36 protein-coding genes are annotated in these 52607 nt (G+C 37.5%); 7 read left to right on the forward strand and 29 right to left on the reverse strand.

What is annotated here, in order from left to right:
• The 3 genes from A5844_RS14265 to A5844_RS08040 all read right to left on the reverse strand — a co-directional run.
• Positions 1–2406 (reverse strand): QWxxN domain (locus tag A5844_RS14265; protein WP_179190573.1); only part of this gene is annotated, 2406 nt, incomplete at its 3' end.
• 613 nt (positions 2407–3019) lie between these two features.
• A complete protein-coding gene (locus tag A5844_RS08035) occupies positions 3020–3523 on the reverse strand; it encodes an HD domain-containing protein (RefSeq protein WP_086284689.1) in 504 nt (167 codons plus the stop codon).
• A 123-nt stretch (positions 3524–3646) separates the two neighbouring features.
• Complete coding sequence (locus A5844_RS08040; RefSeq protein WP_086284690.1) at positions 3647–4408, reverse strand: TrmH family RNA methyltransferase; 762 nt, start codon at positions 4406–4408, stop codon at positions 3647–3649.
• A 107-nt stretch (positions 4409–4515) separates the two neighbouring features.
• On the opposite strand from A5844_RS08040, the gene A5844_RS08045 reads away from it, so the two are divergent.
• Positions 4516–4791, forward strand: a complete 276-nt coding sequence (locus tag A5844_RS08045) for an acylphosphatase (RefSeq protein WP_086285241.1) — start codon at positions 4516–4518, stop codon at positions 4789–4791.
• A 197-nt stretch (positions 4792–4988) separates the two neighbouring features.
• Positions 4989–5945 carry a membrane protein insertase YidC gene (gene yidC / locus A5844_RS08050; protein WP_086284691.1) on the forward strand — a complete coding sequence of 319 codons (957 nt, stop codon included), beginning with the start codon at positions 4989–4991 and terminating at the stop codon, positions 5943–5945.
• 500 nt (positions 5946–6445) lie between these two features.
• Here the strand turns inward: yidC and glyS are convergent, their stop codons facing one another.
• The 11 genes from glyS to A5844_RS08105 all read right to left on the reverse strand — a co-directional run bounded on the left by glyS (position 6446) and on the right by A5844_RS08105 (position 17178).
• Entirely contained in the window at positions 6446–8521 is a 2076-nt protein-coding gene (gene glyS / locus A5844_RS08055; RefSeq protein WP_086284692.1) for a glycine--tRNA ligase subunit beta, read from the reverse strand.
• Position 8522: 1 nt separating this feature from the next.
• Positions 8523–9440, reverse strand: a complete 918-nt coding sequence (gene glyQ / locus A5844_RS08060; RefSeq protein ID WP_086284693.1) for a glycine--tRNA ligase subunit alpha — start codon at positions 9438–9440, stop codon at positions 8523–8525.
• Between the two features lie 363 nt (positions 9441–9803).
• Positions 9804–10616, reverse strand: coding sequence for a DNA repair protein RecO (recO, locus tag A5844_RS08065; protein ID WP_086284694.1), 813 nt, complete (start codon positions 10614–10616; stop codon positions 9804–9806).
• A gap of 137 nt (positions 10617–10753) precedes the next feature.
• The gene (gene era, locus A5844_RS08070; protein WP_086284695.1) at positions 10754–11653 is read right to left on the reverse strand and encodes a GTPase Era; all 900 of its coding nucleotides are present in this window, start codon (positions 11651–11653) and stop codon (positions 10754–10756) included.
• An 18-nt stretch (positions 11654–11671) separates the two neighbouring features.
• Entirely contained in the window at positions 11672–12076 is a 405-nt protein-coding gene (locus A5844_RS08075) for a diacylglycerol kinase family protein (RefSeq protein WP_179190574.1), read from the reverse strand.
• The gene (gene ybeY / locus A5844_RS08080; RefSeq protein WP_086285242.1) at positions 12060–12536 is read right to left on the reverse strand and encodes an rRNA maturation RNase YbeY; all 477 of its coding nucleotides are present in this window, start codon (positions 12534–12536) and stop codon (positions 12060–12062) included. Before ybeY ends, A5844_RS08075 begins: the two co-directional genes overlap by 17 nt.
• Positions 12537–12556: 20 nt before the next feature.
• Complete coding sequence (locus tag A5844_RS08085) at positions 12557–14746, reverse strand: HD family phosphohydrolase (RefSeq protein WP_086284697.1); 2190 nt, start codon at positions 14744–14746, stop codon at positions 12557–12559.
• 22 nt (positions 14747–14768) lie between these two features.
• A complete protein-coding gene (locus A5844_RS08090; RefSeq protein WP_086284698.1) occupies positions 14769–15740 on the reverse strand; it encodes a PhoH family protein in 972 nt (323 codons plus the stop codon).
• Positions 15741–15934: 194 nt separating this feature from the next.
• A complete protein-coding gene (locus A5844_RS08095) occupies positions 15935–16381 on the reverse strand; it encodes a GatB/YqeY domain-containing protein (protein WP_086284699.1) in 447 nt (148 codons plus the stop codon).
• A gap of 26 nt (positions 16382–16407) precedes the next feature.
• Positions 16408–16584, reverse strand: a complete 177-nt coding sequence (rpsU, locus tag A5844_RS08100; RefSeq protein WP_086284700.1) for a 30S ribosomal protein S21 — start codon at positions 16582–16584, stop codon at positions 16408–16410.
• Between the two features lie 165 nt (positions 16585–16749).
• A complete protein-coding gene (locus A5844_RS08105) occupies positions 16750–17178 on the reverse strand; it encodes a Fur family transcriptional regulator (RefSeq protein WP_086284701.1) in 429 nt (142 codons plus the stop codon).
• 91 nt (positions 17179–17269) lie between these two features.
• Here A5844_RS08105 and A5844_RS08110 point away from each other — a divergent pair, with 91 nt between their 5' ends.
• Positions 17270–18127: a pyruvate, water dikinase regulatory protein gene (locus A5844_RS08110; RefSeq protein ID WP_086284702.1), complete on the forward strand. Its 858-nt coding sequence runs from the start codon at positions 17270–17272 to the stop codon at positions 18125–18127.
• Between the two features lie 589 nt (positions 18128–18716).
• Here the strand turns inward: A5844_RS08110 and A5844_RS08120 are convergent.
• The 5 genes from A5844_RS08120 to A5844_RS08140 form a co-directional block, all read right to left on the reverse strand.
• Positions 18717–19004, reverse strand: coding sequence for an ArsR/SmtB family transcription factor (locus A5844_RS08120; protein ID WP_373419211.1), 288 nt, complete (start codon positions 19002–19004; stop codon positions 18717–18719).
• A gap of 74 nt (positions 19005–19078) precedes the next feature.
• Positions 19079–20803 carry a phospho-sugar mutase gene (locus tag A5844_RS08125; protein WP_086284704.1) on the reverse strand — a complete coding sequence of 575 codons (1725 nt, stop codon included), beginning with the start codon at positions 20801–20803 and terminating at the stop codon, positions 19079–19081.
• A gap of 394 nt (positions 20804–21197) precedes the next feature.
• A complete protein-coding gene (trxB, locus tag A5844_RS08130) occupies positions 21198–22127 on the reverse strand; it encodes a thioredoxin-disulfide reductase (RefSeq protein WP_086284705.1) in 930 nt (309 codons plus the stop codon).
• A gap of 145 nt (positions 22128–22272) precedes the next feature.
• A complete protein-coding gene (locus tag A5844_RS08135) occupies positions 22273–23706 on the reverse strand; it encodes a 6-phospho-beta-glucosidase (RefSeq protein WP_086284706.1) in 1434 nt (477 codons plus the stop codon).
• Positions 23706–25109: a 6-phospho-beta-glucosidase gene (locus A5844_RS08140; RefSeq protein WP_086284707.1), complete on the reverse strand. Its 1404-nt coding sequence runs from the start codon at positions 25107–25109 to the stop codon at positions 23706–23708. The genes A5844_RS08135 and A5844_RS08140 overlap by 1 nt, the downstream gene beginning before the upstream one ends.
• Before the next feature lie 323 nt (positions 25110–25432).
• Here A5844_RS08140 and A5844_RS08145 point away from each other — a divergent pair, with 323 nt between their 5' ends.
• On the forward strand, positions 25433–26341 hold the full coding sequence (locus A5844_RS08145; RefSeq protein ID WP_086284708.1) for a MurR/RpiR family transcriptional regulator: 909 nt from the start codon (positions 25433–25435) through the stop codon (positions 26339–26341).
• Between the two features lie 137 nt (positions 26342–26478).
• Here the strand turns inward: A5844_RS08145 and A5844_RS08150 are convergent, their stop codons facing one another.
• The 7 genes from A5844_RS08150 to A5844_RS08180 form a co-directional block, all read right to left on the reverse strand.
• Complete coding sequence (locus tag A5844_RS08150; RefSeq protein ID WP_086284709.1) at positions 26479–28365, reverse strand: beta-glucoside-specific PTS transporter subunit IIABC; 1887 nt, start codon at positions 28363–28365, stop codon at positions 26479–26481.
• A 93-nt stretch (positions 28366–28458) separates the two neighbouring features.
• Positions 28459–29316, reverse strand: a complete 858-nt coding sequence (licT, locus tag A5844_RS08155) for a BglG family transcription antiterminator LicT (protein WP_086284710.1) — start codon at positions 29314–29316, stop codon at positions 28459–28461.
• Positions 29317–29728: 412 nt separating this feature from the next.
• Positions 29729–36172, reverse strand: a complete 6444-nt coding sequence (locus tag A5844_RS08160; RefSeq protein WP_086284711.1) for a hypothetical protein — start codon at positions 36170–36172, stop codon at positions 29729–29731.
• 656 nt (positions 36173–36828) lie between these two features.
• Positions 36829–38103 (reverse strand): group II intron reverse transcriptase/maturase, encoded by a 1275-nt coding sequence (gene ltrA / locus A5844_RS08165; protein WP_086283872.1) that lies wholly within the window; start codon positions 38101–38103, stop codon positions 36829–36831.
• A gap of 603 nt (positions 38104–38706) precedes the next feature.
• Complete coding sequence (locus A5844_RS08170; protein WP_086284712.1) at positions 38707–40485, reverse strand: ABC transporter ATP-binding protein; 1779 nt, start codon at positions 40483–40485, stop codon at positions 38707–38709.
• Positions 40475–42235, reverse strand: coding sequence for an ABC transporter ATP-binding protein (locus tag A5844_RS08175; RefSeq protein ID WP_086284713.1), 1761 nt, complete (start codon positions 42233–42235; stop codon positions 40475–40477). Before A5844_RS08175 ends, A5844_RS08170 begins: the two co-directional genes overlap by 11 nt.
• 639 nt (positions 42236–42874) lie before the next feature.
• Complete coding sequence (locus A5844_RS08180; RefSeq protein ID WP_086284714.1) at positions 42875–43099, reverse strand: YneF family protein; 225 nt, start codon at positions 43097–43099, stop codon at positions 42875–42877.
• 245 nt (positions 43100–43344) lie between these two features.
• Between A5844_RS08180 and A5844_RS08185 the strand changes: the two genes are divergently transcribed.
• On the forward strand, positions 43345–44922 hold the full coding sequence (locus A5844_RS08185; RefSeq protein WP_086284715.1) for an Nramp family divalent metal transporter: 1578 nt from the start codon (positions 43345–43347) through the stop codon (positions 44920–44922).
• Positions 44923–45004: 82 nt separating this feature from the next.
• Here A5844_RS08185 and A5844_RS08190 read toward each other — a convergent pair whose 3' ends face one another.
• Positions 45005–45907 (reverse strand): deoxyribonuclease IV, encoded by a 903-nt coding sequence (locus A5844_RS08190; RefSeq protein WP_086284716.1) that lies wholly within the window; start codon positions 45905–45907, stop codon positions 45005–45007.
• 428 nt (positions 45908–46335) lie between these two features.
• On the opposite strand from A5844_RS08190, the gene A5844_RS08195 reads away from it, so the two are divergent.
• Positions 46336–48681 carry a transglycosylase domain-containing protein gene (locus A5844_RS08195; protein ID WP_086284717.1) on the forward strand — a complete coding sequence of 782 codons (2346 nt, stop codon included), beginning with the start codon at positions 46336–46338 and terminating at the stop codon, positions 48679–48681.
• Between the two features lie 129 nt (positions 48682–48810).
• Here A5844_RS08195 and ccpA read toward each other — a convergent pair whose 3' ends face one another.
• Positions 48811–49812, reverse strand: a complete 1002-nt coding sequence (gene ccpA, locus A5844_RS08200; RefSeq protein ID WP_086284718.1) for a catabolite control protein A — start codon at positions 49810–49812, stop codon at positions 48811–48813.
• Between the two features lie 211 nt (positions 49813–50023).
• On the opposite strand from ccpA, the gene A5844_RS08205 reads away from it, so the two are divergent.
• Entirely contained in the window at positions 50024–51127 is a 1104-nt protein-coding gene (locus A5844_RS08205) for an aminopeptidase P family protein (protein ID WP_086284719.1), read from the forward strand.
• A 123-nt stretch (positions 51128–51250) separates the two neighbouring features.
• On the opposite strand, the gene A5844_RS08210 is transcribed toward A5844_RS08205, so the two are convergent.
• On the reverse strand, positions 51251–52582 hold the full coding sequence (locus A5844_RS08210; RefSeq protein WP_086284720.1) for an ISL3 family transposase: 1332 nt from the start codon (positions 52580–52582) through the stop codon (positions 51251–51253).
• Positions 52583–52607: the final 25 nt, after the last annotated feature.

Genomic DNA, 52607 nt, shown 5'->3' on the forward strand with positions numbered 1-52607 from the left:
CTCCAATGCAGTCAGATTTCTATTTTGGAGTCCAGAAGCCTTCCAAATTATCTCGGCGATTTTTTTCTTTCTAGTTCGAGAGAGCTTCGCGTCTCTTTTTTCTGTCCAATGTCTTATTTTTACATACAAAGTTTGTCCTGACATCTCTTGACACAGTTGCTTTTTGTTACAAATAAAAGCTTTCAACTCTTTATTCACTTTTCCGAGTTGATCGCGATTTTCAAAAATCTCTAAATCATACCAGAAAAATGGCAAATTTGGTGGGATCGTTTCACGCAATAATTTAGCAACCGAATAGCCATGAATATAGGTTTGAATGACATTTTCTATTTTTACTTGTGTTTCTTTCGAAATAACTCCAGAATATTGCAACTGTGGTTCATCCATCGTTGATGGTAATGGTGTAGTCGATGTCATTGCACTCATCTGGGTGTTTGCGTCATCGGGTGTGAGTGTTTCAGTCCTCTCTTCGGTCGTCACTACAGTTGTTAATTCAGTCATCATGGGTTCTTCTAAAATGGTTTGTTGCGATTCTTTTGGGGTTGTTTGTTGTCGATCTTCAAACGTGTAATCTTGAAAGATATTATTAGTTCTCCATTGTAAGATGATCCTTGTTGCCTTAGTATATTTCACCTCTATATTCTGAAGTTCTAAAGCTTTTCGAATGATCATAGCAAGATTTTTTCTTCTGTCCCTTTTAGTTTCCAGACCATCTTTTTCTTCCCAATTCTTCACGGCATCAAGTAATTTTACTCCTGATAGTCCGTCACATGGAACTCCTTGCTTACATAAATAATCTTTGACTTTTTGATTGACCCCTTGTATTTTATGACGCAATTGAAACGTTTCAAGATCAAACCAAAAAGAAGGTAAAGGAACGGTCTTCGATTCACTAGAAGGCCGATGTTCCAGATACGCATTCATAATTCGCTTGATTTTGGCGACCGTTTCTGTCGGGATTTTTGTGTAAGATTCCACAATCATTTCTTCATAATCAATCGAAGGAATAGCTGCATAATCAATCGAAGGAACAACTGCCGCTTCAGCCCCTAAATATGGAAATACATCGAAATTAAACTGTTGGATATACCCATCCACCCTGCCATAAAAATCTGCCGCCAGATGCCAAAATGGAGACAAAAGACTTTCTTCTCCAAGGGACAATGTAGGTGTAGCTTTCCCTACCAATTGTGAAATCATTTCTGGGGATAGTTCCTGAAGATTATTTTTTTTCTTTTTCTTCTTTTTTTGCGAAGTCTGGATTGGGAGCGAATTTTCCGTTGGAGGAGTGGTCATTGAAATTGATCGGTTCTTTTCTAGTTGGCGGTGATTGGGCATTTGTTCTCCATAGTTTACCGAAAAGGAACTCAGTAACCAATCAGCAAAATACGACAGCAACGAACCGTTTGTTTCTTTTTGTTCTTGAATAGGAGCTACGTGTTCATGTTGGGAAAAGAACTGGTAAAACAGCTTATTCAAGTCATTCCAAAACGTTTCAGTCACTTGATTATGTACATGATTTGTGGGATCTATTGTGGTGTTATGTTGGTTTTCAAAAGAAACTTGAAAGGCTTTACTTAGTCTTTGAGCTGTCTCTTGCGCAGAAAAAGGGTGGAACTCATGTTCAGTAGTATTGGTCATGTGGCCAGAAGAAAAAGTAGGATTCTCACTTTCTTTTTTCATTCCTTGGTTGTTTTGTGTCTCAGCTTTACCGATTGCTTCTTGACAAACCGTGGTAAAGCTCGTTTGTTCTACACTTTCTCCTGTGAAGATCAATGTGTTTACCTGATCCGTCCTTCTCATGGTGGTACAATTCACCAGTTGATAGAGGTCATGAACTTTCTGGTGAACAGAAATACTTAATTCATGTGCGATTTTCGCTACGTCGATGGTTTCCTGTGTGGACGTTGTCTGATTACGGAAAGTTTGGTTGGCAAAAAATGGACTGGCACTGAGAAACTGAGAGGCGATTGATGTTGACTGATGAGGTATGGTATGGGACGTCTTCAAGAACTGGATTCGCTCACGGTTGATGGTAGAGGTGGAAACAAAGGAATGTATTCTTGTCTGATTCCCGTCTCTTCTCACATCAATTCGTGTGTTCACTTCAAATGCTGGGGCGTTTTTTCTGATGACCGTCTGTTGTTGGGGAGGATCAACTAATCGAGCGTTTTGGAAGATACTGGATAAATAAAGGAAACCATCTAATGTCAATAAACTATCGGGGGCTAGTGTTTGTCCCGTATTATTGGCAATATAATTTAACTTTGCTTGGTCATTTCCTGATTTATTCTTGCCATTTCGTTTATTATTTCCCTTTCCAATTGTTTCTCTAGAGATAGCTTGTGGTAGCCTTATCTTCTTCCTCATCTTTGGTTTCAGTGATGTCCTTACTTTTGGTGGCATCATTTTCACTCCTTTATAATTAGCTATTGGATATTTTGTTATATAAGTGTTCATTTTAATAACACCTAAGGGTCTATGGTTTTACGTCATCCATCAAGCTTCTACAAATGAATCAAGCAACTCTGCATCATTTTCTCAAAAATAACAGTCCTTTCATGGCAAAAGCAGCAACTCAGCAAACTTAGAAAAATAAAAAAGAGATAAAAAAACAATAAAAACCTCTTTAGTGCGTCAAACTGAGCTAAGCAACATCCCTACGACTACTTCCTTCTTTTCTGTAAAAACTTTGAAACTTTTCTTCAAAGAATCCATTTTCATATAAATTATAAAATAAAAAAAAGAAAGTATCAGTACAGGATTTGTGACTATACCAAATATAAAATTAAAAAAGTTATATAAAAAATGGATTCTCTCATACTATACTATAGATAAAGGCTTTTTGGCTTTGTTATTGAAAAATCAAAAAGATTATATCAGACATAATAGGATCTTTCTAAGATTTCTCTACATCCATACCATTTGACAAAGAGCAAAAAAATAAGCTGTCAGATCACGAAATGATCATCCATCATCTCGGATCTTTCAGCTTATTTGATATCAATCATTATGAAACTTAAATCGATTGTTCTTTACCAAAGTATCGTTGCCATTTTTGTCTCATGGAAGCAGTCATCGGTTGTGCTGCTTCTTTTACTGCACAATATTTATCAACGAATGTCACGATATATCCTTCTTTGTATTTAGGAGGGGCAATCGTCGCTCCCCACATGTGTTTCAAGATGATATCTCGTTCTAAGTCGGATAGCTCAGTGATTTTTTCTGCATTCTTGACGGCAATTCTTGGATGCACATAAGCATGTGTTCCTTCATCAAATTTCGTCGTGCGCCAATCATAATAGAATAAATCATGTAAAAGCCCTGCACGCGCAGTTGCTTTTGCATCTCCACCCCATTTTTTGGCTAGTTTGTAACTATGATAAGAAACACTGATAGAGTGTTCCAGTCTTGTCGAATGAACATGTTGGGTATAATCTGCTAATTTTTGAACGGCTTCAGTTGCTAATAGATCTTCTACATAAGACATGTATTCTTCATCTTCACGCCATTTTTCTGTCATAATTTATCGATCTGCCACCTTTTTGAATTTCATTTATCTTTGAAATTGAATCTAGTATATCATCACGCCTAAGAATATTCTAGTGAATTTGGTGTAAACGACAAAAGCTTAATAGATCCTTAATCATAAAGAAAGTTGATACAACAAGATACCTGTAGCCACTCCCACATTTAAAGATTCAGCATTTCCCTTCATCGGAATATAGATATTCTGATCAGCTAAAGCCAATAGTTCCGAAGAAACCCCCTGACCTTCATTGCCCATGATGATGGCATAGTTTTCAGTTGGTTTTATTTTTGTCAAAGCAACTGCTTGTTCATTCAACTCTGTTCCATAAACCATGAAGCCTTTTTTCTTCAAGTCAGGAATTATTTGGTTTAGATCAACAGTAATTACCGGTAAATGATAATTACTTCCTTGCATGCTTCGCAATACTTTCGTACTATAAATATCTGCCGTTCCTTTACCTAATAATACACCAGACAAGCCGAAAGCATCGGCTGTTCGGATCATCGTTCCTACATTTCCCGGATCTTGCACATGATCCAACATTAGCCATCCCCCAGAATCGATCGATAGTTTTTTTTCTTCTAAATGCATCACAGCGATGATTCCTTGTGGTGTCGGCAAATCCGATACCGCTCTCATCACTTCATCAGTAACCAAATAACTAGGAATGGTTTGTTCATCCAACCAAGAACCCCATTCGGCCAGACCTCTTTCCGAGATAAAGACTTCTTTTACTCTCGCCTGTGAAACAACTGCCTCTTCGATCAGATGAAATCCTTCAAGCAGATATTCCTGTGCCTCCTCTCTCGATTTTTTTTTATGTAATTTCTTTAATTCTTTAATTCTTGGATTTTTTGCTGACTGAATTTTTTTCACGTTTTCCACCTCGCTTTATTATAGCATGGAATCGATCCTTGAGCTTGTTAGATCCGGAAAAAATCGTTATCATTAATTTATCACATAAGGAAAGAACGGTGAAAAAAATGAAAAAAGTCAAAATGAATGTTCAAGGACGTGTACAAGGTGTTGGTTTTCGCTATATGACTAAGATGGTTGCAGATCAGCTGGGGATAGTAGGAACGGTAAAAAACGAAGAAGATGGTTCAGTAACTATTGAGGCAGCTGGTGATGAAGAGACAATTGATCGTTTTATCGAAGAAGTCAAACAATCGCCTAGTCCAAGTGGACGTGTCCAATACGTTGACCTCCAGGAAAACCCAATGATGACTGACCGTAAAAAATTTGATGTGGTTGGTTAGTCTATTAGAAAGAAAAACTAATTCTAAAAAAATAATGTGGTTTTTATTTTTTAAGAGACATTGCTTTTGAACAAATATCAAAAGTAAAAACAGTGTTCCACTAGGATAATTTGAATTTTCTATGAAGTGGATTGAATTTTTCTACTATTTTTAGTATAGTTAAGTTTGTGTAAAAATTATAAAAGAGGAAGTATTATATGAATAAATGGAAAAATTGGTTACTAGGTTCAGGTCTTGTAACAATCTTACTTTTCTTATCCGGGTGCGTACGGATGGATTCGGACGGAAATCCTGATAAATCAGGAATCGTCTATCGAGTACTAGTTGAACCAATGGGTCAAGCGATTACATATTTAGTACAGAATTTCAACTGGACCTATGGTTGGGCTGTTATTCTAATGACTGTAATCGTACGTATCATCATCTTGCCTTTAGGGATCAGTCAATCGAAAAAAACAATGATCCAATCAGAAAAAATGCAAGCTTTGAAACCACAAGTTGATGCAGCTCAAAAAAAATTAAAGGCTGCGACAACTCGAGAAGAACAAATGGCTGCACAAGCAGAAATGCAACAAGTATATCGTGAAAATGGATTGAGTATGACCGGCGGGATCGGTTGCCTTCCCCTATTGATCCAAATGCCTATTTTCTCAGCATTATATTTCACTGCTCGCTATACTGAAGGTATTCGTGAATCAACATTTTATGGAATTGATTTAGGCTCACCAAGTTTAGTATTGGTCGCAATCGCTGGTATCGCTTATCTTTTCCAAGGGTATATTTCAACGATCGGTATCCCTGAAGAACAGAAAAAAACGATGCGTACGATGTTGATCGTTTCACCTGCAATGATCGTTTTCATGTCGATCAGCGCACCAGCTGGCGTGACACTCTATTGGGTAGTCGGTGGTATCTTTAGTTGTCTACAAACATTCATCACGAATGTTTTGATGAAGCCTCGCTTAAAAGCCCAAGTAGCTGAAGAGCTAAAACAAAATCCACCAAAACAAGTGGTTACACCAATTAAAGATGTGACACCTACGAAAGCTGACAAAGCTTCCAATAGTACAAAGACACAAGCACAAATCAGTACTTCTAAGAAAAACTCAACTAAAAATGGTCGTAATGCAGGTAAACAGCAGAGACGTAAATAAATTTTGGTAAAATAATTAAAGACTGGTCAATCTAACGGGGGACTTATCGAAAGACAACAATGTCTTGTGATAAGTCTCTTGTCTTTTTTAATGACAGAAACTCATCGAGCTTAGTAGAAAAAAACTCAAAGAGTAACAGTAAGAGATAGTAAAAAAACATCAAATTTTTATTTTACAATTTTGAGTTATCCTCAAAGTGATGTTTATTAAGTTTAATCGAACTAAAACTATTTGAAGGCTGTGACATAAGTCCTTCCACCAACCAAATATCCGAGCTATCTTTATAATTTACTTCTGTAGTCCAGTAGGCACTCGTCACAAATTTATGATGAATCGTGTAATCCAACTAATATTATTTGGCTACTTTAGTCCGTTTTTCACTGATGTCACAGCCTCGACAAAGAAAAGAAGCGCAAAAATGCTTTCCACATTCTTGCGCTTCTTCGTCTTATTGATGAATCGTTTGTCATTGTATCTAAAAACTATTTTATTCTCTTAGTTTATTTGGTGATGATTTGATCCAAGCTAGCAACAGATAACGCCATTTCAGCAATTTGCTGCAATTGAGCCAAACGGTTGTTACGAACTTTTTCATCTTCTACCATAACCATTGTTTGATCAAAGTATTGATCGATCAGTGGACGTAGATGAGTCAATTGTTCATAGTTTTCTTGTAGTGTTTGGTTCATAAATTGTTGTTTCACTTCATTCACTGCTTCATATAATTCTTTTTCTGCTTCATTTTCAAATAGTTCAGGATCAATTGCTACTTGGTCTTCTTGTTGGGCTTTTTTAGCCAAATTCACCACACGAGTCAAGGCTTCCATTGAAGGTTTGAAGTTTTCATCTTTTAGATGTTCTTTGAATAATTGAGCAGCAGCGAAGACTTTCGTTAAATCTTTTTGTTTAGCTGCTAAAACCGCATCGATAATATCGTGACGGATTTGTTTTGAAGCTAAACGTTGTTTCAAACGACCTTTGATGAAATCAATGACTTCTTGTTGACCATCAGTTAAGGAAATGCCAAAACGTTGACGATCTTCTTTGATGACTTCATTGATTTCTTGTTGTAACGTTGCTAATGGGAAAGCCCATTGTTTTGCCTCAATGATTCGAACAATCCCATACGCTTGGCGACGCAAAGCATATGGATCATTGGAACCACTTGGGATCATTCCTACTGTGAAGAAGGAGAAGATACTATCCAATTTATCGGCAATAGCTAATACCGCACCAATACATGTTTCAGGTAATTCACCTTCACTTGAAATAGGGAGATAGTGCTCACGAATGGCTGTTGCTACATCGGGTTTTTCCCCTTTTAACAAAGCATATTTTTCACCCATGATCCCTTGAAGCTCAGGAAATTCACCTACCATATTTGTAACAAGATCAAATTTATAGATTTCTGCTGCCCGTTGAAGATCAACCAATTCTTCAGCTGATAAACCTACAGATTTTCCGATGACTTCTGCAATCACTTGTACACGTTGCATCTTTTCATACATGCTACCGATTTTCTCATGGAAAGTGACTGTTTTCAGTTTGTTCACATAATGGTCAATACTGAATTTTTTGTCTTCATTATAGAAAAACTCTGCATCTTCTAAGCGTGCTGTTAGCACTTTTTGATTCCCGCGAACTACATTATCCAGTTTTACACGATCACCATTACGTACTGCGATAAAATGAGGAAGTAATAGTCCTTCATCATTTCTTACTTCAAAGTATCGTTGATGTTCTTTCATTGAAGTAACTAATACTTCTTCTGGAACAGATAAATATTTTTCTTCAAAATCACCAGCAAAAACCGTTGGATATTCCACTAAATTATTTACTTCTTCTAGTAACTCTTCATCAAAATCGATTTGCCAATGATTTTTTTTCGCTAGCTCTTGTGCTTGAGCGATAATCATTTCTTCTCTTTTTTTAGGTGCAGCGATCACAAATTGGTCGGCTAGTTTTGCTTCATATTCACTCGTATTTACAAAAGTCACTTCTTCACCTAAGAAACGATGACCACGAGAAGTACGACCTGTTTGTACATCCAATAGCTCAAATGGAATGACTTCATCGCCATATAATGCAACGATCCAATGAATTGGGCGAATGTATTCAAAATCATAGGATGCCCAATGCATCGTTACAGGAAACGTCAAACTTTTGATAACTTCCGTTAAGCCAGCGAATACTTCAACAGCAGGTTTTCCATGAGTATATTTTGTCACGTAGACATATTCTACTCCTTTGATCTCTCTAAAAGTAATATCGTCAGTTGTCATCCCTTGGCCACGGACAAACCCTTGCGCTGCTTTGGACCAATTTCCTTCTGCATCTAAAGCAATCTTTTTGGCTGGACCTTTTACTTCTTCTTCACTATCTTCTTGGCGTTCTGGCACATTTGTTACTCTAATCGCTAAACGACGTGGTGTTGAAAATGTTTCGATCGAATCATAAGACAATTGATTTTCCTCTAAGAAAGCCATTGTTTTTTGTTCTAGTTGTTTCATACTTGGTGTTACGACATGTGCGGGCATTTCTTCTAACCCGATTTCTAATAGCAAATCTTTTGCCATATTATTCAGCCTCCTTAACAGTACTTGTATCCCCAGTTTGGTTATTCAACAAAGGGAAGCCTAATTTTTCACGTTCTGCTACAAAGATCTTAGCGACAGATTTTGCCATATTACGGATCCGTGAAAGATAACCTGCCCGCTCAGTAACAGATACTGCCCCACGAGCATCTAATAAATTGAAGGTATGGCTACATTTTAAAATGTAATCATACGCTGGATGCACAAGATTTTCATCAATACACCGTTTTGCCTCTTTTTCAAAGCGGTCAAAGTTAGTTAACAGTAATTCTTGATCACTTACTTCAAAAGAATATTTAGAATGTTCATACTCTGGTTGGGTAAAGATCTCACCGTACTTCACACCATCTGCCCATTCTAGATCATAGACGCTTTCTACTTCTTGGATATAAGAAGCTAGGCGTTCTAATCCATAAGTGATTTCTGATGTGACTGGCTTACATGGTAATCCACCGACTTGTTGGAAGTACGTAAACTGTGTGATTTCCATCCCATCTAACCAAACTTCCCAACCAACACCAGCACACCCCATAGAAGGATTTTCCCAGTTATCTTCCACAAAGCGAATATCATGCTCCAAAGGGTCGATCCCTAGCAAACGTAAACTTTCTAAATAAAGCTCTTGGATATTTTCTGGAGAAGGTTTCATAACGACTTGGAACTGATGATGTTGATATAATCGATTAGGATTTTCTCCATATCGTCCATCTGCTGGTCGTCGTGACGGTTCCACATAAGCCGCATTCCATGGTTCTGGACCGATCGCACGTAAAAATGTATACGGACTCATCGTCCCTGCTCCTTTTTCTGTATCGTAAGCTTGCATCAACATGCAACCATTAGATGACCAAAATTTTTGTAATGTCAAAATCATTTCTTGTACAGTTTGTTTTTTACTCATATCCTCTACCTCTTTCATCTTAGCGACTATCGAAACATATAAAACAAAAAGTCCCTATGTTTGCATCTACAAACATAGGGACGAAAATGATCGCGGTTCCACCCTACTTCCGAATCAATCGGCAGCTTCTTTTAAGTGTACTCCCAAGTGCCTCTTCAAAAACCGTTTGCATCCGGCTTCCACTCTCCCGAACTCGCTAGTGCCACTTGATTTTTTACTGATCTTGTTCAACGTACTTATTTAATTACGATTTTTACTCATTAAAACTCCTGATAGCAAAAAAACTATCATTGCTCTAGGATTTATAATAGACGGAAAAGTATCCTTTTGTCAAATATTTTTAGATTTTTTATCAAATCTTTTTTAGTTCTCTGTACTCTCTTCATTCGAACTTTTTTCTGGTATTTCCGTTTTCTTTAATACATGCTCCCAACTTTTCATTTGATCAATAAATTTTTTGCTCTTCAAATGAATGCCGACATACTCTTCATAAAGCTGATCTATCAATTGACGTATCGCTTGCTTGGTTTCTTCTTTTACATTGATCCCACTAATACGATCATAGGAGATTGCTGAAAACATACGGACAAAGTATACAGCTCGAGGATCGGCATGATAGCGATGGTGATCTAAATGCCAATGTTGTTCACACAAAATACCACCATATTTTGACGAATAGTCAAATTTTCCTTGAGTTTCTCCACAAACACCACAGTGTGTCCAAATTGGTGATATGCCAAAACGCTGTAAAATCTGGATTTCAAAAATATTGGTAATGATTTCTGGATCATCTCCTTGATCCATCCGTTGTAATGCTTGTTGCGTAAATTGAAATAAATGGGGATCGTATTGACGGTCTTCAATTGCTGCATCTACTAGATTCAATAAATAGGTCCCATAACCACTCAAAAAGATATCTTCTTGAATTTTACGAAAGGCATGGACTTCTTTCACACTATTCAGAAAAGATAATCCTTCATTTTTAAACTGTCCAATATAAATTGCTTCAGTAAATGGAAGTAGCGCTGGCGCAAGCGGCTGGTTTTGACGATGAATCCCTTTGATGTAAAACATCATCTTTCCAGATGATTCCGTAAATATCTTAACCAGTTTGTCTTTTTCTTTATAATTACGGCTTGAAAGGATGATTCCTTTCGATTCTGCCAGCTGACTCATTTTCAATTCCTCCCTCTATCGAAAGATTAAATGAAATCTTTTGGAAAATAAGACGAAGCTCCCGAAAATATGCATGCATTTTCGAATTCTTCGCCTTATTTTCAGATATAAACTATTTGAAATCTACTTTTTTAGTCTTAATATTCATCTTGGCGATAGCCGAAATCTTGTAAATAAACTCGTTTATCTCGCCAGTCTTTTTGGACTTTTACCCATAACTCTAAAAAGACCTTGTCGCCTAACAGATTTTCGATATCTTTTCTTGCTTTGGTTCCGATGTCTTTTAGCATTTTGCCGCCTTTACCAATGATGATCCCTTTTTGGCTATCACGTTCAACGATGATCGTTGCTTGGATATGGATCTTATCATTTTCATTTCGTTTCATCGTATCAACAACTACAGCGACTGAATGTGGGACTTCATCTCTTGTCAAAAACAGGACTTTTTCACGAATCAGTTCTGAAACGATAAAATATTCAGGATGATCCGTTACTTGATCATCTGGGAAATATTGTGGTCCTTCTGGCATTTCTTCCACTAAAACAGACATCAGACGTTCCACATTGTTTCCTTCTGTAGCAGAGATCGGCACAACTTGTGCAAATGGCATTTGGTTCGAATAATCTTCAATGATGCCTAATAATTCGTCAGGATGTACTTTATCGATTTTGTTGATGACCAAATAAACAGGTGCAGAAACATTTTTTAAACGCTCAATGATAAAGTCATCACCGCGCCCTCTTTTTTGATCGGCACTTATCATAAATAGTACAGCATCCACTTCACGAAGTGCGCTATACGCTGTTTCAACCATAAAATCCCCTAAACGATGTTTTGGTTTGTGGATCCCAGGTGTATCGATAAAAATCAGTTGTGCTTCTGGAGTCGTATAGACTCCTTGGATTTTGTTTCTAGTTGTTTGCGCTTTATCACTCATAATGGCGATTTTTTGTCCGACGATTCGGTTCAACAATGTTGATTTTCCAACGTTTGGACGTCCGACGATTGCCACAAATCCAGATTTATGTTCTGACATAGTTACTCTCCTTCTTAATTAAAAAAACAATTGATAAATTTTAGGGATAAACAAGATCATCCCAACAATGACAGCAAAGCAAGCCGTTAATAGTACTGCCCCTGCAGCCATGTCTTTGATTTTTTTTCCGATTGGATGAAAATGAAAATCCGTAAACATATCAACGACGTTCTCAAATACCGTGTTCATGATTTCCACGATCCATACAAGAAACACCGCTAACAAAAGCCATAGCCATTCGTTGCGTTCTAATCGAAAGACAACGCCCATGATCAGCGCAAGTATTCCGAGCGCGACATGTTTTTTCATGTTGCGCTCTTCATCAAACACTGTTTTTACTCCTTGAACAGCAAATTCTACAGACATTAAAAAATGTTTATTTTTTTCGATATTTTGCTCTTCTCTCTTATCTTTTAAGTCCATAAGCATCTAAAATCTCTTTCTGTAGTCCAAACATTTCTTCCTCATCTTCTGGTGTCATGTGATCGTATCCATTGATATGCAGGAAACCATGTACAGCTAAAAAGCCAATTTCTCGATCATATGAATGACCATACTCTTTTGCCTGTTCTTTTGCACGTTCAGTTGAGATCATGATATCGCCAAGTACACGAGGCAGTGGATTCTCCATTTCTTCAAAAATCACAGGGATCTCATCTTCACCTTCTTCTTCCAATGCAAAACTGATCACATCAGTCGGGGCATCTTTTCCACGATATTCGCGATTGATTTCTTGAATAGCTGCATTATCCATAAATGTCACTGACATTTCAGTTTCTTCCGGTAACTGTAAATAATCCGCTGCGAATTGGAGTAATTCGTCAATTTCGTTGATTTTTTCTGTCGAAACAGCTTTTGTTTCATCGATAAAGGTTATATCCATCATCCATCGCTTCCTTCTTGCTAATCTTTTTCGTTCTTCATTTTTTCTGCTTCTGATTTCATTTTAGGATATTTGATCCTAGAATGGAATGTACTACTTAAACCACTGACTAATGATTTTTCGACTTTACGAATTTCTTTCAAGGTCAAACCACTATCATCTAACTGTCCATCAGAGATACGTTCTTCGATCAAATTATGGACAAAAGCTTCGATTTTTTCACTTGTCGGATGATCCATTGCTCTGACAGCTGCTTCACAACTATCCGCAATATTTACGATACCCGCTTCTCTCGTTTGTGGTCTTGGTCCAGGGTAGCGGAATTGTTCTTCTGTTATTTCTGGGTTTCTTTCTTTCGCTTTGATATAAAAATACTTCATCAAGGTTGTTCCATGATGCTGGCGACAAATATCGATCACCATTTGAGGCATGTTATATTCTTCTAGAATTTTTGCACCATCGGTCACATGACCAAAGATGATTTGCTTACTATCTTCTGGCAACAAGAAATTATGTGGATTTTCAGCACCAGCAGGTAAATTTTCAACAAAAAAGCTGGCATGCTTGATTTTGCCAATATCATGATAGTAACATGCCACTCGTGTTAACAACGATCGTCCACCAATCTCTGCCACGGCATTCGCACTAAGATTGGCTACCATCATACTGTGATGATACGTACCGGGAGCTTCTTCAAGCAATTGTTTCAATAATGGATGATTTGGATTGCTTAGTTCATTCAACACGATCACACTGTCATCGTTCACCATCAATTCAATGTATGGGTGTAACCCGATCGTTAATAAGTAAGAAAGCAATGCTCCCATAAAACTACAGATAATAGTTAGCCACGTTGTTCCATCACCAAAACTCATGCCTTGATAGACAACTAAAACAATGTCCATCATTAAAGGAAAAAGGATGATCCAAATCACTGCTGGAAACCACTGCTCAGAAACACGTTGGCGTTTTAAAATAGTCGCTAGTAATCCGGCAAATAAATAAGAAAGCAAAACCACCGTTAAAAAGTTGGTACCAATCGAATCATAAAAGATAAACAATGCCATAACTGTTTGAAATAGTGCTGCCATAATGCCTGCACGTCGATTCAGGAAGAAATTCAAGACTAATGGAACAAAAGCTGCTGGATAAAATAATGGAATATAAGTTGCTTGTTCCGTCTGAAAGACTTGGAAAAATCGCATCAATAAAATACTGATCGTCATCCCAGTGACATAAAATAAAAGATATTCCGTTCGTTTGAATAAATCTTTATATTGTAAAGAGCTGTAAAATAAAACAGCAATTTGCAACAACACTGCTAAGATCATGGCTACCAGCGGAAAAATGGATGTGGTTTGACTCGTCAATCCCAATAGTTCTAGTTTTTTCATAGCCGCTGCATCGATTTGATTTCCTTCACGTACAATGATTTCTCCTTGGAAGATCATTACTGGCTGGATAGAATCGCGAGCTTCTTGCTTCAATTCTTCCGTTCTCTTCTCATTTAATACATCATTGACAACAATCCCTTGATCCACTAGATAGCGAATCATTTGTTGTTGCTGTGCCGAAACATTCAAATACTGGATTTTCTCATCCGCTTCTTGCTTGAATGTTTCCAAGTCACTTTCACGTACCTGTTTACTCATCTGCTCATCGATCAACTTCAAACTTTCATCACGTATCGTAATAATCTCATTTTCTGATAGATTCATAATGGTTGCATAAAAATTATTTGGTAATTTTTGATAAAAAGCAACGTCATCTGCCGTTGACTTTTCAAAATTTTTCTTCAACGCAGCGATGCGTTCCTCCACTGTGGGCTTCGGTACATTTTCATTTTCTTTTGCTTTGCTGACTTTTTCTTCGTACTCTTTATCAATCGTCTCATTAGTCTTCTTGATCAATTCAAAAAGTTGTGTGATCCGACGATCTTGCTCATTTGCTAGATCTTGTTGATACGTGTATTCAGGGGTAACAGCTTCTGCCGCTAGCTTCCTTTTTTGTTCCGTTTCTTCTGTGTTCTCAATCGTTTTATTGGCTCGAATACTTTCTTCTGCGACTTGCCCCTCTTTAAAATCATTGGGTTTTTGCTTGACACTACTGAATGTTGCACCAAAAATCACGAAAAAAAACAAAATCAAAAGAAAAGGTCCAGCAGCTTTCCCTAGTGTTTTTTGTAGCTGCTGTAGTATTTTGTTCAACATATGCTAATCCTCCTAAGAAAGCCTATTCTAGATGAAGATCCGCTTTTTCATAAGCTTGGATGATCTCAGCTACTACAGGATGCCGAACCACATCACTTGCTTCAAAATTGACAAAATCAATTTTTTTGATTTGCTTCAATGTTCGTTCTGCATGAACGAGCCCACTCATGGTCCCTCTTGGTAGATCGATTTGGCTTGTATCGCCATTGACAATCATTTTTGACTGGTATCCAAGGCGTGTTAAAAACATCTTCATCTGAGCAACTGTCGTATTTTGCGCTTCATCTAAAATAACAAATGCATCGTCTAACGTACGACCTCGCATATACGCAAGAGGCGCAATCTCGATAATCCCTCTTTCCATTAGGCGATTCGTATGATCTAATCCAAAAATCTGATATAAAGCATCATAAACCGGACGTAAATAAGGATCTACTTTTTCTTTTAAGTCACCAGGTAAAAATCCAAGATTTTCCCCTGCTTCAACAGCTGGTCGAGTTAAAATGATTTTTTGTACTTCACCTTTTTTCAAAGCAGCAATGGCTAGAACAACTGCAAGGAACGTTTTACCAGTACCAGCTGGTCCTATACCAAAAACGATATCGTGCTTCGCTACAGAATGGACATATTTTTTTTGTCCGCTATTTTTCACGCGAATCGGTTTTCCATTTCGGTCTTTGACGATTTCTTCTTCGTACATCTCAACAAAATAATCTAAGGTTCCTTTTTCTCCCATCTTGAGTGCAGTCACTACATCAGGAGTACTGATATGGATCCCTCGCTTGATCAGTTCCTGCATCGTACGAATGACAGAAGCAGCCAAAGAAATGGCTGACTCTGAACCAATAATTTGGATCATTTCTCCTCTAGTATGGATTGTTGTCCCCGTTACCTCTTCAATCAATTTGATATGTTTATCATGCGCACCTAAAAGCATACTGACATCATCAGCAGCCGTTAATCTAATCTCCAAAGAACTAGACTCTTCTGTCAAAAATAGACATCTCCTTTTCTCAAATCATTCTTTCCTATTCTACCATATTCATGAAAAACTATATAGCAAATAAGAGAAGGTTCTAAAAAAGCGATCCCACTTTGAAATCAAGAGATTATGACAGTAGCACTCAGATCTGGATAATAAGCAAAAAAAACTACGAATACTAAGTATCCGTAGTTTTAATGCTAAAATTAAGATTGCAAAGATTCTTTAACGATCGCATTCACTTGATTGCCATCTGCTTTTCCTTTGACTTTAGGCATGATTACACCCATGACTTTACCAAACTCTTTTACAGATGAAGCACCTGTTTGTGCAATCGCTTCTTGAACAAGTTGGCGAATCTCATCATCAGAAAGTTGTTCTGGCATGTATTTCTCAACGATCGTAATCTCACTTTTCACTTTTTCAGCTAAATCGTCACGTCCAGCTTCTTCGAATTCATGTAAAGAATCGCGACGTTGTTTCATTTCACGAGACAATACTGTTAATTCTTCTTCTTCAGTCAAGTCGTGACCTACTTTAATCTGTTCGTTTTGAATCGATGACTTAATCATACGAATCACCTGTAAAGACTCTTTATCTTTAGCTTTCATCGCTGTTTTCATGTCATCGTTTAATCTACTTAGTAGTGACACACTACCAACTCCAATTCATCACAGAACTAGAATTTTTTACGTTTTCTAGCTGCTTCAGATTTTTTCTTGCGTCTCACACTTGGTTTTTCGAAGAATTCACGTTTGCGAGATTCTTGTAAAACACCCGCTTTTGACACGGAACGTTTGAAGCGACGAAGAGCATCGTCAAGTGATTCGTTTTTGCGAACGACTGTTTTTGACATGTTAATTCCCTCCCTCCGAGCTTAAAAAGTAACCGTAATTGTTATTGAAATATTAATCTCAAGAAACAAGTCTGTTCTATGAATATTATAGCTAAAGCTCTTATGACCGTCAAGTGAATCTTACCTTTTTTTTAAAATTACCAGTTGTTATTTTATTTATTTATTTTATTGACAACTTTCACAACGTCCAAAAATCTCAAATCGATGCCCCTCAATCGTGCATCCGCTCAACTGTTCTTCAAAATAATTCATTGGACACATATGGATTTCTTTTGTCTTTCCACAAACAGTACAGATAAAATGATGATGATGCCCAATCTCACCTTGGCAACAATGGAATCGGAATTTCATTTCACCATTGAGATCCGTTTCTTCTAACAAATCCAGTTCAGAAAAATCATGTAAATTACGATAAATCGTATCATAACTTACACCGCTGAATTCTTGATTCATATAGTCAAAGACTTCTTTTGCTGATACATAACGATTTCTCTTGATCAAATATGTCAGTAAGGCCTCACGTTTCTTCGTATATTTCAATCCGTTATTTTTCAATATTTGTAGTGATTGTTCCACCAATGTTTGTTTTTCCATGTTTCTCCCCCAAATCAAAATGATTACGAAGTATGTACACCCAAGTATGGTATAATAAACTTAAAAAAAATGCAAGAGAGGTTTTATACGTATGTCTTCCCAATCAAATGAAATCGTCACTTTTTTTGTTATCTCTGATTCTGCAGGTGAAACAGCGACTAAATTAGCTCAAGCAACCATGGCTCAATATCCTAGCGTTGAGTTCAATTTATTCAGACGAACGTTTGTCACAGACAAAGAAACGTTACATCATGCTTTGGTTGATGCATTGAATGAACAAGCACTAGTTCTTCATACATTGATCAACCAAGAACTGATCGATCTCACGAATAAATTCTGCCAAGACAATAATCTCTACAGTTTTGATGTATTGACACCGCCAGTTGCTGAAATCGAGCGCTTAACTGGGATCAAACCAACACGTCAACCAGGTGCTCTTCATCTATTGAATGAAAACTATTTCAAGCGGATCAAAGCAATGGAATTTGCTGTAAAATATGATGACGGGAAAGATCCTCGAGGCTTTTTGGAGGCTGATGTTGTATTGCTTGGGGTGTCAAGAACATCCAAAACACCTTTAAGTCTCTTTTTAGCCAATAAAAATTTAAAAGTTGCCAATCTCCCTTTGATTCCCCAAGCGCATATTCCAAAGCAATTATGGGAAATCGATCCTAAAAAAATTGTAGGTTTGACTAATAATCCAGATATTCTGAATAACATCAGAAAAGAACGCATGCGTTCCTACGGTCTCAATCCCGATACTGCTTATTCAGATATTGAAAAAATCCGTGCAGAACTAGAATTTGCAAATGATCTTTATGAAAAGTTAGGTTGTGTGGTCATCAATGTCGCTTCCCTTTCCATTGAAGAAACTGCCTCTTTAATTCTTAACGAGTTAGGTTTAGAGGATCACAGTTATTACGGGACAGAAACTCCTGAAGAAAAATAGAGAAGCAATAGTAAGCTATCTTAGATCGTACAAAAAATAAATAGTCTTTCCTAATTCTCAAATTTCCCATTTGGAACCTACTTTGCAAATGGGAAGAGTGGCTCAACTTTCACAAATCGAAAGTGTGACAAATAAGTATCAAGGCACTTATCAAAATAGGATGATAATAAGAATGAATCGACCAAGCATTCCTGTCCAACTAAAAAGAACAGAAATGCTTGGTTGGTCGATTATTTTTTTAAATCCTCAAAATATTTTTTCTATAATGGTATAAGTTATGATTATTATCCGATCATTTACATAAAACCAATCTACGGTACCATTCGTAGCATATTGCTTTTAGGTGTACTAAATAGGATGACGAAAGTAACATTCAACTTGCAATCTCTTCAAAAAAATACGGAAAAATATGAAGAGCTATTTTTCGATTTTTTCTTACTTTTTGGATCAGAACGCTGTTGTCACAACCATAATAAACGACATTCAAAAAGCTACAAGTTGGTCTTAATTCAAAAAATAAAAAATATGATAAGCCATTTTCTATTTTTTGAATTATGTTTCCAAGGTAAAGCACTTCTTTCATGACCTCTTATTGATGTTCAACGTGTTTTAGTGTCTGATCTAGTATATCTAATACATGGACATCATCGAGACTATATACGATTGCTTTTCCTTCTCGTCGTGATTTAACTACATGATTTTCTCTTAATAATCTTAATTGATGCGAGACAGCTGATTGTTCCATTTCGACAGCTTGACTGATCGCTGTCACATTTTGTTCTCCTTCTTTTAAATACAATAAAATATTTAAACGGGTCGGATCACTCAATAATTTGAATAATTGACTTACTTTATCTATTTTTACTTTCCGATCCATTATTTTCCTCACACCTCCATAAAAAAGACTGACTACTAAAGTTTACCACTTTTTTCGTCAGTCTCAACTATTTATTATTCTGTCATTGCTTTAATGCTCGCTTCATAAGCGGCAACTTTCTCTTCTGCCTCTTTGTTGGAAGCGCCTTTAACGCCGATGTAGAATTTGATTTTTGGTTCGGTTCCCGAAGGACGAATGGCAATCCAGCCATTCTCTTCTAACGTATATTTCAATACATCTGATGGTGGAGTGGTTAATTTTTCTGTGTGACCATTTGAATCTGTACTTGTTTGTGCTTTGAAGTCTTCTGTTTGGATAACCTTAGCACCAGCAAATTCTGTTGGTGTTTCTTTTCGGAATTTTTCCATCAAAGCAGCAATTTTTGCAGAGCCTTCTTGTCCACTCATCGTAACAGAGATTGTTTTTTCTGCATAGTAACCATAAGTTTCGAAAATAGTTTGCAAGCCATCGTAAAGTGTCTTGCCTTGTTTTTTATAAAATGCAGCAACTTCTGCTAAAAGAACGAGTGCTTGGATCGCATCCTTATCACGAACGAATGGTTTGACTAAGTAGCCATAACTTTCTTCAAAGCCAAACATGAATGTATGTGAATGATCTTCTTCAAACTGTTGGATTTTTTCAGCAATAAATTTAAAACCAGTTAACACATTAAACATTTCTGCTCCATAGTGTTTAGCAATCGCTGTTGGTAGTTCACTGGAAACAATGGATTTCAACACTGCGGCATTTTCTGGCAAAGTTCCTTTTGAGTGATGCGCCTCCAAAATATATTGTACAAAGAGCGCACCAATTTGGTTTCCTGTCAACACTTTGTATGAACCATCTGGCAAGCGTACTGCTGCTCCTAAACGATCCGCATCAGGGTCAGTAGCAATCAACAGATCTGCACCTTCTTGTTCCCCTAAACGAATGGCATATTCAAATGCTGAATGTTCTTCTGGATTTGGTGATTTCACTGTCGTAAAGTCAGGATCAGCAATCGCTTGTTCAGGAACTAATACAAATTGTTCGAAACCTGCTTGTTTCAAAGCGCGTTCACCCAGCATTTTTCCAGTACCATGTAATGGTGTGTAAACTAACTTTAAATCTTTCCCCATTGTTTGAACTAATTCTTGGTCAATCGTTACTGCTTTGATTTCTTCTAGATAAGCAGCATCGACTTCTTCACCGATAATCGTGACCAATCCACTGTGTTCTATTTCTTCATCTGTTAAAACTTCGACTTTAAGCGGGTTGCTGACACCTCGTACATAAGTAGTCAATGCATCCGCATCAGCAGGCGGCATTTGTCCACCATCTTCACCATAAACTTTATAACCATTGTAAGCCGCAGGATTATGAGAAGCAGTTACCATGATCCCCGCAAAAGTATTCAAATGACGTACAGCAAAGGAAAGTTCAGGTGTAGGTCGTAAGCTTTCAAACACAAAGGATGGGATGTTATGGTGCGCTAATGTTTTAGCTGCTTCCATCGCAAATTCTGGTGACTGATGACGTGAATCATAAGCAATCGCCACTCCGCGTTTTTTGGTTTCTTCATCTTGTGCATCCATGAAACGAGCAAGGCCTTCTGTGGCTTGACGTACAGTATAGATATTCATACGATTGATACCAGGTCCTAAAATCCCACGCATTCCCGCAGTCCCAAACTCTAATGGTGCATAAAATGCATCTTCTAATTTTTCAGGATCTTGGCTTAATTCTGTTAATTGATTTTTTAAATTTTCTTCTAATGATTCTTCAGTTGCCCATTGTTCGTAAACTTGCTTCCAAGACATGAAGCTGACACCTCTTTCTAAATTATGTTCCTTCTTCAGTATATCATTCTCTTTTTAGTTAGAAAAGTAAGAGGAAAATCAACTAGAGTTATAACTATAGCAATGAATCGTAACAGCAAAGTTTTTGTCCTAGCAATAATCAAAAAAACACTCATTTTTTGCCATCTATCGATAATTTTAGAATTTCTCTTTCTCAACATCATTTGACAAAAAAGCCAAAGGAGTTCATGCAAAAATAAGCCGAATGATCTCGAAGATATCAAAAGATATTTTCGGATCATCCAGCTCACTTCGCAAAACTGAGCGGGTAGGCCTAGTCTTTTCTTTTACTTATTCCGTTTAGTGATGTGCAACAAGTTCTACATACATCCTACTTGTACGGATGAACTTCTACTTACGCATTTGTTGTTTCTTCTAGCGATTCTAGATATTTATATACTTGTTGTCCAGCAATCCCGCCATCTCCAACAGCTGTGGTGATTTGACGCAAGTCTTTTTCACGTACGTCTCCGATGGCAAAAACGCCGGGAATATTCGTGCGCATATCTTGGTCTGTGGGGATCCAACCAGCAGCATTGGTCAAACCAGATTTTTTGAATGGCTTTGTTAATGGATCAAGTCCAACATAGATGAACACACCATCTGCTGCGATGTCGATTTCTTCACCGGTTTTTGCATTATGTGCTTTGATACCGGTAACTACCATATCATTACCAACGATTTCATCGGTGATCGTATCCCACATAAATGAGATTTTTTTATTGGCAAATGCACGATCTTGAATGATTTTTTGTGCTCTTAATTCATCTCTACGATGCACGATGATCACTTCAGAAGCAAACTGAGTCAGATACACAGCTTCTTCAACAGCTGAATCGCCGCCTCCAATTACAACTAACCGTTTGTTACGGAAAAAGGCGCCATCACACACTGCACAATAAGAAACGCCACGACCAGCATATTCTTCTTCACCAGGCACACCAAGTTTGCGATGGATACAACCAGTGGCAATAATCACTGTTTTCGCTTCATAACTTTTATCTTCACAAATCACTTCTTTGTAGCTTCCATGGTCTTTGATATCTTCTACGATCCCATAGATATTTTCTGTACCAAATTTTGTGACACCTTCATACATTTTATACGCTAAGTCTGGACCCATGATTGAATCAAATCCGGGATAGTTTTCGACTTCAGCCGTATTATTCATTTGTCCACCAGGTGCGCCTTGTTCGATCATCCCAACGGACAAGTTCGAACGTGAAGCATATAGAGCCGCTGTCATCCCTGCAGGTCCTGCGCCAATTACGATTACATCATACATATGTAGATACCTCCGTTTTAAAATCAAGTAAGCTTACTTTACAGCCATTGCAAAAAAAAGTCTATTGTTTTGCCTACTTTCTTCGAATAGATTTATTATACTCGAAGCACAAGCTGAAAAACAATAGACTTTTATGGAATGTAGCTTATTCGTTACTCAATTCTTCTCCATTTGAAGCAATCACTTTTTTATACCAATCAAAGGATTTTTTCTTAGATCGTTTCAATGTTCCGTTACCTTCATTGTCACGGTCCACATAAATAAACCCATATCGTTTTTTCATTTCACCTGTACCTGCAGAAACTAAGTCGATACAGCCCCACGTAGTGTACCCTAATAAATCCACTCCATCTAATTCGACCGCATCTTTCATCGCTTGGATGTGGGAAGCCAAGTAAGCAATACGATAATCGTCTTCTACATACCCGTTTTCATCTGGTTTATCCACAGCTCCCAAGCCATTTTCTACAATAAACAATGGTTTTTGATAACGATCGTAGATATCGTTTAAAGTCACACGTAAGCCAAGTGGATCGATCTGCCAGCCCCATTCGCTTTCTTCTAGGTAAGGATTCTTGGGTGAAGCAAAAATATTTCCAGCCGTTTGTTCCAATATCTTAGGATCAGTCGTAGCAACTCGTGAAGAATAGTAAGAAAATGAAATAAAATCTACCGTATGTTCTTTCAGTAATGCAAGATCTTCTGCTTCCATTTGAAGCTCAATACCGTTTCGCTCCATTTCCTTCAGTGCATAAGCAGGATATTCTCCACGTGATTGTACATCAATAAAGAAATAATTTTCGCGGTCTGCTTTTCTAGAAGCCCAAATATCTTCTGGCTTACAAGAATATGGGTAATAAGCTCCTGCTGCTAACATGCATCCTACTTTATTTTCTGGATCGACTTCATGAGCAATCTTTGTCGCAATGGCACTAGCCACTAATTCATGGTGGGCTGCTTGATATTTGATTTGCTCTACGTTATCGCCTTCTTCAAAATACAGACCTGCGCCCATAAATGGTGCATGTAAGATCATATTGATTTCATTGAATGTTAACCAATATTTCACTAGCCCTTTATACCGATTGAAGATCACATGGCAGAGATTTTCATAAAAACCGATTAATTCACGTGAGCGCCAAGCCCCATATTCTTTGATCAAATGCATCGGACAGTCAAAATGAGTGATTGTCACTAGCGGTTCGATCCCATATTTTTGACATTCTTTAAACACGTCTTCGTAAAATTTCAATCCTTCTTCATTCGGCTCTTTTTCATCACCCAATGGGAAGATACGACTCCATGCAATAGACAAGCGATATGTTTTAAAACCCATTTCTGCAAACAAAGCAATATCTTCTTTATAGCGGTGATACATGTCAATCGCCACTTTTGCTGGATAAAAATGCTCATCATCAAATTCGAACATTTTTTGTTGTCCTGTGATCACTGGAAAGCGGTCTTTGCCAATCGGTACTACATCCACGTTTGCTAAACCTCTTCCTCCTTCATCATATCCACCTTCACATTGGTTAGCAGCTGTCGCGCCACCCCATAAAAAATCATCTCTAAATCCCATTATACTTCCTCCGCTACTCTTTTATTTTCCGAAAGCTGTCTAGCTAAATCATCTTGCACAGTGATTCCTTCTTTTTTTAGGCGTGCAATCGTTTCTTTAAACTGTGGTAAATAGTCTTGATGAGCAATAAACAATTCATCCATCATTCGTTTGGCTGTTTCTCCTGAACGCACCAATGGATTGATAGTGAAGGCTTGAAGTGCTGTGCCATAATCACCAGTCACCGCTGCCTCAATCGTCAATAGCTCCATATTTTTCATGACTTGTAGCCATCCTCTTTCAGCTGGTGGTAATGAACCAAATGCTACATTTCGAGCACCTTGCGCCCCTACATAAGCGGTTACTTCTACAACACAATCTGCTGGAAGATCAGGTACTGCCCCTTCATTCTTTGTTGAAACAACAATTTGTGTTTCTTTGTTCCCATATATCGAAGCAATGGTTTCACAAGCGGCATCCGAATAATAAGCTCCGCCTCGTTGTTGGAGTTGTTCGGGTTTATGATCCAGGGTTGGATCTTTGTATAGTTCAAATAATTCAGCTTCTGTTTGTTTGACTTGTTGTGCTCTAGTCCCAACTGTTTGGTATTCTTCCAACGCATGGTTCAACATTTCTTCTTCTCGATAATAATAACGATGGTAGCCACAAGGAATCATTTGCATCTGAAGAAGTTGTTCTTTGAAAAATGGTACATCGAAAATATTTTTAGGCAAACCGTTATCTTCTGCGTAGAGTTGTTCGATCAAATCATTGGTACAATCATTTCCTTTCGCATCCGCTACCTTGTGCCAATGGAAATGATTCAACCCAGCAAATTTATAGATCAAATCTTCTTTCTTTTCACTGATCATGACCGGTTCAGTCATCATAGCCATCACAGGAACGTTACATAAACCAATGACTTTTTCCCACTTACCATAACGAACGACAGCTTCTGTTACCATCCCGCTCGGATTGGCAAAATTGATCAACCAAGCCTCAGGACATAAACGTTTCATATCTTCCACTACGGATAAAATGACAGGGATCGTTCGGAAAGCTTTAAACATCCCACCGGCTCCATTCGTTTCTTGCCCAAGCATTCCGTAATATGCAGGAATTCGCTCGTCCTTGACTCTAGCATTTAATTGACCCACACGGAATTGTGTTGTTACAAAATCAGCATCTTTCAATGCTTCTTCCCGATCAAGTGTGGCATAGATTTTCACATCATAAGGTGAAGCATCCCACATGCGTTGCGCCATTTCACTGACGATCTTAAGTTTTTCTTTTCCTTCTTCTACATCCACTAACCAGATTTCTCGAATTGGTAACTCTTCGTATCGTTTGATGAACCCTTCCATTAATTCTGGCGTATAACTACTTCCGCCACCGATCGTTGCAATCTTGATTCCCTGATGCATATGCTCACTCCTTTTCGTTTTTTACAATTTAATTATCATTTTTGTAAAAAAATATCTCAATACCTTACAAGAGCTTTGAAAAACCATTTACAAAAAAAGTGATTTTCTGTCTCAATATTGTAAATTTATTGCACATAAGAAATAGAAAAATCCCTCTTTCTCTTCAAATATAATGATCAAAACAGGTAAATATAAGTTATCCTCTTTCTTTCTACTCTATCTATTTATATTTATATACCTTATTCAATTATTTGACTCTATTTATAATAGCGTTTACAATATTTTTACACTGTTATACATAAAAATGTAAAAGAGGATAATATATGTTACTCAAAGAAAAATTAAAACAAACCAGTTTTTCCCCTTCCGAACAGCAAGTGATCCATTTCTTACAAAACAATGAACGTACACTTGGCGATTTGACCATCCAACAAATTGCTGAAAGTTGTTATGTCCATCCTTCCACATTGATTCGAATTGCTAAAAAAATGGGATTTGCTGGTTGGGTGGATTTTAGAGATGCGTTCATCGCTGAAAAAGAATATCTTGAAGGCAATTTTCAAGAGGTAGATGCCAATCTGCCTTTCTCAGAAAACGAAGGAATTATGACAATTGCTAATAAAATCGCTGCTCTAGAAAAAATGACGATCCAAGATACTCTCTCTTTACTTTTTCATGATGAATTGCAACAAGCCAAACATTTATTGCTGCGATCAAAAAAAGTCGTCCTTTTCTCTAGCGATTCCAATACATTGATCGCCCAATCATTCAAATTAAAAATGAACCGGATCAAACGAGAAGTGTCCATTGTTCCCACATCTGGAGAGTCTTATTATGCCGCTTATAACTGTAGATCAGAAGACTGTGCCATACTGATCTCCTATACTGGAGAAAATCAAATGATGTTGAGAACTGCTGAAATCTTAAAAGAAATGAATGTTCCGATACTCTCTTTAACAAGTATCGGGGAATCCTCTCTCTCTGTAGTCAGCGATGTTGTTTTGAGACTGACAACTAGGGAACGGTTGTATTCAAAAATCAGTAACTTTACGATCAATACGTCTATTTCTTATTTACTTGATGTCTTGTATAGCTGTGTATTTGCAGAGAACTATCATGAAAATTTGGATTATTTAATTAAGATCGGGCAAAAAGTCGATACCCGTCCCATCAGTTCCGCCATTATGAAAGAAGAAATCTTGATTGATTTTTCTATGAAAGATCATACTTGATTCGTCTAAAGAAACTAAAAAAAGGAAACATCTTCTCATCTAAAACAAACATCAGACTTAAATAGCTATTACAAAAATAAGTTGGAAAATATCGATGAGAAGAGCCAATATCGGATTCTCCAGCTTATTTCTTGTCATCAAGTAAGAGCTGTAATCAACTCGTCGCCATGCCCCACCATAGGCGCCTGATTCTCTAAAATTTCTAAATAATCTGCTGAATTTGTAATAATTACTGGTGTCTCCACACTATATCCCGCACTTTCAATCGCATGGATATCAAATCTTAATAAGGTGTCCCCTTGTTTCACTTTATTTCCTTGCTCCACAAATGATTCAAAATACTGCCCATTAAGTTGAACAGTATCCAATCCAACATGAATCAATAATTCTAAGCCATTATCAGAAACTAGACCTATCGCATGTTTAGTTGGGAACAACGTCATGACTGTACCGTCAAAGGGAGCAACTACTTCCCCTTTTTCCGGATAAATCAAAATACCACGACCTAAAGCACCTTTAGAAAATGCCTGATCCTTTGCCTCACTCAAAGAGGTAATTCCTCCTTTGATCGGTGTTTTGACGATTTCTTTATTTGTTTTTTGTTTCTGTGGTGTTTCTTCTATTTCTTGGTCTTTCCAAAATAGGAAAGTCAACGTAAATCCAGTGATGGCAGCAATCGCAATACCAACAAATGCATGATACATTCCACTGGCATCTGTTCCTGTAATATAATTCACTACACCAAAAATACCTAATCCTCCCATCGTATAACTAGTGGTACCAGCCATCATTAAGTACACGCCAGAAATTGCACCACCTACCATTGAAAAAATAAATGGCATTTTTTTCGGTAAAGTTATGCCGTAAATTGCAGGTTCAGTCACTCCAAAGATCCCAGAGATAAATGCCGGCATACAAAGCGCTTTCATTTTTTTATCTTTAAATTTAAAATACATAGCTAATACAACTGCTGTCTGTGCAAAACTAGCACCAAATACACCCGTCAATATCTGTGTGGAACCATCTTGGGTTATCTGCATAATCGCCAATGGCACGATACTCCAGTGTAACCCAAAAATAACCAGTACTTGCCAGAAGAAGCCAAGCACACCACCATATAACGCTGGTGAAAAGCCCATTAAAGCTTGGAACCCAGCACTTAATCCATCTGTCAATAAACTTACGATTGGACCAATGACTAAAAAACCAATTGGTAAGGAAAACAATAACACCATAAAAGGAACAACAAAAGTTTGTACCACAGTTGGGATTACTTTTTTTGCCACTTTCTGCACTTGCCCCGCAAAAGCGATAATAAAAATCACTGGTACGACACTAGACGTATAAGTTGCGCCCACCCATGGAATACCTAAAAAGCGTTCATACGCAGATAAACCAAGTAAACTGTAAGGAGCAGTTGCTGCTCCCGAGGCTGCCTCATAGCCACTTTGAAGAGCTGGACCTTGAACAGTCGGATAGCAAAGCGCTGCTCCAATCACGATACCAACCATAGGATTCAATTGGAATTTTTTTGCTGCGGTATAACCTAAAATGACAGGCATAAAGAAAAAAATCGAATCTCCTATACCATTTAGCATGATATATGTTCCTGATACTTGCTCATAAAAACCTAAAAAGATAAATAATGCATTTAAACCTTTGACCATCCCAGCTGCAGCCAACGCACCTAGAAATGGTTGGAAACAACCACTTAAAATATCAATCAAACGATTAAATAGATTGCCTTTTGTGACAGCTCCTCCCGATTCTTCTGAGATTCCAGCGGCCTTTATCACCTCAACATACACATCAGGTACATGGTTGCCGATCACTACTTGGTACTGCCCGCCACTTTTCATTACCGTTACGACACCATCCATATTTTTCAATATGTCATCTGATGCTTTACTTTCATCTTTTAGTTGGAACCGCAAGCGCGTGATACAATGGGTCAAACTGTTGATATTTTCTGTACCTCCTACATATTTTACGATTTCTTCTGCTAGATTCTGATATTTTCCCATTTTCTCTCCTCCAATTTTTTTATTGAAGGTTTAGCCAACTGAATGTCACTACCCTTGTCCTTTTTTATAAGGTTAACTATTATCTATCCCCCTTTACTTTTCTTTTAAATGATTATTGTCTACTAAACGAGCAAGATGAATTGTTAGATAGACGTTTTCATCATTAGACATTTGATAATGGAAGGTGTCATATAGAAAAGAACTGATTTTTTTTACACACTCTGAAGCTGTCTGGTATTTTCGCTGAATCATATGAATCAACTCTTCTTCAATCTCCCCATCCTGACTTACTGTCTCATTCATCACACGACTCAAGAAGAAACGCAGATGCGTAACAAAACGAAAAAAGTAAATCGATTCTTCATCGAAAGGTGTCTGATAGTAATAGCGCACAATATTTAAAATGTCTTGAATCGTTTTTGTAAAAAGATACATATTATTCATATGACTCTGATCTGTTTGAGCATTCACTAGGTGCAAAGCAATGAAACCTGCTTCATTTTCAGAAAGAGTAAAACCATATTTTTTATAAATTTTATCAATCGTTTTTAGACCGATTTGATACTCTTTTGGGAACAACTGCTTGATATCATACAATAAGACATTCGACAACCCTGTACCTGATTTGCTTCGCTTAATTGCATTGTATAAATGATCCGTCAATGAAATATAAATGGAGTCATTCAAACTGATGCCTAACGTAGATTTCGTATATTCAATGATTTCATAAGATAATTCGATATACTCTAAAGGAATATCTTCTGCTAATTTTTGAAAATGCCGAAAAAGACGGTCATCGGTTAAGTGGAATTTTTTATCTACTTCGGCTTCTAAGATGCAATCCCCAATCGCTTTTTTAAATGCTAAACCTTTCCCCATAACAATCATTTCTCGATTCAACTTATCCCTTGTGACAACGACATTATTATTTAGAATTTTTTCAATCAGCATAGTATCCCCTTCCCATGATTGTTACTTAATTTCAAAAAAACAAAAAAACCCAAAAAGCCTATCATAGGAAAACTATGATGACTTATTAGGTTTAGCTTGCGTGATGCAATCACTATCCAACACTATTTCTTTTCTTCATCTTAGCGAAAGGAAAATGATTTGTCAACGCTTTTTTAAGCGCTATCATTTCTTAGATAGTAAATAGAATAAAAAGGAAAGAATATATTCTTTTTTTCTATCTACAGGAAAACTTTTCTTCTTATCAGCCACTCACTTTAAAGCAATTTGTTGCAATCATATTCATCCCTAATGCACTTGGTTACGATTGAGTGAACTGCCCCACCTAGCTAAATCTAACGGTTTTTAACGCTTAACGTGGGTATTTCTTGGGAAAAGAGCATATTTAAAAAGGTTAGTGTTGTAAACTCAATTCTTTCTTGTTCTGGCTTATTGGATGATTGAATGACATCATTGACTTGGCCTTAATACTTCTTTCTGTACTCGTACCTACATAATCTAGGAAGTTTTTCTTCACTGTAGTTTCTGATAGTTCCGTACTTATTTGTTGTTCGACCGCAATTTGAGTAGAACTGTTGCTTCTTTCGATACTTGAAGTTACAAGGTTTAAGAAGCTTCTATTCGATGTAACACTTGTGTTTTCTACCACATCCGTGGTTCTTGTTGTGGTCTGCTCTTGCGCTTTATTGAATTGAAAAATTGTTTTGGAAATCCCATCTCCAAGTACAAATTTCATAGCTAGATATTGAAACATGGATTCAATTTCTAATCCTTCTTCACTGATACTTCGTTTAACACGTGGTCGTTGATTAAATGCTCTTCCATCGGCAAGATCTCTTAGGAGGACCATAAGCATTTCCGCATCTGTCATTTGGAAATTTGCACGCAACATAAAATTTGTCTCCATCTCTTTAGCGACAGTACTCATTGATATCGTTGGTTTGTTCAAAGATTTTGCCAAATGATTCACAAAAACCTTGAATGCCTCGGATTTTAATAAAGTCGGGTAGATATCGACATAATCCTTTAGTACATCTTCTGCACTTACAGTAAAGTTTTTTTCAACAGGACTATACCTGACCACATCTTCCGCAACCTCAGTATGATGTGTCACTTCATGTAAGATTAAATCACTCCCAACTATTCTTGTCTCTTTTCCTAGCTTAACGTCTGGATCCAAGTGGAAAGCATCCGCATAAATGAGTATTCTACATTCCGGATCATATTCTAAAATTTCTGCTTTCGATAAATTCTTTCGACAAAGTGAACGATATTCATTTGTTCCTTTTTTACGGACTAGATCGGTAGAGACGATCCAAATATTTTCAAAGCCTAGATCCGCTGTTTTTTGCAGGAATAGTTCTCCTTTTTCCGCTACCGCTCTTAGTTTTTTGATAATTTCCCTTAAGATTTCTTCTTGATTTGTCGACTTTTCTAGCTGAAAAAGTTGGATCAAATATTGCCCTTGTGGAGTTTCTACTAGTGTCCTTTTCTTTAACAAACTATTACACGTCTTTTTTGTCTTTGCACACTTTTCTTGCGCTTTCTTAAATTCTCCTACCAATTTTTCTCGTAAAAGTTTGATATACTCCGGCGCCGTATCTGCCTTAAGACCAACATACACTCGAAAGTCACGTCTATGCTTCGCAGATAAATTTTTATAAATCACCGATTTTAATTTTTTTTTCAACCACTTTTTATCATTGTAATACACAGCAGTTTTTTCTGGAAGAAAAGCAGAAAACTCACCCAGCATAACACTATCATCTTCCACTCTAGGAGCCTCAAATCCTGATTTGAAAGGAACTGCTTTTCTAAGCTTCGTCCATTCGTCCGAGTGTCTAGTTGAAGCTGGAAGTACATTTTGTGGTGGAAACCCCTGTTGTGAAACTATCTCCTGTGAAGTACTCGGCTCGGACTCCATTCTGGAATCACTTGATTTGTTTTTATTGGAGGGCGATTTCTCTTTTCGTTGTCGCACAGTTGATTGATCCGAAAGAAAAGCTTCTATGACTTGACTTCTTTCCAACTCTGTTTCCAGACGAAATTGACCTTTTTTCTCATCAAATCTTAAGACTGTCATTACTTCATTGTAATCCTTTTTCACCAAATGATACCGATTTAACTTCTTATCCAACAAGATTAATGGAATATAGTGCTCATTGATTTTGATGTAGGATCTGCTTGACTCATCCCACATCAATCCTTTTCTATCGGGTGCAGAAAGTCCACTAGGATTATTTTGCGTTTCAAATTGATCCAACATGCTAGCGATTTTTTTCTCCACTTCTATTGCCACGAAAGGAGTCGTTGGTGCTTCAAAATACCATTCTACGCCATTAAAATTCACTGGTAAGATCTTTCCCGCATGACGATCATAAACATCCAATCGGACCCCATGCTCCTTGATGGCTGTCATAGTCACCTCAATCAGTTTCCCTTTCATTCGAATAAAACGCTTCGTTTCTTCTCCTTCTTTTGCGACAGTTGTAATTTCACCTGTGCCATAGGCCTGAGGGTTCGGATTGATTTCCACGACAAATACCTGCTTTTTATCTAGCCTCACCTCCAATAGGTTGATCAAGTTTAGTTGTTCGGTCGTAAATTTAGCGGGTCTATAGGGTTCTATGCGATTGCCTTTTTTCATAAATAAACCACCAAATACCTCCGCAGTTTTCAGATTCGTCACCCGCATATACAACTGATTGTTCACTTTTCTCACTGGAACTTCCAAACCATTCCACTCTACTATTTCGATCGATTTTTTCCACGCTTCTTGCGCCTTCTCCATCGATTCGACTCTTTCTAACATTTCTTTCATTTTCTTGCCTACACGTAATTCATTTTTGAACTTCACTAATTTCTGAACGACCAGTCGTCCCCCACCTATGACCGTCTCAAATCCTGGATCAAGAGTCCGAGCGAATCCTAGTACAAGTTTTCTGATTTCAGCTACATTAGGAAGAAAATGGCGACTATTTTTGATGACACTTCGGATACCACCTCTGACAAATGCTCGGGCTACGCCTAACGCAAATTTCATATTAAGGGAAGCGATCTGTCCAAATACTGGAATGAAAAGTAATGCATCAATCGTACACGATGTAACTGCTTCACCCACATCTTGATTAATAATCCCTGTCACACAATCATAAAATGGGATGAAATGCTTAATGACATTCCAAGCTTTTTCTATATCCGCTTTGTCATTTCCCGAATCGTAGAGTTGGCTATACAGTTGGTCACTATGTTTACGACTGAGTATCTCAATAAATGGGTCCTTCTCTATCCCATATGATAACTTTTTGCTTCGATTGACATGAGCAGAAAACTTAAAGTATTTATTCCCTATATGAATCTCATTTCCTACTTGCTGATATCCTTTCTCCCAAAGATCTTTCCGATTAAATAACCCATATTTGAGATAGGATAAAGGATCTTGATCAACTCGATAGAGGATATATCCCCCTTCTTCATCGAGTCTCTTCAATGCATACCACCGTTCTTCCTCTCCATTGACCGCCACAAAAAGATCAGTTTTGTTTAAATTAAAAGTCGTGATCTGTTTTTTCCTGATAGAAAACAATTGATATATTCCCAGAGCGCTACTTATGACCGGCATCACATCTATATAATCACTTTCATTTTTCAACTCGGCCTTGGCCTCATATAGATGACTTCCTTCTGAGAAAATAAACGCTCGTTCCTTTTGATCAACTGCATCCAGCGCATATTCAATCAGTTTTTTATCCAATGGCAAATGCGCCTCTGAGACGTTTTTTGTCAATTTAGTATACTCGTCTTCTAACTTAGGCGGAAACCAATCGATATCCCGACAAGGTTCTTCTAAGCCCAAAAGATAATTTTGTTTCATGATATAAAAAGGCGCGCGAGAACCTTTTTCGCGACACTTCTCAGCGACAGTTGCGGCTAAGGCATCTTTTCGACGCCATTGAAGCAAAGCTTCTTGATAGGCTTTATACAAACGATTGAGCAGTTCTTGATTTTCGATAAGCTTATAATAGCCTGCTTCTTGATACCCAATAAACGTACTAATAGCGACTTCTTTGTAGGTTCCCTTGGACAATGCCTCCCGTAACAGATCTGGCTCTAGTTGAGCGACCGCAAGCAAGGAAGGCATTAGAAGATGTCGGAATTCTTCATAGCTAGTAATTCTTTTTTCAATGATCGTTTCCCAGAAATGTTGCCCCATCAACCGACTATCCTCTGGACTGAACGACTGAGGATAGCCTCCCTCTTTTAAAATTTTCGCCCCAGTTAGCTGCATCAAGGAAGCATGATCAGAAATCAATAAGTTATCCGCTAACCCACTGCTATCTAGGAAATAGTTAGGCAGCTCTTTCTGTAGAAAAAAGTTCCATAATTTATCAAAGAATCTCTTCTGTTTTTGAGAAAGAGTAGAGCCATCTAACTGAATCAATCCCTCTTTTTCCAAGTTTTTAACGGTAAATAGATCTCTCAAACGGCCCATGGTAAATTGATCCACATCAGGGGCTGACACTAGCGTTTTGACCATGTAAGCCTCAATCGAACTTCCTAATATCGTTTCAAAGGCCCATTTCATGATCGTTAATTCGGCATCTTTGTTCGAGATCTTCTCCTTATTTTTTCCATCTTTGAATTTCAATGCTTTCAAGATTACTTTCGCCAATGGTTGAATCCTTTTATGATTGAAGACTATTGTGTCATTTTCTTCTTGAGTGATCCGTTTTCCCATAGCGATCAATAATTCTTCTTTGGTTGGCTGATCCGAGAGTAATTTTTTCTGCTGAAAAAAGGCTTCCACTTGTTTCCGCACATTGGGATCACGCCATTTAATCCCATCAGTCTCAACGTTGTTTTCTTTGTTACCTGTACTTGTTGAATGGGGTGTACTCACCTCTTCTGGTTGTTCTGTAGTTTCTGCTACAAGAGCTAAAGCTGCAGGTTGGTTGTCTTTCATTGTTTCATAGACCCATGATCCGACAGTGAGACCTGCTTGTTCCTCTGAAATTACTGACTCTTCCCCCATTTCTAGAATTATTTTTGCGAGTTGTTTGACTTTCACCATATCCAGTGTTGCGGGAGAGGCTCCTTCAAGGAGTACCCACTCACCGACTGTCTCCACTAGTTCTTTGACATTAGATTCTTGACAGGCAATTCCATTTTCAATAAAAAAATCAACTAGCTTTTTATGTATGTTCTCCTTTTGTTCACTCGTCCACTCCGGCAAAGGGAGTTCTTGTTCTTCCTGAATAACTACCTTACTTGGATCATCTTTATTTTCATGCAAAAATGCTTTGATTTTTTTATTGATCTCCTCAGTGGCATCACTTTCCTCAGTTTGCATCACCTCTAATTCAGTCCCATTGACGTAAGATGTCGTCTCATTAACTAGACTATTTCCTGTAGTCGTTTCGATTATCTGAGTCTCATTGAGTGTTAAATAATTTTCTTCTAATTCTAGAGAAGGTATTCTAGTAGTTGGTAACGGTATTGCCTCGACGCCTAAAAACTGGAGGCCAATGGATTGTTGTAGAAAATGATCCACTACTTCATAAAAATCCGTTGCTAGCTGCCAAAGTTGGGATAAAACTCCCTCTTCTTCTGAATTCAATACAGGTACAGTTTTCAAAAGCGTTTCTGGTGCCATTTCTAATGCAGTTTTCGATACCATTTCTGGTGTTACTTCTGATAGCCTCTTTTTCGTTTGATTTGATTGATCAGAAAATGATGTTTTTATCTGATAATTTAGGTTCTTTTCTGATTGTGGGTGAGTGGGAATTTGTTCTCTATGATTTACCGAAAAAGCTTGTAATAACAAATCCACAAAATGCGACAGCAACGAACCGCTTGTTTCTTTTTGATCTTGAGTAGAAACGGTGTGTTCATGTTGGGAAAAAAACTGGTAAAACAGCTTAGTCAATTCATTCCAAAACGTTTCTGACAGTTGATTATGTACATGATTTAGGGGTTTTATCGTAGTGTTATGTTTGTTTTCAAAAGAATCTTGAAAGACTTTACTTAGTTTTTGAGCTGTTTCTTCTGCAGAAGGTGGGTGGAACCCATAATCAGTTGTATTGGTTATGTGGTGAGAAGAAAAAGTAGCATTCTCACTTTCTTGTTTCATGCCTTGATTATTTCGCCTCTCTGCTTGACCGACTGCATCCTGACAAATTGTAGTAAATCTCGTTTGTTCCACACTTTTTCCTGTGACGATCCATGTGTTGACCTGATCCGTCCTTCTCATAGTGGTACAATTCACCAGTTGATAAAGACCATGAACTTTCTGATGAAAAAAAACACTTAATTCATGCGCTCTTTTAGCTATGTCGATAGCTGATTGTGTGGACGTTGATGTCTGATTATCAAACGTCTGATTGCCAAAAAAAGAACTCGCACTGACAAACGGGGGTGCGATCGATGTTGAAGGATGAGACATGGTCTGGTTCATATTCAAGGACTGGATTCGCTCACGATTGATAGTGGAGGTTGAAACATAGGAATAGATCCTTGTATGATTTCCTTCTCTTCTCACGTCAATCCGTGTAGTCGCTTCAAAAGCTGGAGCATTTTTTTTAATGACCGGCTGTTGTTCGGGAAGATCTACGAATCGAATATTGTAGAAGATATTCGATAAAAAAAGGACTCCATCTAATGTCAATAAACCATTGGGAGCTGGTGTTTGTCCTATATTATTGGCAATATAGTTTAACCGCTCTTGGTCATCTTTTGACTTATTTTTGTCGTTCATTTTGTTGTTGTTCTTTTCAATGGCTTCTCTAGAAGCTGCTTGTGGTATCCTTCCCTTTTTCGACAGCTTTGCTTTTTGTGGCATTTTTTCACTCCTTTATTGAAATTAATTATAGGCTATTTTATTGTATAAGTGTTCACTTGAGTAATATCTAAGGATGAATGATTTTACGTCACCAATCAAGTTTCTATGACTAGCTCCAACAACTCTGTATCATTTTCTCAAAAGTGACAATTCTTTCAGGCTAAAAACAACCGTTCATCAAACTTAGAAAAACAAGAAATAGATAAGAACCATAGTATTAATTGATCACATTAGGCCTGCTAATCTAACTGCGGTTCATTTCTACCTTCTGTGGAGATATTAACCTCCCTTCTTTTTTAATCCGATTTCACATATATTGTAAAACAAAAAAAAGGAATTATCAGTACTGAATTTAGAACTATACCCATTATTAAGTTAGGAGTGTTATCCAAAAATAAGTGAGCTTTCCAGACTAAAAGCAGTCGTTTGATTAAAGGATTATTTTTCTTGTTATCAAAAACTAAAAAAACGTTACATCTGTTGTAATTATTCTAATATTTCTCTTCAGAAACGTCATTTGGTAAAAAGGCTAAAATTTCTTGTTATGGATATGATTCGCTATGGAGCGTTACTCATAATCGAGTAGAGGTCCGAATGCATAGATTCGCACCCCTCTCACACCACCATACAAGCCGTTCGGCATATGGCGGTTCAACTTATATTACAGTATGCACTTTTAGATAGTAATCTAAGGCAAAGGGGATCCCTCTTTGCTTTAGTCGTTCATTGGATAGGGCTCTGTGAATCACTTTCGATAATCCAATAAATCGATAACCTTTTCGACAGTAGGTTAAGCCTTTGGCTTCTTCCTCTGGTATTCCCAACTGAACCAAGGAACAGATTCTTTTCCTATAGTTCTTCCACTGCTTCCAGATAATGACTCGAATTCTTGATCGAAGTTTAGCGTCTATTTCTGCGAGTTTCCTTTTCATTTTCGCTTTACGAAAATAGTTTACCCAACCATAAATGACTTGTTTCAGTTTCACGATTCGCTCATCAAGAGAAATACTTTTGTTTCTTTTGGTGAGCTGACGCAATTTCCGCTGAAATTTTTGGACAGACTCCTCATGGGGTTTTGGTTGATATTTCTTTGTGTGTTTGTCGTAGTAAAATCCAAAACCTAAAAATTTTGTTCCATTCGGACGGCTGATTCTACTCTTTTCCGCATTGACAATCAGCCCTAATTTCTTTTCGATAAAGGCCGTTATGGACTGTAAAACTCGATGTGCTGCCTTTTCACTCTTGACAAAAATAATACTATCATCTGCATAGCGAACAAAATGTAGACCTCTTGATTCTAATTCTTTATCTAATTCATTTAACATAATGTTGCTTAACAGAGGGCTCAGATTACCACCTTGCGGGGTACCGATAGGTGTGTCTTCATATTTTCCTCTTTTCATTACGCCACTTACTAGATACTTTCGAATGAGAGAAATGACATCTCCATCTTCTATTGTACGCGAAATAATTCGCATAAGTTTGTCGTGATGGACAGTATCAAAGAATCGTTCTAAGTCAATATCCACTAGCCAATCATATCCGTTATTCATATAATCCACTGTTTGAACAATTGCCATTTCACAACTGCGGTTTGGTCGAAACCCATAACTATACTCACTGAATTGTTCTTCAAATATAGGTGTAAGAATCTGACTAATTGCCTGTTGGATAACTCTATCGACAACAGTTGGGATACCTAGTTGACGCATTTTACCATTTCCTTTTGGTATTTCAACACGTAAGGCTGGTTGCGGATTGTACTTACGTTGGCGAATTTGAGAACGAAGTTCTTCTTTGTGTTCCCGAAGATGGGATTTTAATTCCTCCACAGTAATTCCATCCACACCGCTTACCCCTTTATTACGATAAACTCGTTTGTAGGCTTCGTTCATGTTCTGATTACTCAAAATTTGATCTAAAAGTTTCATACTCGTTTCCTCCTTCCTCTCACGTAACGAAAGACATTTCTCTTTTGATTATCTTCTGAGATACGCTCATACTTTCATCATTAACACATTCAGAAATGTATCTTTCGTGCATTTGTGGTGCAGAAACACTATAAGTAGTTCAGTCCTTCGTGGAAAAGTATTTCCACTACTATGACGTCGGCTGACTTCTCACGATAAACCTTTTTCGACCGATTTTCTTAATAGGGAACTCCTTAATCGTTCGTGAGACCTCCCAGGGTAAGACAACTAACTTTCATCTTTTACTCGCCTGATTTACTAGATAAGCTTACGCACATCTTTTGGACTTTAGTTTGTATTGGAACCTCATCCACTTATCTAGCCTTCGTATCAGATTTCTGTTCGTCGAGCCAAGAGTTTGATACACGCTTCCTTCAGCCACATCCTCATGGATGCCACCTTGCGTTTCTCTAGCGATTGGTCGATGTGTACCCTCGCAGTGGACTTTCACCACCTAGTTAGTTGCCATGCCTGGCGCACAATTAAAAAGGAGAGGGATTTTTCGTCCTCTCCTAAATAATGCTCAAATCGTAACAGTACTGCCATAATTTGACTTTTTTCATTTTATTCGCTTTGTAACCTATACATATCCGCATAAAGCCCTTCTTTGGCTAACAAACTATCATGATTCCCACGTTCGACTATATCTCCTTTATCTAATACTAAGATCAATTCTGCATCTCGAATAGTCGATAAACGATGGGCAATGGCGATCGTCGTCCGGCCTTCTCTCATTTTTGCAAGGCCTTCTTGAATCAAGACTTCCGTTTCCGTATCGATATTGGCAGTTGCTTCATCCAAAACTAAAATTTTGGGGTCCGTAACAATCGTCCGAGCAAAAGTGATCAATTGGCGTTGACCACTGGAATAGCTTGCACCTCTTTCGATTACCTTTGAATGATACCCTTTTGGTAACTGATCAATAAAGTGGTCTGCCTGCACAAATTCTGCGGCTTTGCGAATTTGTTCATCCGTAATTTCTGGATTCATCATCCGAATATTCCCAGCGATATCGCCATAAAACAAAAAGGCATCTTGAAGCACTAGGCCCATTTTTTTTCGTAGTTCCTCAATCGGGTACTCACGAATATCATGATCATCGATCAGGATTTGTCCTTCATAAAATTCATAAAAACGCATCAAGACATTGATGATCGAACTTTTCCCGCTACCAGTATGGCCGACAAGCGCTACGGTTTCGCCAGGATTTGCAATAAATGAGATATTTTTCAATACTTTGTTTTCTCCATCATAAGAGAAACTAACATTACGAAACTCGATTTTCCCCTCTGTGATTTCTCGGTTGGCAGTTTCTTGTTGTTGAGGGGTATACTCTGTTGTATCCATGATTTTCAAAATTCGACTGCCTGCTACTGTTCCATCTGTAAAAACACTTAGAAAATCCATCATTTGAGACATTGGATTAAAAAATCCTTGGACATATGTCGTAAATGCAAAAATCAAGCCAACTTCAACTGGTGAATCTAACGCTTCAAAGCCAAATAAAGTCAAAGCTAACGCAATGGCTAATGCATATAAAAAACTAATGATTGGACTCAGTAAAATCGAATTGGTTTTGATCATTGCATAACGCGTCGCTAAATATTCCTCATTCACTTCACTAAATTCCTGAGCCAGACGAGCTTCTTGACGGAACTGCTGGATGATCCGCATCCCGGAAATAGATTCATTCAACTTCGTATTCAACTGACTCAAGCGCTCACGCATATTACGATAAATACGTGAACTAAATTGTTGATAATACCAGATCACTATCCCTAAAACAGGCAAAAAAATCAAGCACCATAAAGCAATTTTTTGATTAATCTGAAACATTGCTACAAAAGAAGAGACAACTGCGAAAATCCCTGTAAGTACCATTAAGAAAACATACCAAAATTCAAATAGTGTTTCAGTATCATTGGTGACACGAGAAACAGTCGAACCTGCAGGAGTCTGATCAAAATAGCGCATCCCTAATGTGTGTAACTTTTCAAACAACTTCACGCGAATATGCTGATATGTCTTTAAGGAAGCCATCGAATACAAATACCATTGAAAAAACCAAATGATGCTTTTGACGATCACACCAAATAAGTAAAGTCCTGCAAAGAAAAAAATAACTTGAGTCGTAGCAGACTGTTTTGCCAAATAATTATCCATAAAGATTTGAATGATTCTTGGTAATAATACATTGATGACAGATAACACTAAGGCAAACAAAATTGCGATAAAAAATGTCAGCCTGAATGGTTTAGCAAAGGTCATTAAACGTTTGATGATCACGGCTTGTTCTTTGAAGGTCATCGATTTCGACCATTCGGATTGATATTTATCTTCCATCACTTTCCCCCCCTTCAATTTTTGCTTCTAGTTGTTGTTTTTGCCACATTTTTTCATACCATCCACCTAGAGCTAATAACTCTTGGTGAGTGCCACGTTCCACGATACGTCCATGCTCAATAACAAGGATCTCATTGGCATGCATGACACTACTTAAACGATGGGCAGCAATAATCGTCGTTTTATTTTTTCGTTCTGCTTTTAAATTGTGTAGAATAGCTTCTTCTGTTTTGGCATCTACAGCAGACAATGCATCATCTAAAATCAATAGCTCAGGACTTTGGATCAAAGCACGAGCAATGGAAATACGTTGTTTTTGTCCACCTGATAAGGAAACTCCTCGCTCTCCAACCATCGTTTGGTAGCCTTCCGGAAGTTCTTTGATTTCTTTATTGATATAAGCAAGAGAAGCAGCTTTTTCTACCTCTTCAGCTGATCGTTTAGGATTGGAGAAACGGATATTATCCAAAATCGTCATCGAAAATAAAAAATGATCTTGTGGCACATACCCAATCGAACCTAAAAGTGCGTCCAAAGTATAGTCCTTGATGGATCGTCCACCAAATTTGATTTCCCCTTGGTAATGGTCATACTCACGCATCAACAGTTTAATAATGGTTGTTTTTCCTGCTCCTGTTTTACCAACGATTCCCAATGTGTCACCTTCATTGATAGCAAACTTGATATGTTCAAGGACAGGCGCTTCTTCTTTAGGATAGGAAAACTGAGTTATGGCAACATTCAATTCTCCTTTTGCTGGCGTCGTTTCTGCACCTAGTTTCTCAGTGATATGTGTTTTTTCATGGAGTAGTTCATTCACACGGTCATAGGAAGCATTTCCACGTTCAAGAACATTGAATAAACGACCAATTGCAAACATTGGCCACACTAGCATCCCGATATAGCTAATAAATGAAACCATTTGCCCGATCGTGATTGTTCCTTCCAACACATAACGGCCACCTAAAATAATCGTCGCAACATAGGATAATCCAATAATCAACGTGATAAACGGATCGAACAATGCATCAAGAAAATTCACTCGTTTGTTTTTTGCAATGGCATCATCAATCTTTGTCACAAAGTCTTCAAGATCCTCTTTTTCTTGGCCAAAGGTCTTGATTACCTTGATTCCTGTGATACTTTCTTGTGTTTTATCATTGATACTTGAGAATGCTTCTTGCGATTCACGAAACGCATCGTGTAGTTTTGAACCTAAAATTCTTGAAGTGACCGCAAGTAACGGCAACGGAATCAAAGCAAGCAATGTCAAACGCCAATCAATAAATAAAATCATGGCAACGATCGTTGTTCCTCCAGTAATGACAGAATCAGCAAAAGTTAAGATCCCAGCACCGGCAACGTTTTGGATAGCATTCAAATCATTGGTTGCGTGTGCCATCAAATCACCTGTGCGATATTTTTGATAAAACAAACTATCCATTCTTGTAAAATGGTCAAACAATCGTCTACGCAATTCACGTTCTAATCGTGCCGCACTTCCCCAAATATTCGTTCGCCAAATATAACGAAAAAGATATTGCATAAAAGCAGCAGCAATCAACAATCCAATCCACATGAAGATGGTTTGTAATGAAATGTTTTTATCAGCAATTTCATCAATAATGATACCAATTACTTTAGGTGGAATTAGTTGGACAAGTGCTACTACGAATAAAGAGAATACCCCAATCAAATAGTGCTTTTTTTCTTGTTTAAAGAACCATCCCAATTTTTTGAATATCGACATTTTTTCCTCCTTTTTTACCTTATAAATTTTTATATTCATCAATAAGCCAAGATGATGAGTTTCATTTTAGAAATTTAATTTTTGGGTCAGAAAAATCCTTTTATTTTTCTCTCTACCCTCTTAAAACTAAATACTTTTTATTTTAATATATGTTATTCCTAACATTCAAAAATAAATCTCAAAATTGAAAATGCGAGAATTTATTTCTGAATTTTCTGTCTTATTACTCGGTGTAAATACTGCTTTTGTGATCTCTTGATAAACGGTGTTCATAAGACAGCTCTTTCGATATGAAGTCCAAAACTTGAAAAAATATGAGGAACTATTTTCCCCAAGTTCCGTCTTCATACTCGGAGCTAAACGTCTTTTTCACGACCTCTGTTAAACGGTATTCATGAAGCTACACTTTGGTCATAAGTCAAAAAAATACAAAATGTGAAAAACCATTTTTCTATTTTTCTTTCTTATGCCTCAGTGCAGATCGCTTCTTTCACGACCTCTTGATTACAAAGGAAAATTTATTTTCGTGGTACTTTTTGATTATCGTTTTGCTTTCTTAATAAAACGTTTTCCCTACGTTAAAAAGAAAAAAGCGGACTGAATAGAATCAGCCCGCTTTTAATGGTGTCTAAAAAGAACCTATTTTTTACCTTGGCTCTTCATTTGTTGCATCATCTGACGAATTTTCTTTTCAGATGGTTTTTGCCCCATTGACATCATCATTGATCTTAACATTTCCTCATTAACGGGAGGATTTTTTTCTAAGTAGTCTTTCATATATTTACGCGCAAAAAAGAATCCACCAACTGCGCCAATTAACAAAGCAATAACTGCAATAAGTACAACGATTCCTGTTGATACCATGTAAATCTCTCCTTTCTTTTTCCTAATTGCTCTCAATGATTCATTTTACTAAAACTTTAAAGAAAAAGAAAGGCGTTTTCTTAAGAATCATCAAAAAAACTTATTTTTATTTCACATCGTTGGTTTCATACACTGTAGAAAGCACACCGTATTTATTTTTTAGGCTAACCAAATTTTTTTCTTTTATTTTTCATTATTCGGGTGTAGAATGAATTCGAAAAGAAAAGAAGAAAGGTGGGTTTCGTTTGAATCAACACTCACGTCAACATAAATTGATCGAACATACAAATGGGTTATCCCTTGCCGAAGTGAATGGAACTGTAAAAGTTCCAAAAGGTAAAAGTTTTTTTAAAACGTTACTAGCTTACTCAGGACCTGGTGCTTTAGTAGCTGTAGGCTATATGGATCCAGGAAACTGGTCCACTTCTATTACTGGCGGACAAAACTTTCAATATTTATTGATGTCAGTCATTTTGATGTCTAGCTTGATTGCTATGCTTTTGCAATATATGGCAGCAAAACTGGGAATTGTTAGTCGAATGGATCTTGCACAAGCTATTCGTGCCCGCACAAGTAAGGCTTTAGGCGTTATCTTATGGATCTTAACAGAATTAGCTATTATGGCTACGGACATTGCTGAAGTCATCGGTGGAGCGATCGCATTGTATTTATTATTTGATATTCCTTTAGTGATTGCCGTTTTTATTACTGTTCTAGATGTTTTTGTTTTATTACTCTTAACTAAAATTGGGTTTCGAAAAATCGAAGCTTTGGTCGTATGTTTGATCTTCGTGATTTTATTTGTTTTTGTATATCAGGTCGCTCTTTCAAATCCTGACTGGAAAAATTTGTTTGTAGGTTTTATTCCCAATTCTAAAACATTTTCAGACTCTCCAAAAATCGGAGGAGAAACACCATTGACTGGTGCCTTAGGGATTATCGGTGCAACTGTGATGCCTCACAATCTCTACCTTCATTCTGCGGTCTCTCAGACTCGAGAAATTGATCGGGAGGATGACGAAGATGTCGCACGTGCACTTCGTTTTTCTACATGGGATTCAAATATCCAATTAACTATGGCTTTTGTAGTCAATGCTCTACTATTGATAATGGGAGTTGCTGTTTTTAAAAATGGTTCGATCCAAGACCCTTCATTTTTCGGCTTGTATGAAGCATTATCTGATCCGTCTGCTATGAGTAACGGCGTATTGATTACCGTGGCTAAGTCCGGTATTTTGTCCACATTGTTTGCTGTAGCTTTACTAGCTTCTGGGCAAAACTCAACGATTACCGGAACATTGACAGGACAAGTCATCATGGAAGGCTTTATCCATATGCGTATGCCAATCTGGCTTCGACGACTAGTGACCCGCTTATTGTCTGTCGTCCCTGTATTGCTTTGTGTACTTTTTACTAGTACAAAAGGGACTATCGAAGAGCATACTGCACTCAACAATCTAATGAATGAATCTCAAGTGTTTTTAGCTTTTGCTTTACCATTTTCAATGATTCCTTTATTAATGATGACAAATAGCCAAGCTGAAATGGGTGAACGCTTTAAAAATTCACTGACTGTCAAAATACTTGGCTGGTTTTCCGTTATTAGTCTCACCTTTTTAAATCTTCGAGGATTACCGGGACAAATTGAAGCCTTCTTTGGTGAAAATGCTTCCGTTTCAACACTTCATCTAGCCGATCAACTTGCCTATTTGATCATTGTGGCTGTCTTAGCATTACTAGCGTGGACAATCGTCGATCTCTATAAGGGAAATAAAAAATATGAACAGCAATTGCAAGCTATTTCAGAAATAACAAATGAATAAAAATAGACCTATAAAAAAGCAGCTCTAACACAAAATAAGTGAAGGAGCTGCTTTTGTTCTGGTTCATTTTATTAAGAAAAAACTATGCCTGACTTTCCTCTATTAATAATTCTGGGAAAACTTCTGGATCAAAGGACTGTGCTTTGAACATCGCAATTTCTTTTCCATATGGAGCATAGGCCGCTTTTTTATCTTTGCCCACATATGGTGTCTCTAAGATTTTTGATACATGTTGAAACATCGGATCATGAACGATCTGATTTAAAGCATCAAAGCCAATCGTTCCAAAACCAATATTCGCATGACGATCTTTATGTGACCCTTGTGGATTTTTTGAATCATTGATATGCAATACTTTCAGACGATCTAAACCAATAATTTTATCAAATTCTTCCACTACGCCATAAAAATCATTAGCAATATCGTATCCAGCATCATTTGTATGACAGGTATCAAAAGTGACCGATAACTTCTCGTTTAAAGTTACACCATCGATAATCTGCGCTAACTCTTCAAAAGTCCGACCAATTTCGGTTCCTTTTCCAGCCATTGTTTCTAAAGCAATTTGTGCTGTTTGCTCTTTCGTTAATACTTCATTTAAGCCTTCAATGATCCTAGCGATCCCTGCTTCTGCCCCAGCACCTACATGAGCTCCAGGATGCAAAGTGATTTGAGTTGCTCCTAAAGCTTCTGCACGAACAATCTCTTCTCGTAAAAATTGCACAGCAAATGGAAACATCTCTGGCTTGATAGTATTTCCTAAATTAATGATATATGGTGCATGGACCACGATATTAGACAATCCATGATCTGCCATATATTGTTTTCCCGCATCGATATTCATTTCTTCAATCGCTTTTCTACGGGTATTTTGTGGTGCTCCTGTATAGATCATAAATGTCGAAGCCCCATAACTCGCTGCTTCTTCTGCTGCTCCTAAAAGCATTTTTTTGCCACTCATACTCACGTGTGAACCGATTAACATCAAATTCCTCCTAAAGCCTCACTCATGGGCTGTACTCATCATTTTTCATTTCCTTATTCATCTTAACTGAAAAAATAAGGAAAGAAAAGTTTGAAATCTGAAAATGAGTAGCTATCCATTCGCTTGAAATCACTCTTTCTGCTTCTCACACTTTTTAATAAAAAAATAATTTTAGTTAATATTTTTATGTTAAATACTTTATAGTCATTGACAATGATAAGTATCTTGGCAATTTTTTCTCCCTAAAAACAAATAAATGCTATACTAGATACTGTAATTCAAAACAGGTGAAATTAAACTAAAAAAAGTGATGGAGAAATCCTTTAACTGGTTTCCTAAAACTGGATAGTTTATTCTCACCTCCTGTTTTTTTGTCTTATTATTTGCTATAATTAGCGAAATAAAATGATTAGTTGAGGTGAAACCTTTTGCCACGTCAAAATACTCGTAGAAAACAGAATCGTAGAAAAAAAGAAGCATGGTTTATTCCAAAAATCATTTTTCGTGTTTTTCAATCTTTGACTGTTTTCATTATTGTCCTTTTTATCTTATTAGCTGCATTAGGCGTTGGGATTGGCGCCGGTTATTTTGCTTATCTTGTGGAAGATACAGATATACCTACTAAAACTGAATTAGCATCTGAACTAAGTAATATTACAGAAACATCAAAATTGGTTTATGCGGATAATTCCGAGATTTCTACGATCCAAACCGATTTGATGCGTACCACTGTTCCATCAACTGAGATTTCGCCTTTTCTAAAAACGGCTATTATCAGTACTGAGGATGAATACTTTGAAGAACATAAAGGTTATGTTCCAAAAGCAGTGATTCGAGCGCTCTTTTCCGAAGCTACTGGGATCGGCTCATCTGGTGGGTCTACTTTGACTCAACAATTAGTCAAGCAACAAATCTTGACCGATGAAACGACTTTTAAACGCAAAGCAAATGAAATTTTACTCGCTTCACAAGTCGAGAAATATTTTTCAAAAGATGAGATCATTGCTACCTATTTGAATGTCTCTCCTTTTGGTCGAAATAATAAAGGAGAAAATATTGCGGGTGTAGAAGAAGCTGCTCAAGGAATCTTCGGAGTCAATGCAAAAGATGTCTCGTTGCCACAAGCTGCTTTTATTGCTGGACTACCACAAAGTCCAATTACTTATAGCCCTTATACCAATACAGGCGCTTTAAAAGAAGACTTGTCAGCTGGCTTGGAAAGAAAAGACTTTGTGCTATTTAGCATGTATCGCGAACAGCAAATCACAAAAGAACAGTACGAAGAAGCAAAGGCATACGACTTGACCAAAGATTTTCTGCCTCAGACAATTGCACAACAGACAGAACGTGACTTCTTATATTATACCGTTATGAATGCAGCAACAGATATCATTGCAAAACAATTAGCGGAAAAAGATAAAGCCGATTTGTCTGATACTGATGTCTATAATGCCTATTATCAACGGGCGGAACAAACGATCCAAAATCAAGGCTATACGATCCATACAACGATCGATAAAGACATCTATGCCGCCATGCAAGCTGGTGTGGCAAACTTTGGTTATCTTCTTGATGATAGTACTGGCTCTCCCGTAGAAACTGGCAATATCTTGATGGATAATAAAACAGGACGTGTCTACGGTTTCGTAGGAGGGCGTAATTACAGTCAAAATCAAAATAATCATGCCTTTGATACGTATCGACAAGCTGGGTCCTCCATCAAACCCGTACTCGTCTACGGTCCTGCAGTCGATATGGGCTTAATCGGTTCCGAATCACGAGTCTCTGATTATGAAACCACTTGGCAAGAAGGAACGAACGCTGGAGAAAAAATCGTCAACGCTACGAATGAAGGTTCCAACACATTCCAAACAGTTCGTGAATCTCTTGAATGGTCTAATAACATTCCTGCCTATCACCTCTATCAGGATATATTGAAGACTGGCGGAACGAACCAATACGCTTATGAGAATTACTTAGCCAAAATGAACTACCCAACCAATGATAACTGGGGCGTGGAATCAGCGCCTTTAGGGACTGTCGATGTCACTACACTTCAGCAAACAAATGGCTTCCAAACACTTGCGAATAACGGAGTGTACCAAGAAGCTTATGTCATTGAATCTATCAAGGATAATGCGGGCAATGTGATCTATCAGCACGAAAATAAACCTGTGCAGGTCTTTTCAAAAGCAGCCGCTTCTATCGTCAATGACATGATGCGTAGTGTCATTGATAAAAAAATCACCACTCCATTCAAAGATGATATTACTAGTTTGAACGCTGACTTAGGGAAAGCTGACTGGATCGGTAAAACTGGTTCGACAAATGAATACCGTGATTCTTGGTTGATCGTTTCGACACCTTCAGTGACTATCAGTAGTTGGGCAGGACATGATGATAATACTGGTATGGATAAAGCAGCACGACTAAGATCTTCTCGTTATTTAGCTAACTTGATCAATCAAGTCTACCAAGTAAAACCTGACGTCTTTGGCACAGCTGAAAAATTCGAATTATCTTCCGATGTCATTAAAAAAGAAGTCGCTGCATTCACTGGAGAACTTCCTGGAAAAGTCACCGTAGACAAGCGATCGATGAATACACCAAGTAAAACAGTTGAAACATTTTGGGCAAAAAATGGACCTGAAAAAAGCACCTTTAAATTTGGTGTAGGCGGAACTGATGATAATTATAAAGAATATTGGAATACCGCCGCTAAATTTGCACAAGAAAATCCTCAAACAAAAAAAGAGGAGAATAAAAATGATTAAAAAAAGAAGCACGAGAAGGACCCTTCTCGTGCTTCTTTTCATTATTCAATTGAAGATACATCTCTTTATGAACATGACTTTTTTCGAACAGCTGCTGATGAACCATTTAGAAAACGATCACTTCATCGCTTATTTCGTCGAGCCTTTTTCTTCGATCCCGTATGGTAAGATGATCGTTTTTTCTTCAACTTCTTCTTTGTTCATCATTTTTGTTAATAAGCGCATAGATACCGCTCCTAAATCATACAACGGTTGCGTAATACTTGTTAAACGTGGACGAGCAACTTCTGTTAGTAAAGAGTTGTTGCTTGTGATGATTTCAAATTCTTCAGGTACTTTCACACCACGGTCAAGTAAGCCGTCTAGAATTCCGATGGCTAATTCATCATCCGTTACATAAACAGCTGTCGCACCACTATTATGCAGACGATCAACCAATGACAAACCATCTTTAAAGTTATAACCAGATTCAAAAATCAAGCCTTCGCTGTAAGTCAGATTATTTTCTTTCAATGCTTCTTTGTAGCCTTTCAAACGGCTTTGTCCATTGATTGGGTCAATCAATGCACCACTGACAAAAGCAATTTTTTTATTGCCATTTTTAGCTAATTTAGTCACCGCATCTTTAGTTGCAGAGGTGTAGTCGATATTTACGCTACCTACTTGTTCATCTGGATCAATAGAACCAGCTAAAACAACTGGTGTTTTTGAACGAGAGAATTCCCCACGGATTTCGTCTGTGATATGATGCCCCATAAAAATGACACCATCCACTTGTTTCGCAAGTAAGTTATTTAAGACATTGACTTCTTTCTGATCGTTACCATCTGAATTTGCCAAAATGATATTATATTTGTACATGGTTGCTACATCATCAATCCCACGAGCCAAAGATGCAAAGAACATGTTGCTGACGTCAGGAATAATTACACCAACTGTCGTAGTTTTTTTGCTAGCTAATCCACGAGCAACTGCATTGGGACGGTAATCTAACCGGTCAATTACTTCCAGCACCTTTTTTCTTGTGGCAGGTTTAACGTTAGGATTGCCATTGACAACACGTGAAACAGTAGCCATCGAAACATTTGCCTCTCTCGCTACATCATAAATAGTGATCGTTTGTTTTTCCATTATTGTGCTCCTATTCTATTTTATACGTTTTCTGAAAATACGATTTACATTTCTAAAACAGGATATCAAATAATACACAAAATTGCAACCGTTTTACCAGTGTTTTCATGAAAAAACTTTCATTTTTCACTTTGACCTAATTGGTCTTTCTTGGAATTAGTGGTACAATTAATGATCGAAACATTCTATAAATTCGAAAGAAGGATGTCAAATGAATCACGTAAAAATCAATGAATTACGTAAATGGATGGCTCAAAAACAAATCGAGTTAGCATACATTAGTGACCCTGGTCACATTGCCTACTTCTCAGGATATGAAAGTGAGCCTCATGAACGTGTACTTGCCCTTTTTATTCCTCTTGAACAGGATCCTTTCTTATTTACACCCGCTTTAGAAGTAGAAGATGCTCAAAACAGCAGTTGGAACTTTGATGTTCGGGGGTATCTAGACAATGAGGACCCTTGGGTATTGATTGGTAAAGAAATCCACTCTCGTTATGGTCAAGTCCAAGCGATAGGTATCGAAAAAAATGCATTAACAGTTGACCGTTTTGATGCTTTGTCTCACCAAATGAACGGAACTGCTCACTTTATCGACCTTACGCCAATCATCCAACGTCTGCAATTGATCAAAACTACAGAAGAAAAAGAAAAATTGATTGCGGCAGGCAAATGGGCAGATGTGGCATTTGAAATTGGTTTTAACGCATTGAAAGAAGGCGTCACAGAACAAGCAATCATCGCTGAAATCGAGTACCAACTAAAAAAACAAGGGGTTTCACAAATGTCCTTTGATACGTTAGTCCTTGCTGGAACAAATGCAGCTAGTCCTCATGGGACACCAGGAAGTACTAAAATCGTTCCTAATGAACTTGTGTTATTCGACCTTGGTGTCATTTGGGATGGTTATTGTAGCGATGCAACACGAACAGTTGCTTACCAAAAACCAACTGAATTTCAAGAAAAAATCTATCAAATCACACTTGAAGCACAATTGACTGCTCAAGAAGCTGTTCGTCCCGGTGTAACCGCCGCAGAACTAGATCAAATCGCTCGTAACGTGATTGATGGTTATGGATATGGTGAATACTTCAATCATCGTTTAGGACATGGGATAGGAACAACCGTACACGAATATCCTTCACTTGTTTCAGGTAATGATTTAGTGATTGAAGAAGGCATGTGCTTCTCGCTTGAACCAGGGATCTATATTCCCGAACAAGTAGGCGTGCGTATTGAAGATTGTGTGTATGTTACAAATGATGGTTGTGTTCCATTTACAACGACCTCAAAAGAATTGTTGATCATTGATTAAATGTAATCTCCAACTAAATTATGATCAGTTATGAGAATACAAGTCAAAAACAAATCAATATAAACTACTACTTTTTATAGGCTCTTCGACAAGTAGTGTTGGTGAGTTCAAATTGAAAGAATTTCATCGAGAATCAATCGAAGCAGAAATACGCTTCGATTGATTCTTTTTTGTTTTGGATTGATCTTGGAAAACCAAGCCCTGAATCAAGTAAATACGGTCACGAAAATGGAGAAAATTACGGTAACCATAAGCGACTCGTTTGATGACCTTGATTTTATTGTTTGTCCCTTCCAATGCCCCATTACTATAGGGTGTTTGGAAGGCATTTTTGATTCCTTTTCTGTATTTATTTAAGAAAGTGAGTTTCTTACGAAACCACTCAGGAAGCTGGGTATCTAAGGTATTCACCACTTCGAAAAAGTCGTTCGTCTCTTTTTGTTTATAGTGATAGAGAAGGAGTTGACAAGTGTCATAAGCTAACTTCAATGTAGAATCATAGCTGAGTAATTCATCGACGATCGCTTTTTCAGTCATCGGACGCTTAAAGGAATAATCATAGCGATAGCGTGAGCTATCTAATAGATAAGAATCCTTTAGGAATAACTTCCAGTAACGTTTAAATCGTTTATACTTCAGACGATCGTTCTTGCGATAAATGTTCATGATTTGAATCCGTAAATGGTTCAACGCCCGGTGAATATGTTGGATAATATGAAAACGATCCGTGACAATTTGTGCATGGGGAAAAATACTTTTTGCTAATTCAAAATAAGGAGCGTTCATATCCATGACGATATATTGGACATTCTCTCTAGCTTGACGGGTATAGCGAGAGAAATAGGTACGTAGATAAGCTAGTTTACGACTTTCAAGAAGACCAAGGATTTGATTCGTTTGACCATCCATGAAGATAAAACTCATTTTACCCACACAGGATTTCATTGCTTTAAATTCATCAAAGCAATGAACGGAGGGCAAGTAGTCAAAACGCACTTTAACGTTCTTCACAGCCGCTTTCATGATTCGTAAAATCGTTACATCCGATACGAAATATCGAAAGGCAATGTCTTTTCTACTGGAGTTGGTCGCTAATTCTGCCATGATTTTTCGTTTCAAGTCGACAGAAATCGAACAATTTCTATCGACTACAGAAGTTTCAGCCGAGAAAGTTGCGCCACACTCTTTACATAGGAATCGAGTTTTTTTAAGTTTTAAAATTGTTTTACGTGAATGGATCGGTAGTAATTGAATGGTGGTTTGGTGGGTCCCATATTTAATCACTTGTCCTTCATTTTTAACCCCACATTTTGTACAACAAGTGGGAGTATAATCTAAGCGTCCATGAATCACGTAGGAGGTAATGCCTCCTTCTTTCTTTTCAGAAAGCCAATTTGTAGGGAAAATGATATTTTCATCTGTTAAACCGAGTAATTTTTTAGTATGATAGTCCATGGAGATATCCTTTCTTGATGAGTTT

This window comes from Candidatus Enterococcus wittei (assembly GCF_002140175.1).
Lineage (GTDB): Bacteria > Bacillota > Bacilli > Lactobacillales > Enterococcaceae > Enterococcus_B > Enterococcus_B wittei.

Bases quoted from the DNA above. Each gene is read 5' to 3' on its own strand.
- A5844_RS08035 (WP_086284689.1), bottom strand. From the start codon at position 3,523: ATGACAGAAAAATGGCGTGAAGATGAAGAATACATGTCTTATGTAGAA.
- A5844_RS08180 (WP_086284714.1), bottom strand. From the start codon at position 43,099: ATGGTATCAACAGGAATCGTTGTACTTATTGCAGTTATTGCTTTGTTA.
- A5844_RS08160 (WP_086284711.1), bottom strand. From the start codon at position 36,172: ATGCCACAAAAAGCAAAGCTGTCGAAAAAGGGAAGGATACCACAAGCA.
- A5844_RS08210 (WP_086284720.1), bottom strand. From the start codon at position 52,582: ATGGACTATCATACTAAAAAATTACTCGGTTTAACAGATGAAAATATC.
- A5844_RS08170 (WP_086284712.1), bottom strand. From the start codon at position 40,485: ATGGAAGATAAATATCAATCCGAATGGTCGAAATCGATGACCTTCAAA.
- A5844_RS08175 (WP_086284713.1), bottom strand. From the start codon at position 42,235: ATGTCGATATTCAAAAAATTGGGATGGTTCTTTAAACAAGAAAAAAAG.
- rpsU (WP_086284700.1), bottom strand. From the start codon at position 16,584: ATGTCAAAAACAGTCGTTCGCAAAAACGAATCACTTGACGATGCTCTT.
- A5844_RS08045 (WP_086285241.1), top strand. From the start codon at position 4,516: ATGAAAAAAGTCAAAATGAATGTTCAAGGACGTGTACAAGGTGTTGGT.
- ybeY (WP_086285242.1), bottom strand. From the start codon at position 12,536: ATGGATATAACCTTTATCGATGAAACAAAAGCTGTTTCGACAGAAAAA.
- yidC (WP_086284691.1), top strand. From the start codon at position 4,989: ATGAATAAATGGAAAAATTGGTTACTAGGTTCAGGTCTTGTAACAATC.
- A5844_RS08075 (WP_179190574.1), bottom strand. From the start codon at position 12,076: ATGGACTTAAAAGATAAGAGAGAAGAGCAAAATATCGAAAAAAATAAA.
- A5844_RS08190 (WP_086284716.1), bottom strand. From the start codon at position 45,907: ATGTTAATCGGTTCACACGTGAGTATGAGTGGCAAAAAAATGCTTTTA.
- A5844_RS08105 (WP_086284701.1), bottom strand. From the start codon at position 17,178: ATGGAAAAACAAACATTGGTGGAACAATCACTACAAATATTGAAAAAT.
- glyS (WP_086284692.1), bottom strand. From the start codon at position 8,521: ATGGCAAAAGATTTGCTATTAGAAATCGGGTTAGAAGAAATGCCCGCA.
- ltrA (WP_086283872.1), bottom strand. From the start codon at position 38,103: ATGAAACTTTTAGATCAAATTTTGAGTAATCAGAACATGAACGAAGCC.
- glyQ (WP_086284693.1), bottom strand. From the start codon at position 9,440: ATGAGTAAAAAACAAACTGTACAAGAAATGATTTTGACATTACAAAAA.
- A5844_RS08120 (WP_373419211.1), bottom strand. From the start codon at position 19,004: ATGGATCGGAAAGTAAAAATAGATAAAGTAAGTCAATTATTCAAATTA.
- licT (WP_086284710.1), bottom strand. From the start codon at position 29,316: ATGCTGATTGAAAAAATTCTAAATAATAATGTCGTTGTCACAAGGGAT.
- trxB (WP_086284705.1), bottom strand. From the start codon at position 22,127: ATGTATGATGTAATCGTAATTGGCGCAGGACCTGCAGGGATGACAGCG.
- ccpA (WP_086284718.1), bottom strand. From the start codon at position 49,812: ATGGAAAAACAAACGATCACTATTTATGATGTAGCGAGAGAGGCAAAT.
- A5844_RS08125 (WP_086284704.1), bottom strand. From the start codon at position 20,803: ATGTCTTGGAAGCAAGTTTACGAACAATGGGCAACTGAAGAATCATTA.
- A5844_RS08110 (WP_086284702.1), top strand. From the start codon at position 17,270: ATGTCTTCCCAATCAAATGAAATCGTCACTTTTTTTGTTATCTCTGAT.
- era (WP_086284695.1), bottom strand. From the start codon at position 11,653: ATGTCAGAACATAAATCTGGATTTGTGGCAATCGTCGGACGTCCAAAC.
- A5844_RS08205 (WP_086284719.1), top strand. From the start codon at position 50,024: ATGAATCACGTAAAAATCAATGAATTACGTAAATGGATGGCTCAAAAA.
- A5844_RS08140 (WP_086284707.1), bottom strand. From the start codon at position 25,109: ATGCATCAGGGAATCAAGATTGCAACGATCGGTGGCGGAAGTAGTTAT.
- A5844_RS08135 (WP_086284706.1), bottom strand. From the start codon at position 23,706: ATGGGATTTAGAGATGATTTTTTATGGGGTGGCGCGACAGCTGCTAAC.
- A5844_RS08145 (WP_086284708.1), top strand. From the start codon at position 25,433: ATGTTACTCAAAGAAAAATTAAAACAAACCAGTTTTTCCCCTTCCGAA.
- recO (WP_086284694.1), bottom strand. From the start codon at position 10,616: ATGAGTCAGCTGGCAGAATCGAAAGGAATCATCCTTTCAAGCCGTAAT.
- A5844_RS08150 (WP_086284709.1), bottom strand. From the start codon at position 28,365: ATGGGAAAATATCAGAATCTAGCAGAAGAAATCGTAAAATATGTAGGA.
- A5844_RS08085 (WP_086284697.1), bottom strand. From the start codon at position 14,746: ATGTTGAACAAAATACTACAGCAGCTACAAAAAACACTAGGGAAAGCT.